Raw genomic sequence first — 56,616 nt, 5'->3', positions numbered from 1 at the left:
CGGTGCGCGAGGAACTCGTCGCCTTCCCCCCGGAGGAGCTGCTGCTGCACGGCAACTTCCGGCAGGGCAAGGTCCTGGCGGGCGACCGGGCGCCGTGGCTGACGGTGGGTCCCGAGCCGCTGGTCGGTGAGCGGGCGTACGACCTGGCGCGGCTGGCCCGGGACCGGCTGGAGGACCAGGTCGCCTCCTCCACGGGTGCGGCGGGAGCCCGCCGGCGGGTGCAGCGGCTGGCGGACGCCCTGGAGGTGGACCGGGACCGGCTGCGGGGCTGGACGCTGTTCCGGGCGGTGGAGTCGGGCAACCGCGCGCTGGCCGCCGGGCGGCACCGGGACGCGGAGCAGCTGTTGGAGTTCGCGGCCTGGTTGTAGGGCATACCGTGGATAGGTAGGCATGTCCGGTATGCGGCATGCCGCAGGTCCAGCAGGGGGCCGTCATGGTCGAACAGCTGCTGACGGCGGCGATCGCCGCCGGTGTGGGCATCGTGGTCTACATGGGCGCGGCGGCCCGGGTGGTGAAGCAGTACGAGCGGGGCGTGGTCTTCCGCTTCGGCCGGCTGCGCGATGAGATACGGCCGCCCGGTTTCGCGGCGATCGTTCCCGGGATCGACCGCATGCGGAAGGTGAACATGCAGATCGTGACCCTCCCCGTGCCGGCGCAGGAGGGCATCACCCGGGACAACGTGACGGTCCGGGTGGACGCGGTCGTGTACTTCAAGGTCGTCGACCCGGCCAACGCGATCGTGGCCGTGGAGGACTACCGCTTCGCCGTCTCGCAGATGGCGCAGACCTCGCTGAGGTCGATCATCGGCAAGTCCGACCTGGACGACCTGCTCTCCAACCGGGAGATGCTCAACCAGGGCCTGGAGCTGATGATCGACAGTCCGGCGGTGGGCTGGGGCGTGCAGATCGACCGGGTCGAGATCAAGGACGTGTCCCTGCCGGAGACGATGAAGCGGTCGATGGCCCGGCAGGCGGAGGCGGACCGGGAGCGGCGGGCGCGCGTGATCAACGCGGACGCGGAGCTCCAGGCCTCGCACAAGCTCGCCGAGGCGGCGGGGGTGATGTCGGACCAGCCGGCGGCGCTGCAGTTGCGGCTGCTGCAGACGGTGGTGGCGGTGGCGGCGGAGAAGAACTCCACCCTGGTCCTCCCCTTCCCGGTGGAACTCCTCCGCTTCCTCGAACGCGCGGCCCCGCCTGCGGCGACGCCGTCGGAGACCACGGATTCACCGCCCTCCCTGGCCGCCGGGCCACCGGCCGCCGGCCCGGAGGACGTGGCATCCGTTGCGGGCGCGGAGAACGCGGCACCCGCCCCCAGGACGGACGTTGCGACCCCGCCCGGGGTCGTGAACGGGTCTGCGCCGCCGGCACCGAATGCCGGAGGGCCGGTCCGGCCGCGGTCGGTGGCGGACGGAGCGCCGGAGTAGCCGCTGCGCGGGGCCTGTCCCCCACCCGCCCTTCCGCCCCGGCTACCGCTGGGAGGTGCCCCCTGTTCCCCGGGGCTCCGCCCCGGACCCCGCGCCTCGAACGCCGGCGAGGCTGGATCTTGCAGCCGTCCAGGGGCACCTCCCAGCGGTAGCCGGGGGAGTTCGAGGACCAGGGGTCCGGGGGCGAAGCCCCCGGTTTCGGGAAGGGGCGGGGTCGGGAAGGGCCCCGCGCAGCGGCACCCGGCACCCGGCACCCGGCACCCGGCACCCGCCGCACGGCACCCGCCGCACGGCAGCGGCGCCGCGTCCGGCCCCGACCGCCGCCCCGGGGTCACGTCAGGCGGGACAGGGCCTCCTCCAGGGGGAGTTCCTCGCGGGTGCCCGTGCGGCGGTTCTGGAGTTCGACCACCGACTCCGCGGCCCGGCGGCCCGCCACCAGGATCCACGGGACCCCGATCAGCTCCGCGTCGGTGAGCTTCACCCCCGGGGACAGGCCCGCGCGGTCGTCCAGGAGGACGCGCAGCCCGGCTTCCGCCAGGGCGTCCGCGGCCGAGGCGGCCAGTTCCTGCTGGGCCGACTTGCCCGCGGCCACCACGTGGACGTCCGCCGGGGCCACCTCCGCCGGCCAGCACAGTCCGCGCTCGTCCGCCGACTGCTCGGCCAGCGCCGCCACCGCCCGCGAGACGCCGATGCCGTACGAGCCCATGGTGACCCGCACCGGCTTGCCCTCCCGTCCCAGGACGTCGAGCCCGAACGCGTCCGCGTACTTGCGGCCGAGCTGGAAGATGTGGCCGATCTCGATGGCCCGGTCGAGCCGCAGCCCGGCGCCGCAGTTCGGGCAGGGGTCGCCGGGTTCGACGACGACCACGTCGAGGTACTGGTCGACCTCGAAGTCGCGGCCGCAGACCACGTTCCGGGTGTGGGTGTCGACCCGGTTGGCGCCGGTGATCCACGAGGTGCCCGGCGCCACCCGCGGGTCGGCCAGGTAGCGGACCTTGTCCAGGCCCTGCGGGCCCACGTAGCCGCGTACGAGGTCGGGACGGTCGGCGAAGTCCTCCGCCGTCACGAGCTCGACGACGGCCGGGGCCAGGTGTTCGCCCAGCTTTCCGAGGTCGACCTCGCGGTCCCCCGGCACGCCCACGGCCACGATCTCGCCGTCGACCTTCACCAGGAGGTTCTTCAGCGTCGCCGAGGCGGGCACGCCCAGCTGCGCCGCCAGTGTCTCGATCGTCGGGGTGTCGGGGGTGTCCACGTCCTGCGGCGCGGGGTGCTCCCCGGCGACCGGCGTCAGGGCGAAGGTGACCGCCTCCGTGTTCGCCGCGTAGTCGCAGGACGGGCAGTCCACGAAGGTGTCCTCGCCCGCCGCCGCGGGGGCGAGGAACTCCTCGGACGCCGAGCCTCCCATCGCCCCGGACACGGCCGACACGATCCGGTGGTCCAGGCCGAGGCGGGTGAAGATGCGGACGTACGCATCGCGGTGCAGCCGGTAGGACTCCGCCAGGCCCTCGTCGGAAACGTCGAAGGAGTACGAGTCCTTCATCTGGAACTCGCGCCCGCGCAGCACCCCGGAGCGGGGCCGCGCCTCGTCCCGGTACTTGGTCTGGATCTGGTAGAGCATGACCGGCAGGTCCTTGTACGAGGTGCACTGGTCCTTCACGACCAGGGTGAAGATCTCCTCGTGGGTGGGGCCGAGCAGGTAGTCGGCGCCCTTGCGGTCCCGGAGGCGGAACAGCAGGTCCCCGTACTCGGACCAGCGGCCGCTGACCTCGTACGGCTCCTTGGGCAGCAGCGCGGGGAGCAGCACCTCCTGGGCGCCGATCGCGTCCATCTCCTCGCGGACGACGCGCGAGACGTTGTCCAGCACCCGCTTGCCGAGCGGCAGCCAGGTCCACACGCCGGCCGAGCTGCGCCGGACGTAACCGGCGCGGACCAGCAGCCGGTGGCTGAGGGTCTCGGCGTCGGCCGGGTCCTCGCGGAGGGTCTTGGCCATGAGGCTGGACATGCGCTGCACGGGAGGCGTGCGGTGGTGTGTGGACATGTCCGGAGGCTACCGGGGCGCGCGCGGGCCCCGGAAACCGGTTTCGCCCGTTCGTCAGTGCCTGCGGAGCGGTAGTTCGGCGCCCATCACGGCGTACGGGAGGCTCGCGCTCGGGAAGAGGACCTGGCGGGCGAGGTCCTGGTAGCCGAGGGCGCGGTAGAGGCCCCGGGCGGGGCTCTCGGTGTCGATGGCGGAGAGGATCGAGCGCGGCTCGGCGGCGCTGTCGGTGATGCGGGTGATCAGCTCGCGGCCTACGCCGTGGCCCTGGAAGCCGGGGTGGACGTGCAGTTCGGTGATGACGAAGGAGCCGTCGAGCCAGGCCTCGTGGCCGCCGACCCTCAGGTAGGGCTCGACGATGCCGGACCACCAGTGACGGCGGTCGTTCGGCATCCCGTAGACGAAGCCGGTGAGCGCGCCGTCCTCGGTGAACGCGCCGAGCGCGCGGGCTCCGGGGCAGGTCATGTGGCGCTGGACGATGTAGCGCCGGATGCCGACCTCCTCCTCGCTGAGGCCGAAGGCGACGGCCTGCACGCGCAGGGCCTCGTCCACGCGGGCGGCGAGGTCGAGGGGGCCGATGCGGAGTCCGGAAGGCAGCATGCGGCTGACCTTACTGCGCGGTACCGGCGTGCCGGTATGCCAGCCCCCGTTCGGGGCCGGGGCGTTCAGAAGAGCACGCTCATGAACGCGCCGACCTCTCGGAAGCCGACGCGCCGGTACGCGGCCCGCGCCGCGGTGTTGAAGTCGTTGACGTACAGGCTGACCACGGGTGCGACGTCGCGCAGGGCGTAGTCGACGACGGCGGCCATGCCGGCCTCGGAGTGGCCGCGGCCGCGGAATTCGGGGGCCACCCACACGCCCTGGATCTGGCAGGCCTTGGCGGTGGCGGCGCCGATCTCCGCCTTGAAGACGACCTTGCCGTCCTCGACGCGGGCGAAGGAGCGGCCGGTGCCGACGAGCTCGGCGACCCGGGCCTGGTAGAGGAGTCCGCCGTCGCCGGCCATCGGGGAGATGCCGACCTCCTCGGTGAACATGGCCACGCAGGCGGGCATGATCAGGTCCATCTCGTCCTTGCGGATCCGGCGGACCAGGGGGTCGGGGGCGACGGTCGTGGACGAGTGCTCGATGACCATGAGCGGCTGGTGGGAGCGGATCTCGCGGGCCGGTCCCCAGCCTGGCTCCAGGAGCCGCCACAGCAGCCTGGTGGGTTCGGCGGGGCCCACGATGGAGGAGCAGCGGCGGCCGGTGCGGCGGGCCCGGTCGGCGAAGGCGCGTACGGCGTCGGGTCCGGCGCACACGGGGACCAGGTTGGCGCCCGCGTAGCAGAGGGAGCGGAGCTCTCCGTCGGCGTACCAGCCCCACATCTCGCCGCCCAGGCGCCAGGGGTCGAGTCCGGCGACCTGGACCCGGGAGGTGACGAAGGCGTTCTCGACCGGCTCGCGTCCGAGGACTTCGAGCGCGGCGTCGAGATCACTGGGTTCAAGGACCCTTGTGGTGGTCTGCGTCAACACGGGGGCCTCACGGTACAAGTCTGCTGATCTCCGCACTGTACCCGCCGGGGCCGGAGGATGCCCGGTCCAGCGGGTCACGAAAAGGCCCCGGCCCCGCCCGCGAGCTGCGGTAACGGGGCCGGGGCCGGTGCCTTCGAAGGCCGGGTGCCGGGTCCGGATCAGACGCCGATGGCGACGGTGGGCTCGCCGCTCATCACGCCGTCCTTCTCCATCTGCTCGGCGATCTTCAGCGCCTCTTCGATGAGGGTCTCCACGATCTTCGACTCGGGGACGGTCTTGATGACCTCGCCCTTCACGAAGATCTGGCCCTTGCCGTTGCCGGAGGCGACGCCGAGGTCGGCCTCGCGGGCCTCGCCGGGGCCGTTGACGACGCAGCCCATGACGGCGACGCGCAGCGGGACCTCCATGCCCTCCAGGCCCGCCGTGACCTCCTCGGCCAGCTTGTAGACGTCGACCTGGGCGCGGCCGCAGGAGGGGCAGGAGACGATCTCCAGGCGGCGCGGCTTGAGGTTCAGCGACTCCAGGATCTGGATGCCGACCTTGATCTCCTCCACCGGCGGGGCCGACAGCGAGACGCGGATCGTGTCGCCGATGCCCTCGGAGAGCAGGGCTCCGAAGGCGACGGCGGACTTGATGGTGCCCTGGAAGGCGGGGCCGGCCTCGGTGACGCCGAGGTGCAGCGGGTACGTGCACTGGGCGGCCAGCTGGCGGTAGGCGTTGACCATGACGACCGGGTCGTTGTGCTTGACCGAGATCTTGATGTCGCTGAAGCCGTGCTCCTCGAAGAGGGAGGCCTCCCACAGCGCGGACTCGACCAGCGCCTCGGGGGTGGCCTTGCCGTACTTCTTCAGCAGCCGGGCGTCGAGGGAGCCCGCGTTGACGCCGATCCGGATCGGCGTACCCGCGTCGTTCGCGGCCTTCGCGATCTCCTTGACCTTGTCGTCGAACTGCTTGATGTTGCCGGGGTTCACGCGGACCGCGGCGCAGCCGGCGTCGATCGCGGCGAACACGTACTTCGGCTGGAAGTGGATGTCGGCGATGACCGGGATGTTCGACTTCTTCGCGATCACGGCGAGCGCGTCGGCGTCGTCCTGCGTCGGGCAGGCGACGCGCACGATGTCGCAGCCGGAGGCGGTGAGCTCGGCGATCTGCTGGAGGGTCGCGCCGATGTCGGAGGTACGGGTCGTGGTCATCGACTGCACCGAGATGGGTGCGTCGCCGCCGACGGCCACGGAACCGACCTGGATCTTGCGGCTGACCCTGCGGTCGGCAAGCTTCGTCGGCACGGCCGGCATTCCGAGAGAGATGGCAGTCATCTGCTGTGCAACCCCAAGGTGTGGATCAAGGTCCCGAATTCGGCGGGCTCCAGCCTCCGAGATTACGGCAATCCCCGCGCGCCCCTTGCATCCGAGGGGGGTGCGCCACCCGAACGTAGGGAGCCGGGCACGATCCGTGCCCGGCTCTCCGGTGGGTGGGGTAACGAACCCGGCCGCTAGGTGATCTTGATCGGGTTCACCACGTCCGCGATCATCACCAGCACCGTGAAGCAGATGAACACCCCGGCCACCACGTACGCGACGGGCATCAGCTTCGCCACGTCGAACGGGCCCGGGTCGGGGCGCCGGAAGACCCGCGCCAGGTTGCGCCGGACCGACTCCCACAGGGCGCCCGCGATGTGCCCGCCGTCCAGCGGGAGCAGCGGGAGCATGTTGAACAGGAACAGCGAGAGGTTGAAGCCGGCCAGCAGGTTGAGGAAGAAGACGAGCTGGTGCTGGGCGGGGATGTCGAGGGTGAAGATCTCCCCGCTGACCCGGGCCGCGCCGACGACGCCCATCGGGCTGTCCTGCTTGCGCTCGGCGCCGTTGAAGGCCGCGTTCCACAGGTCCGGGACCTTGGACGGCAGCTGGACCAGCGACTGCACGCCGGCCTGCATCATCTCGCCCATGCGGTCGACGGACTGGCCGAAGGACTGCGGGACGTAGCCGGGGGCGGGGGTGAAGCCGAGGAAGCCCGCGGTGACGTACTGGTCCTTGACGTACTTGCCGTTGCCGTCCGTCTTGGCGACCTTGTTCTCGATCAGGGTGGCCTTGAGGTCCACGCGCTGACCGGCCCGCTCCACGGTGATGCTCGCGGGGCCGACGGTGGCCCGGATGTCCTTCTGCAGGGCGGACCAGTCGTCGACCCGGCGGCCGTTGAAGGCGACGATCTTGTCGCCCGCCTTCAGGCCCGCGGCCTTGGCCGGGGCTGCCGGGTCGCCGGGGGCGCACTTGTCGCGCTTCTCGCTCTGCTGGATGACGCAGTCCGAGACGGTCTCGACCGAGGTGGTCTGGGTGTTCAGCCCGAAGGTCATCAGGGTGGTGACGAAGATCGCCACGGCCAGGACCAGGTTCATGAACGGCCCGGCGAACATCACGATCACGCGCTTCCACGGCTTGCGCGTGTAGAAGAGCCTGCTCTCGTCGCCGGGCTGGAGCTCCTCGTACGCCGCCGAGCGGGCGTCCTCGATCATCGACCGGAACGGCGAGGTGGACCGGGCGGTCACCTTGCCGTCCTCGCCGGGCGGGAACATCCCGATCATGCGGATGTAGCCGCCCATCGGGATGGCCTTGATCCCGTACTCGGTCTCGCCCTTCTTCCGCGACCAGATGGTCGGGCCGAAGCCGACCATGTACTGCGGCACGCGGATGCCGAAGAGCTTGGCCGTGGAGAGGTGCCCCAGCTCGTGCCATGCGATGGACACCAGCAGGCCGAAAGCGAAGATCACGACCCCGAGCACCGTCATCAGAACTGTCATGCGCGCGCCTCCGCGGCGGCCCGAGCCGCCATCTCCCGCGCCCGGGCCCTGGCCCAGGCCTCTGCTTCAAGGACGTCTTCGACGGTCAGGGAAGTTCCCGACGCCGGCGTCCCGTGCTCACCGACCACGGCAGAGACCGTATCCATGATTGCCGTGAACGGCAGCCGGCCGGCCAGGAAAGCCTCGACGCACTCCTCGTTGGCGGCGTTGAACACGGCCGGGGCGGTGCCGCCGAGGGTCCCGACGTGCCGGGCCAGGCCCACCGACGGGAAGGCCTCGGTGTCCAGCGGGAAGAACTCCCAGGTGGACGCCTTGGTCCAGTCGAAGGCGGGGGCCGCGTCCGGGATCCTCTGGGGCCAGCCGAGGCCGATCGCGATGGGACCGCGCATGTCCGGCGGGGTGGCCTGGGCGAGGGTGGAGCCGTCCGTGAACTCCACCATCGAGTGGACGTAGGACTGCGGGTGGACGACGACCTCGATGCGGTCGAAGGGGATGTCGTAGAGCAGGTGCGCCTCGATGACCTCCAGCCCCTTGTTGACCAGCGTCGCCGAGTTGACGGTGATGACCGGGCCCATCGCCCACGTGGGGTGGGCCAGGGCGTCCTCCACGGTGACGGCGGCCAGTTCGGCGCGGGTGCGGCCGCGGAAGGGGCCGCCGGAGGCGGTGACGACGAGCTTGCGGACGTCGGCCCGGGTGCCGGCGGCGAGGGCCTGGAAGAGGGCCGCGTGCTCGGAGTCCACCGGGATGATCTGGCCGGGCTTCGCGAGGGCCTTGACCAGCGGGCCGCCGACGATCAGCGACTCCTTGTTGGCGAGGGCCAGCGTACGGCCCGCGCGCAGTGCGGCGAGGGTGGGCGCGAGGCCGATGGAACCGGTGATGCCGTTGAGGACGGTGTGGCATTCGGAGGCGGCGAGCTCGGTCGCGGCGTCGGGCCCGGCCAGGATCTCCGGCAGCGGCTCGCCGGCCCCGTACTGGGCGTTCAGCGCCTCCTTGAGGGCCGGCACGACGTCCTCGCGGGCGACGGCGACCTTCTCGACCCGCAGCCGCCGGGCCTGCTCGGCCAGCAGTCCGACGCGCCCGCCGGCGGCGGACAGCGCGGTCACGCGGAACCGGTCGGGGTTGCGCAGGGCCAGGTCGATGGCCTGGGTGCCGATGGAGCCGGTGGACCCGAGGATGACGATGTCCCGGCGGCCGGCCGCGGGGTCGAAGAGGAGGTGCGGGTCGGCGAGGGGGGCTGGGCTGTCGCTCATGCCCCCATTGTTGCCGCAACTCACGACGGCTTGGACACGGAGTCCCCCTGGACGACGGCGGCGAGGAGCTCGGGCAGGGTTCCGGCGAACTCGGGGAGCGAGCGGGCCGCGCGCCACCAGGCACCGGTGTCCCTGCGCAGGGCGGCTTCGAAGAGCCGGTCCGCCTCGGCCCGGGCGTCCAGCACGGCCTGCGGGCGGTCGTGCCGGTCGGGGTGGTCCACGTCCCCGAGCCAGTGGTCCTCGTCCAGTGCCCAGGCCGCGGGGGCCTTGTGCCGGATGACATCGGTGCCGGTGAGCACCCCGCCGTCCAGACAGGCGCGGACCCAGCGGATGTCCTCGCCGAGGTCGCCCATGGCGTTGGGCACCGCGAGGCTGGCCAGGGCCAGTTCGCGCTGCGGATCGTCGCCGGGCGCCACGGAGAGGGGGGCCAGGGCGTCGATGGCCCGGGTGAGACCGGGCACGACGGGCGCGGGCGGGTCCGCGGGCACCGGCACGGTCCCGGCCGCCACCGCGGCGGCCAGTTCCGGGAGGGTGCCCGGGAAGGCGTGGGCGTGCCGGTGCAGTTCCGCCCACAGGCGCGGGTCGTCGCCCAGCGCGGGGCGCAGCACCCGACGCAGCGCCGCGCGGATGCCCGCCCACTCGTCGAGGTTCCAGGCGAAGCGGCCGATGGCGTGCGCCTGGCCGAGCAGCAGGGCGCGGTGGGCCGGGGCCACGGAGTGCGCGAGCTCGTCGAAGGTGAGGGTGCCGGTGCGCACGGCGCGGACGGCGGGCCGGTGCCAGTGGGGCCCGTACGAGCTCTGCGCGCGCGTGTCGAGCAGTGCGAGGCACTCCCTCCGGCCGAGCCCGCCCACCAGCAGCAGCGCCTCGGCCGAGCCGGGCGGCAGCGGGGCGCGGGCGTGCTCGCGCAGCAGTGCCTCCGGGTCGAGGGCGTGGGGCAGGGCCAGCACTCCGAGGGGGATGCGCGGCCGGTGGGTGCCGTGGCGGCGCAGCAGCGCGAGGACCTCCTCGCCCGTCAGGGGCGGGGCGTCGGGGCCGAGCTCGCGGCCCAGCTCGGCGCCGAGGGTGGCGAGCAGTTCCGGGGAGGGCCCGGGGCGGCGCGCGTACCGTGCGGGGCCGGGCAGGCCGGGCAGTGGGCGGCCCCGCACGTGCGGGTTGCGGGCGATGGTGCGGCGGTCCTCGTCGGTGCCGTCGCGCAGCAGGAGCGTGACGACGGGGGCCGGGAGGTGTTCGTCGCGGCTCAGGTAACGGCGGGTGGACGCGTCGAGGCGGCCGAGCAGGTTCGCCGCGACGGTGTCCGGTGCGTGGCGCAGGAGTAGTGCCACGCACCAGGCCAACCGCCTGCTCTGTCTGTCGACGTCCACATGCATCCGATTCCCCGTCGCCGCTCCGGTACGCCTTTCCGCGTGCGGAGATGATCTCAGTCGACGGGCCCGGAGTCAGCGGATGGGGCGGTGAACGTTCGGGTGGGTGGAGGGGCCGGGGGCGGCGTCCGCGATCCAGGGGCCGTCGCCGGAGGGGTCGATGATCCCTTCTTCGAGCCAGGCGTAGGTGCCGGTGAGGACGCCCGCGACGACCTTGCGGTCGAGGTCGTCGGTGTTGGACCACAGGCGCCCGAAGAGTTCCTCGACGCGGAGCCGGGACTGCTCGCAGAAGGCGTCGGCGAGCTGGTAGGCCTCGCGGCCGTGGTCGCCGGAGGCGCGCAGGTGCTCGGCGCGGACGCAGGCCGCGCTCATCGCGAAGAGTTCGGCGCCGATGTCGACGATCCGCCCGAGGAAGCCCTGCTTGGTCTCCATCCGGCCCTGCCAGCGGGACATCGCGTAGAAGGTGGACCGGGCGAGTTTGCGGGCACTGCGCTCGACGTAGCGCAGGTGGCCGGAGAGGTCGGGGTGACCACCCGGGTGGAAGGCGCGGTAGGTGCCGGGGACCTGGCCGGCGCCGGTGGCGAGCTTGGGCAGCCAGCGGGCGTAGAACCCGGCGGCGCGGGCGCCCGCCTTCGCCTTGTCGCCGAGCGCCTTCTCCGGGTCGATGAGGTCGCCCGCCACCGACAGGTGGGCGTCGACGGCCTCCCGGGCGATCAGCAGGTGCATGATCTCCGTGGAGCCCTCGAAGATCCGGTTGATGCGCAGGTCGCGGAGCATCTGTTCGGCCGGGACGGCCCGCTCTCCGCGCGCGGCCAGGGATTCGGCGGTCTCGAAGCCCCGTCCGCCGCGGATCTGGACGAGTTCGTCGGCCATCAGGCAGGCCATCTCGGAGCCGTAGAGCTTGGCGAGGGCGGCCTCGATGCGGATGTCGTTGCGGTCCTCGTCGGCCATCTGGGAGGCGAGGTCGACGACCGCTTCCAGGGCGAAGGTGGTGGCGGCGATGAAGGAGATCTTGGCGCCGACGGCCTCGTGCTTCGCGACCGGGCGGCCCCACTGCTCGCGTACGCCGGCCCACTCGCGGGCGATCTTCAGGCACCACTTGCCGGCGCCGACGCACATGGCGGGCAGCGAGAGCCGGCCGGTGTTCAGGGTGGTCAGGGCGATCTTGAGGCCGGCGCCCTCGGCTCCGATGCGCTGGTCGGCGGGGACCCGTACCCGGTGGAAGCGGGTGACGCCGTTCTCCAGGCCGCGCAGGCCCATGAAGGCGTTGCGGTGTTCGACGGTGATGCCGGGCGAGTCGGCCTCGACGACGAAGGCGGTGATCCCGCCGCGGTGGCCCTCGCTCTTCGGTACCCGGGCCATCACGACGAGCAGGTCCGCGACGACCCCGTTGGTGGTCCACAGCTTCACGCCGTCCAGGACGTAGTCGTCGCCGTCCGGAACCGCTGTGGTGGCCAGCCGTGCCGGGTCGGAGCCGACGTCGGGTTCGGTGAGCAGGAAGGCGCTGATGGCGGTCGTGGCGCAGCGCGGCAGGTAGGCGTCCTTCTGGGCCTGGGTGCCGAACATCTTCAGCGGCTGTGGCACGCCGATCGACTGGTGCGCGGAGAGGAGGGCGCCGATGGCGGGGCTGACGGAGCCGACGAGGGCGAGGGCCTTGTTGTAGTAGACCTGGGTCAGGCCGAGGCCGCCGTACTTGGGGTCGATCTTCATGCCGAGCGCGCCGAGCTCTTTGAGCCCGCGCACGGTCTCGTCGGGGATCTTCGCCTCGCGCTCGATGCGCGCCCCGTCGATGGAGGTCTCGCAGAATTCCCTCAGCCGGGCGAGGAAGGCCTCGCCGCGCCGGACGTCCTCGTCGTCGGGGAGCGGGTGGGGATGGATCAGGTCGAGGCGGAACCGCCCCAGGAAGAGCTCCTTGGCGAAGCTCGGCTTGCGCCAGTCCTGTTCCCGGGCCGCTTCCGCGACCTGCCGTGCCTCGCGCTCGGTCACCTTGGGCGTTACGGGACGTGCGGGCTGTGTTGCGGACATGAGCGGGCTCACCTCGCCGCGGGAGTCGGTGGAACCGGCCTACCGGCCGGTACTACCTGTGAGACGTACCCGTTTCGTCGGCGCGGGAAAATCCGGGCTGGGCCGGATGGGCGAAAACCGGGCTGGGCACGGTGGGAGAAAAGGAGACGGCCGGAGCCCCCGCACAGTAGGCTCCGGCCGTCGGCTCAATGGCCGTACGAGATCAGATGTCGAGGCCGGTCAGGACCAGGACTCGCTCGTACGTGTAGTCGTCCATCGCGTAGCGGACGCCCTCGCGGCCCACGCCGGACTGCTTGACGCCGCCGTACGGCATCTGGTCGGCGCGGTAGGACGGCGCGTCGCCGATGATCACACCGCCGACCTCGAGCTCGCGGTGCGCGCGGAACGCGGTCTGGACGTTGCGGGTGAAGACGCCCGTCTGCAGGCCGAACTTCGAGTCGTTGACGGCGGCGAAGGCCTCGTCGGTGTTCTCGACCTTCAGCAGCGTCAGGACCGGTCCGAAGACCTCCTCGGTGGCGAGCTTGACGCCGTCCGGGACGTGCGCGAGGACGGTGGGCTCGTACGAGGCACCCTCGCGCTTGCCACCGGTCAGGAGCTTGGCGCCCGCGGACACGGCCTCCTCGACCCAGGACTCGACACGCTTGGCTGCGTCCTCGGAGACGAGGGGGCCGACGTCGGTGGCGTCGTCGTTCGGGTCGCCGGTGACCTGTGCCTGGACCTTCGCGACGACCTTCTCCACGAGGCGGTCGTAGACGGAGGCGTCGGCGATCACGCGCTGCACGGAGATGCAGGACTGGCCGGCCTGGTAGTTCGAGAAGGTCGCGATACGGGTCGCGGCCCAGTCGAGGTCGGCCTCGGAGGTCCAGTCGTCCAGGACGACGGCCGCGGCGTTGCCGCCGAGCTCCAGGGTGCAGTGCTTGTGGGGCACCGACTGCTGGATGGCGTAACCGACGGTGTCGGAACCGGTGAAGGAGATGACGGGCAGGCGCTCGTCCTTCACCAGGGCCGGCATCTTGTCGTTCGCGACCGGCAGGACCGACCAGGAACCGGCCGGGAGGTCGGTCTCGGCGAGCAGCTCACCCAGGATCAGGCCGGACAGCGGCGTGGCCGGGGCCGGCTTGAGGATGATCGGCGCGCCGACGGCGATGGCGGGGGCCACCTTGTGGGCGCACAGGTTCAGCGGGAAGTTGAACGGCGCGATGCCGAGGACCGGACCCTTGACGAAGCGGCGGGTCAGGGCCAGACGGCCGACGCCACCGGCGTCGGTGTCGAGGCGCTGGGCCTCTCCGCCGTTGAAGCGGCGGGCCTCTTCGGCGGCGAAACGGAACACCGACACCGCACGGCCGACCTCACCGCGGGCCCACTTGATGGGCTTGCCGTTCTCGGCGGAGATCAGCTGGGCGATCTCCTCGGTGCGCTCGACGAGCCGCTTGGACACGTGGTCCAGGGCGGCGGCCCGAACGTGGGCGGGGGTCGCGGAGAACTCAGCCGTCACGGCGTACGCCGCGGCCACGGCCTCTTCGACCTGCGCGTCGGTGGGCACGCTGACGGTGCCGACGAGGCGTCCGTCCCACGGGGAGTGGACGTCGAAGCTGTCCTCGCCGGTGGCCTGGCGGCCGGCGAGCCAGAAGGCGTGGGTGGAAGTCATGCGAATCCCGGCCCTTCGGAGTGTGCGGTGGGTCCTTGTCCCCTCCACCGTAGGACTCCGTCGGGGATTCGGCGTTTATCCGGGGTGTAGTACCTGGTGTCGGGGGCGCGCCGGTTTGTCACTGTCCCGGGCGGCCCGGCCTGTGCGGGCCCCTGCCGGGCTGCGCGGTGCGGGTGCTGCACCATTGCCGCGATCGCCCCGGGTCCACGCGCGGCGATCACGGGGCCCCTGGTGCGGAGCCCCCGCCTCCGGCGCCTACGACGGGGTCGAGCTGGCCTTGAGGGCGAGCCACAGTTCCATGCGTACGTCCGGGTCCTCCAGGGAGCGTCCGAGGATCTCCTCGACGCGCTTCATCCGGTAGCGCAGGGTGTGCCGGTGGACGCCGAGGTCGGCGGCGGCCGCGTCCCACTGGCCGTGCCGGGAGAGCCAGGCCTGGAGGGAGGCCACCAGGTCGCCCCGGCCCGTCGCGTCGTGCTCGCGCAGGGCCCGCAGCGTGCCTTCGGCGAAGGCCCGTACGGCGTCGTCCGCGAGCAGCGGCAGGACCGAGCCCGCCGCCATGTCCTCGTGCTCCACCATCGGCCGGCCGCGCCTGCGGGCCACCGCGAGGGCCTGGTCGGCCTGTTTCAGGGCGGCCGCGACGGTGCCCGGTCCGGCCGGCGCGGACAGGCCGACCACCAGTTCGTCGGGTTCCGCCCCGGTCGCGTCCCGGCCGCGCCTGGCCTCCAGGGCTTCCGCGTGGTCCACGCACGCCTGTACGGCCGAACCCGCGTCGGCGGCCAGCACCACGAGCCGGCCGGGCTCGGGCACCACCAGCAGCGCCTCGCCGGTACGGGCGGCCGCCGACTCCACCGCGTCCGTCAGCAGGGCCAGGCCCTCCGGCTGGGCCGTGCCGGGGAGCGCCGGTTCGGCCACGATCAGCCGGAAGGGGGCCTCCAGGAGCGCCCCGTACAGGTCCCCGGCCACGGAACGGGCGTGCTCCGCCTCCCCCGCGAGCAGCATCCGCAGCACCGCAGCGCCCAGCCGGGACTCGGCGTCGTGCAGGGAGCGGGAGCGCTCGGTGGTGAGGGTGAGCAGGGCGACCGCGGAGTGCACGGCGTACCGCTCGGCCGTGCCCAGCGGGGCGGCGGTGCCGACGGCCAGCGCGCCGCGCGGCCGCCGCCCGGTGCCGAGCGACTGGAGTTCGACCCGGTCCTCCGCGCCGCCGACCACCGCGCTGGCGGGCGCGGGCCGGTCCCGCAGCCGCTCCACGTCGGGGGTGAGCCGGGCGGCCCGGCGGGCGGCCCAGTCGGGGGCCGCGGCGACGACGGCGCCCGAGGTGTCGTAGAGCGCGGCCCAGCCCTGCACGTGCGCCGCCAGCTTGCCGAGCAGCTCGGCGGGGCCTTCCGCGGACAGCGCGGCCCGCGTCAGCTCCCGCTGCGCCTCGAAGCCGGCGGTCACGGCCCGGTACTGGTCCGCCGCGAGGGCCGCGGAGACGGCCTTGCTGATCGCGAGGAAGGGGGTCTTGCGGGGTACCTCCAGCAGCGGCATCTCCTCGGCCCGCGCGGCCTCGACCAGGGCTTCGGGGATCGCCTCGTAGTTGACCCCGATGGCGAAGCCGATGCCGACGACGCCGGCCGCGGCGAGGCGGCGTACGTAGCGGAGCATCTCCTCGGGATCCTCCGCGTCCAGCTTCATCGCGGTGATCAGCAGCAGCTCCCCGCCCTCCATGTAGGGCACGGGGTCGGCGAGCTCGCTGACGTGGGCCCAGCGCACGGGGGTGTCGAGGCGGCCCTCCCCCGCCCGGACGCCGAGCTTGAGCGCCGAGTGCTGGACGAGTGAGGCGAGGGTGAGCGGCATCGGTTACCAGGGGCCTTAGCGGGAGAGGGCGGCGGAGGGGGCGGCGGAGGGGCGGACCGGCGCAGGGCGGTCGGAGGCGTACAGCGCACCAGAACGACCGCGGGAGCTTTTCGCCGTGCCGTATGAACGGCTCCCCTCGATTCTGCCACCTCGTACGGGTCCGGGTGTGGTTCAGGCCGATCCGGCCAGCCGTACCAGCAGCGGCGCCGCCCGCTCCCCGCGCACCGAGGTCAGCGACAGCACGGCGCACCCCGGGGGCACGGCGTGCGCGAGGTCGGAAGCGGACCAGCGTTCACGCTCGACCTGGCGCACGGTCACCGCGTCCGTGGTGACGGCCTTGCCGGTGACGAGCTTGCGGAAGGCGTGGATGGCCCGGGTCAGCGGCTGGTCGGCGAAGACGGTGCGGTGGGTCACGTCGCGGGTCTCGACCCACTCGGTGCCCCAGGCCTCGGCGAAGCGCTGCCCGTCCCAGGTGGTGACCCCGGAGAAGGCCATCCGGCAGCCGACCGCCCCGAGCAGCGGAGTGCGCAGGGCCTCCGGTACGTCGTCCAGCGAGCGCAGCGTCAGCAGCACCCCGGCGTTGGCGGAGCGCAGCCGCTGCAGGCCGCGCACGGTCTCCGCGGTCAGGGTGTGGGAGGCGTCGTCGAGCGCGAGGAGGGCGAAGAGGGAGCGGTCGGCGCGGGCCGCCGCGGCCGCGTTGAACTGGGCGAACAGCAGCCGGGCCAGCAGCCGGGAGGCGTCGGCGTGCCCGCGCTCCGGAAGGTCCACCCGGACCCGGATCGGGTGCTCCAGGGAGCGCAGCGAGAAGGGCCGTCCTTGCCCGGTCGTGTCGAAGAAGCCGGCGAAGGCGGGCCGGTCCAGCAGCGCCACCCGGTCGGCGAGGGCCGGCCCGGGGTCGCCGTGGGACCCGTACTGCCGCTCGCGGGCGTCGAGTTCGCGCAGCATCGCCTGCTGCCCGGCGTCGGTCAGGTCCCGGCGCAGCGCGCCGAGGGCCTGCGGTACCTGGTCGAGTAGCTCGCGCAGCTCGGGCACGGTGGGGAAGCGGCCGTACGCCGTGCGGAAGGGCCCGAGGAGCTGGGCGAGGGCGGTCGCGGCGCGGCGCACGTCGATGCCGGGGACGTCTCCGACGAAGCCCTCGGCGAGCAGGGTGGCGGCCTCGTCGGGGTCGGTGGTGCCGCCGTAGAGGTCGAGGTCGTAGACGGACGTCGGGTCGCCGACGCGGACCACGACGTCGTAGACCCCGTCGGGCCCGAGCTGCGCGCCGGCCGCCCCGACGGCGACGACGGCCGCCTGCCCGGCGAGCGCTTGCAGGGCGAGCGACTCGACGACGGGCCGCACGAGCCGCCCCGTCTTCCCGGCCCCGGAGGGCCCGACGGCGAGGAGGGAGGTGCCGAGCACCGCGGGATCGAGGGCGAGGCCGGTGCCGCGGCGGGCGTAGGGGTTGCGCGGCTCGTCCTCGACGGTGCCGAGGCGCACCTGGCGGACCAGCAGATCGTGCCGCGCCGCCCTGACGGGCAGGTCCCGCGCCCCGGAGGGATGCCCGCAGGCGGCGGCCCCCTTGTCCCGCACGGCGTCGGCGAAGGCCGTCAGCCGACTGGGGTCGACGCGCACGGACTCCCATGCCCGCCGGATCCGGGCGTAGTCGACGTCGTTCATCCGCCCGCCCTTGATCTCGGCCTCCAGCCGGTCGGCCGACTCGGCCAGCCCCGCGGCGCGCAGTTCCGCCCAGGTGGCGAGGTCGACACCTCGCGCCGACTGGGCTGCGGCCCGCACGGCCGCAGCTTCCGCCCGCTTGGCCCGGCCCCGTCCGGACCAGTCGGCAAGCCTGGCGAAGAAAACGATGACCGGCAGGTAAATGACGGCATAGAGGATCCACTGGACGACCGCCGACATGACGGGGCCCATCTCCGAGTACGGCAGGTGCCCGAAAGCGAGGTCCTCGGGCCTGACGACGCGGGTTTTGAAGAGCACCACCACGAACAGAGCGCCGAATGCGGCACCGAGCGCCGCGGCCCGCCGCCCGCGGTCTGCCACCACGCGCTCGAAGGCAGTCCGCCAGTTGCCCAGCCGGGCGAACCCGAAGACCAGCCCGCCCGTGAGGAGCAGCTCATAGACCTCCATCGCGATGAGGCCCCGGTCGTCGACCGGCAGGTGGGTGAAGGGGTGCCACCAGTCGCCGGGTGTGAAGATCAGCAGCAGGTAGGTGGACCACGGCACGTCTCCGTACATCGTGATCCGCCACACGAGGACGCAACCGAGGAACGACAGGATCGCGCGGTTGCGGAGCTGGCGGACGTTCACCGCGTCACGCACGGCGTCGCCTGTCGGACCGGCCCGCCACATACCCGTGCCCGTCGCCTTCCGCGGAGCGGACAACCACTGCTCCAACGTCGGTCCTTGAGCCGGGACGTGCGCGGGGGGCGGCGGTACGAGCGGCTTCGGCGGAGCCCCCACGGGAGCCGGCGGGGCCGCCGGACCGGGGACGTGACCCTGGCGGGTCGACCGTCCGTCGTGCGTGCCCTCGGTGTCCATGAACCCCTGCCCCCTGCCAGTTCCGGTGCTGCGCCGCTCAATCTAGTGCCCGGCCCGCGCCTTCGGCCCGTACCCGGTCATGATCCACAAGACACGCCGCACATCCCTCCTATGGCCGTCACGGACAAGGACACGCGGGCACCACTCCCGAACGGAGCATGCAGGACCCCCTCCCCCGGGCCTAGCCTGCGGACAAAGACACAAGTGCGTCCGAAATCACCCCCAGGGAGCTCCCTATGACCGCTGTCCCGCAGGAGCGCAAGCTCGTCACCGCGATCCCCGGCCCCAAGTCGCAGGAGCTGCAGGCCCGCCGCCTGGAGACCGTGGCCGGCGGCGTTGGCTCCGTGCTCCCCGTCTTCACGGCCCGCGCGGGCGGCGGCATCATCGAGGACGTCGACGGCAACCGCCTGATCGACTTCGGCTCCGGCATCGCCGTGACCTCCGTCGGCGCCTCCGCCGAGGCCGTCGTGCGCCGCGCTTCCGCGCAGCTCGCCGACTTCACCCACACCTGTTTCATGGTCACCCCGTACGAGGGCTACGTCGAGGTCTGCGAGGCGCTGGCCGAGCTGACCCCGGGCACCCACGCCAAGAAGTCGGCGCTGTTCAACTCCGGCGCCGAGGCCGTCGAGAACGCCGTCAAGATCGCCCGTGCGTACACCAAGCGCCAGGCCGTCGTCGTCTTCGACCACGGCTACCACGGCCGTACGAACCTCACGATGGCGCTGACCTCGAAGAACATGCCGTACAAGCAGGGCTTCGGTCCGTTCGCCCCCGAGGTCTACCGCGTCCCGGTCGCCTACGGCTACCGCTGGCCCACCGGTGCCGAGAACTGCGGCCCCGAGGCCGCCGCCATCGCGATCGACAACATCACCAAGCAGATCGGCGCCGAGAACGTCGCCGCGATCATCATCGAGCCGGTCCTCGGCGAGGGCGGCTTCATCGAGCCGGCCAAGGGCTTCCTCCCGGCGATCGTGAAGTTCGCCAACGAGAACGGCATCGTCTTCGTCGCCGACGAGATCCAGTCCGGCTTCTGCCGCACCGGCCAGTGGTTCGCGTGCGAGGACGAGGGCATCGTCCCCGACCTGATCACCACCGCCAAGGGCATCGCGGGCGGTCTGCCGCTCGCCGCGGTCACCGGTCGCGCCGAGATCATGGACTCCGCCCACGCGGGTGGCCTGGGCGGCACCTACGGCGGCAACCCGGTGGCGTGCGCCGGTGCGCTCGGCTCCATCGAGACCATGAAGGAGCTCGACCTCAACGCCGCGGCGAAGAAGATCGAGTCCATCATGAAGACGCGCCTGACCGCCATGCAGGAGAAGTACGACATCATCGGCGACATCCGCGGCCGCGGCGCCATGATCGCGATCGAGCTCGTGAAGGACCCGGTCTCCAAGACCCCGTTCCCGGAGGCGGCCGGCGCGCTCGCCAAGGCCTGCCACGCCGAGGGCCTGCTCGTCCTCACCTGCGGCACGTACGGCAACGTGCTCCGCTTCCTGCCGCCGATCGTGATCGGCGAGGACCTGCTGAACGAGGGCCTGGACCTCATCGAGGCCGCGTTCGCCGGCATCGGCACGGAGATCTGATCGAACGTCTAGAACGTCCGATCGCAGCGCCCGTCCGGTACCCGCGGTAACGGTCGGGCGCTGTGAAGAAGGTGTGGGGGGCCGATGGCAAGAGCGCGTTCGTGCTGTCGGTCCCCTTTCCTCTGCCGTACGGTTTCTGCAGATGAGTGAGACACCCCGTTCCCGGGAAACCGGGGGCGAAACCAGTACCGGGCTTCCCCAGCGCCGCACTGGGCATGCGTTCGCGCACACTCCTCGCCGATCGGACAGCCGTCCGCCCCAAACCCCCCGGGGCGTACGGCAACCCGATCCGGGCGGCCGTCCCGGAACCACCCCCCCTGTTCCGGGACGGCCGGCCATTCTCCCGGCGCTCTGCGCCGGCCTCCTCGGCCTCCTCGGCCTCTTCGCCCTGATCACCTGGCAAGTCCTGGTGTCGGGCCCGCTGCTGACCCCGGACCATGCGCTCAGCCGCACCGTGGTGCGCGCCCTCCCGGACCCGCTCACCGAGCGCCTCGCGGACCTCGGCAACATCCCGGTCGCGGTGCCCGTCCTCGCACTGGCCATGGTCTACGCGGCCCGGCACGGCCGGCACCTCGCCGCGGGCGCCGCGGGCCTCGCGATGGCCCTGGTCCCGGCCCTGGTCATCCCGCTGAAGGAGTGGACCGCCCGGCCGGGTCCCCTGGAACCCTGGGCCGCCGGCTACTACCCCTCCGGCCACACCGCCACCGCCGCCGTCGCCTACCTCGGGGCGGCGGTGCTGCTGCGCCCCCACACCCGCCGGGCATGGCCTACGGCCGTCGCCCTCGTGCTGACGGGGGCGACGGCCGTAGGTCTCGTCGTACGGGGCTGGCACTGGCCGCTGGACGTGGTGGCCAGCCTCCTGATGTGCGCGCCCCTGCTGCTCGGCGTGTGGTGGGTCAGCTCGCGGCGCCCGGGAAGTACGCGTCGAAGTTCCGGCTGAACTCCCCGCCCCCGAAGCGGTCCCAGTTGATCGACCAGGTCATCAGGCCGCGCAGGGCGGGCCAGGTGCCGTGGGTCTGGTAGGCGCCGCAGTTCGTCTTCTTCGTCAGGCAGTCCAGGGCCTTGTTCACCTCGGCGGGCGCGGTGTGGCCGTTGCCCGCGTTGGGTGTGGCCGGCAGGCCGATGGCGATCTGGTCCGGGCGCAGCGGTGGGAACACGCGGGCGGTGTTGCCGGCCACCGGGAAGCCGGTGAGCAGCATGTCGGTCATGGCGATGTGGAAGTCCGCGCCGCCCATGGAGTGGTACTGGTTGTCGAGGCCCATGATCGAGCCCGAGTTGTAGTCCTGGACGTGCAGCAGGGTGAGGTCGTCGCGCAGGGCGTGGATGACCGGCAGGTAGGCACCGGCCCGCGGGTCTTGGCCGCCCCAGGGGCCCGAGCCGTAGTACTGGTAGCCGAGCTGGACGAAGAAGGTCTCGGGGGCCATGGTCAGGACGAAGCCGGGGCCGTATTTGGCCTTCAGGGTCTTCACGGCCGAGATCAGGTTGACGATTCCCGGTGTGGTGGGAGCCCTGAAGTCGGTGTCCCCGGCGGCCAGGGAGAGCGAGTGGCCCTCGAAGTCGACGTCGAGGCCGTCGAGGCCGTACTCGTCGATGATCCGGCCGACGGAGGAGACGAAGGCGTCGCGGGCGGCCGTGGTGCCGAGCTGGACCTGGCCGTTCTGGCCGCCGATCGAGATCAGCACCTTCTTGCCCGCGGCCCGCTTGGCCTTGATGGCCGCCTTGAACTCCGCCTCCGACTCGACGGTCGGGCATTCGGCGACCGGGCAGAGGCGGAAGCGGATGTCGCCGGAGGTCACCGATGTCGGTTCGCCGAAGGCGAGGTCGATGACGTCCCAGGAGTCGGGGACGTCGGCCATCCGGACGTAGCCGGAGCCGTTGGCGAAGCTCGCGTGCAGGTAGCCGACGAGCGCGTGCGCGGGAAGGCCGCCGCCACCGCCACCGCCGCCGCTCGGGGTGGTCGCGGAGGCGGGGGCGCTCTTTTCGGACTCGCCCGCCGCGTTCACCGCGGTGACCTGGAAGGTGTACGTGGTGGAGGCCGCGAGGCCGGTGACCGCCGCCGAGGTGGTGGTGACGGAGAGGGGCGCGGCCCCGTCCCGGTGGACGGTGTACGAGGTGGCCCCGGGCACGGCCGCCCAGGACAGGGAGACCGTGCTCGACGAGCCGGCGGAGGCGGTCAGGCCCGTGGGGGCGGCCGGGGGCCGGGGCTGGCCGGTGCCGCCCGGGTCGGGGCCGACGAGGGTGAGGTCGTCGGTGACATGGGCGGGCTGGCCGTACCAGCCGTGGGTGTAGACGGTCACGGAGGTGGTCGACGGTCCGGTGCGGAAGCCCGTGGTCAGCTGCTTCCAGGCGCCCGGGCTCTGTGTCCAGGTGGAGACGTCGGTGGTGCCGGTGCCGCTCGCGCCGAGGTAGACGTACGCGCCCTGCACCCAGGCGGTCAGCGTGTACGCCGAGTCGGGCTTGACGGTGACGGTCTGGGAGCAGCGGGCGTTGTCCTGGCCGGCCGGGGTGGCCCGGAGGGCCGAACTCCCGCCGTGGACGGGTGTGGTGACGACGGCTCCGCTGCCCGCCGAGCAGCTCCAGCCGTCGAGGCCGGCCTCGAAACCGCCGTTGCGCATCAGGTCGGCGTCGGCCGCCGCCGCGGGCGGGCCCGCGGCGAGGAAGCCGGCCACGGCGAGCGCGGCGGCACCGAGGAAGGACATGGCTCTGCGCACAACTGCCTCCGGAGCGTGGGGGGATGGAGGGGTCGGGGGATGTTCGCGGCGCCCAAGATGGTCCAGACCAATGCCCTTGTCAAGACGTCCGGTCCTCCTTCGCCAGCACGCGTGCGGCCGCCTCGTGCATCGCGAGTTCCAGCACCGCCGGGTCGGTGAGGGTCCCCTCGCCGTCCGGGAGCACCAGCCAGCGCACCCCGCCCGTGGCCCGGCCGGGATACGGGACCACGACCCAGCTCCCGCGCCCCGCTCCCCGTACGCCCGTACCGAGCCAGCGGGAGGCCGTGCCCGGGGGCACGAAGAAGCCCAGCCGCGAGTCGCCGAAGTCGGCGAGCACGGGGCCGGGCCTGTCGAGGAGCAGGTCGAGTACGTCGAGGGTGGCCTGCCCCAGTTCTCCGGGCAGGATCAGCACGTCCCAGCGCCGGCCGGCGGGCAGCAGCGCCACTCCGAGGGGGTTGCGCTCCCACTCGAACCGGCAGGCCTCCGGATCTGGCGCCACCGAGGCCAGCCATTCCACGGCCGTCTTGGTCTCCGGGATCGTCATCGCCCGGCCTCCGTTCCCTGTTGGTGAGGTCCTCACCTGGGGAGAGCGGGGCCGGGCGCGACTATGACGCGGGTTCGGGCACCTCGTGGCGGTGAACCGGGTCACACGGTGACGGCGCCGTACGCCGGGGTCGTACGCCGGGGTGGTGCGCCCCGGCGTACGCGAGGTCTCAGCTGTCGAAGCCGAGCCCGAAGCGGTCCAGCGTCCTCAGCCAGAGGTTGCGCCGCCCGCCCCGCGCGTCCGCGCGGGCCAGCGACCACTTGGTGAGGGTGATCCCGGTCCACGCGAAGGGCTCGGGCGGGAACGGCATCGGCTTGGAGCGGACCATCTCCAGCCGGGTGCGCTCGGTGGGGACTCCGTCCAGCAGGTCCAGCATCACGTCCGCGCCGAAGCGGGTGGCGCCCACGCCGAGCCCGGTGTAGCCGGCGGCGTAGGCGACCTTCCCGGAGTGCGCGGTGCCGAAGAAGGCGGAGAAACGCGAGCAGGTGTCGATCGCGCCGCCCCAGGCGTGGCTGAACTTCACCCCCTCCAGCTGCGGGAAGGCCGTGAAGAAGTGCTCCGCGAGCTTGAGGTAGGTCTCGGGGCGGTGGTCGTACTCGGAGTCGAGCTTCCCCCGGTAGGGGTAGATCGCGTCGTAGCCGCCCCACAGGATCCGGTTGTCCCGGGTGATCCGGAAGTAGTGGAACTGGTTGGCGCTGTCGCCGAGCCCCTGCCGGTTCTTCCAGCCGATGGAGGCCAGCTGCTCGTCGGTCAGCGGCTCGGTCATCAGCGCGTAGTCGTAGACCGGGACGGTGAACGGGCGGATCCGCTTGACCAGCGACGGGAAGATGTTGGTGCCCAGGGCGACCCTGCGCGCGAGGATCGTGCCGTACGGGGTCTGGACGGTCATGCCCTTGCCGGCCGAGGCCATCTTCAGGCCGCGGGTGTTCTCGTAGATCCGTACGCCGAGGTCCAGGCAGGCCTGCTTGAGGCCCCAGGCGAGCTTCGCCGGGTTGAGCATCGCGACGCCGTCGCGGTCCCAGACGCCCGCGAGGAACGTCGGGGAGTTCACCTGCTCGCGCACGGCGTCCTGGTCGAGGAACTCCGAGCCGCCGCCGAGACCGGCCGCTTCGGCCTCGCGGTGGAGCTCCTTGAGCTCCTCGACCTGGTGCGGTTCGGTGGCCACGTCGATCTCGCCGGTGCGCTCGAAGTCGCAGTCGATGCCGTAGCGGGCGACCGCCTCCTCGATGGCGTCGAGGTTGCGGGCGCCCAGCTCCTCCAGCTTGGCGAGCTCGCCGGGCCAGCGGGCCAGGCCGTTGGCGAGGCCGTGGGTGAGGGAGGCCGCGCAGAAACCGCCGTTGCGGCCGGAGGCGGCCCAGCCCGCCTCCTTGCCCTCGATCAGGACGACGTCCCGTTCGGGGTCCCGCTCCTTGGCGAGGAGCGCGGTCCACAGGCCGCTGTAGCCGCCGCCGATGACGAGCAGGTCGCACCGCTCGTCGGAGGTCAGCGCCGGCTGGGGGGCGGGCCTGCCGGGGTCGTCCAGCCAGTACGAGACCGGCTTCGCTTCGGAAAGGGATTTCGCAACACTGCGCATGGCGACTGGGGCCATGTCTTCCAACTCCCTACAGGGTGTTACTTGGGCTGTGCCTTCTTGCGGCGGTTGCCGACCATCTGGCCGGCGAGGACCACCAGCACCGCGATGACGAACATCGCCGTGCCGATGACGTTGATCTGTACAGGCGTACCGCGCTGGGCCGATCCCCACACGAACATGGGGAAGGTGACGGTGTTGCCCGAGTTGAAATTGGTGATGATGAAGTCGTCGAACGAGAGCGCGAAGGAGAGCAGCGCGCCCGCCGCGATACCGGGTGCGGCGATCGGCAGGGTGACCCGTACGAAGGTCTGCACCGGGCCCGCGTAGAGGTCGCGGGCGGCTTCCTCCAGGCGCGGGTCCATGGACAGCACGCGCGCCTTGACGGCGGCGACGACGAAGCTGAGGCAGAACATGATGTGGGCGATCAGGATCGTCCAGAAGCCCAGCTCGATGCCCATGTTCAGGAAGAGCGCGAGCAGCGAGGCCGCCATCACGATCTCCGGCATGGCCATGGGCAGGAAGATCAGTGAATTGACCGCGCCACGCGCCTTGAAGCGGTAGCGCACCATCGCGAAGGCGATCGCGGTGCCCAGCGCGGTCGCCACGATGGTGGACCACAGGGCGATCTGGAGCGACAGCGAGAGCGAGCCGCACATGTCGGCGACCCCGCACGGGTCCTTCCAGGCGTCGAGCGAGAACTCCTGCCAGGAGTAGTTGAACCGCCCGGTGGGGTTGTTGAAGGAGAAGACGGTGACGACGACGTTCGGCAGGATCATGTAGGCGAGCGTGCCGAGACCGGCGATGACCACCAGGTTGCGCCGCAGCCAGGCGAGTGGATTGCGCATCAGACCAGGTCCTCCGTCCCCGCCCGGCGGATGTAGATGGTGACCATGATCAGCACGATGGCCATGAGGATGAAGGACAGCGCGGCCGCTGTCGGGTAGTCGAGGATCCGCAGGTACTGCGACTGGATGACGTTGCCGATCATGCGGGTGTCCGTGGAACCGAGCAGCTCGGCGTTCACGTAGTCGCCGCTCGCCGGGATGAAGGTGAGCAGGGTCCCGGAGACCACGCCCGGCATGGAGAGCGGGAAGGTCACCTTGCGGAAGACCGTGGCGGGCTTGGCGTACAGGTCCCCGGCCGCCTCGTGGAGGCGGGTGTCGATGCGCTCCAGCGAGGAGTACAGCGGCAGGATCATGAAGGGGAGGAAGTTGTACGTCAGACCGCAGACGACCGCGAGCGGAGTGGCCAGGACCCGGTCGCCCTCGGTCATGCCGAGCCAGCTGGTGACGTCGAGGAAGCCGATCTTGTTGAGGGCTCCGACCACCGGGCCGCCGTCGGCCAGGATCGTCTTCCAGGCCAGCGTGCGGATCAGGAAGCTGGTGAAGAACGGGGCGATGACCAGCACCAGCAGAAGGTTCCGCCAACGTCCCGCCTTGAAGGCGATCAGGTAGGCCAGCGGGTACCCGAGCAGCAGGCACAGCACGGTCGCCGAGGCGGCGTAGAGCAGGGAGCGCAGGAACTGAGGGTAGTACTCGGTGAAGGCGTCCCAGTAGGTCTGGAAGTGCCAGGTGACCTGGAAGCCCTCTTCGAGGGAGCCCGTCTGGACCGAGGTCGAGGCCTGGTAGACCATCGGCAGTACGAAGAAGACCAGCAGCCACAGGATGCCGGGGAGCAGCAGCCAGTACGGGACCAGTCGCTTGCGCACCGACGGCTTGTGCACCGGGGGTTCGGCCGGGGCGGTCGCCCGGGGCGGCGCCGTCGTCACGGCGGGGCCGGTCACGCGATCTCCTCGACGGTCTCGATGCCCGCGTCGATGTCCTGGGCGGCGTCCAGGCCGAAGGTGTGCTCGGGGTTCCAGTGCAGGACGACCTCGGCGCCGGGCACCAGGCGGGCGTCCCGCTCGATGTTCTGGACGTAGACCTCCAGCTCGGGGCAGACCTGGCTGTCGATCACGTACTGGGTGGAGACGCCGATGAAGGAGGTGGCCGCGATCCGGCCGGTGATCTTGTTGCGGCCGGCGCCTATGGTGTGCTCCTCGTCGGCGTGGACCAGGGAGATCTTCTCCGGGCGCACTCCGACCAGCAGCTGTCCACCGGCGCGCGGGGTGGTCGCGCAGCGGGCCGCGGGCAGGCGCAGCTTCGTACCGGAGGCGGAGACGGCTATGTCGGTTCCGGCGGACTCCACGGAGGCCTCGATGAGGTTGGAGGTGCCGAGGAAGTTCGCGACGAAGGTGGTGCCGGGGTTCTCGTAGAGCTCGGCGGGGGCGCCCAGCTGCTCGACGCGGCCGCCGTTCATCACCGCGACCGTGTCGGCCATGGTCATGGCCTCCTCCTGGTCGTGCGTGACGTGCACGAAGGTGATGCCGACCTCGGTCTGGATCCGCTTGAGCTCCAGCTGCATCTGGCGGCGCAGCTTGAGGTCGAGGGCTCCGAGCGGCTCGTCGAGGAGGAGCACCTGAGGGTGGTTGATCAGGGCGCGGGCCACGGCGACGCGCTGCTGCTGGCCGCCGGAGAGCTGGTGCGGCTTCTTGCGGGAGTGCTCGCCGAGCTGGACCAGGTCGATCATCTCGTCGACCTGCTTCTTGACGGACTTGATGCCGCGGCGGCGCAGGCCGAACGCGATGTTCTCGAAGATGTCCATGTGCGGGAAGAGCGCGTAGCTCTGGAAGACCGTGTTCACCGGGCGCTTGTACGGCGGCAGGTCCGTGACCTCGCGGTCGCCGAGGTGGACGGTGCCGGTGGAGGGGTCCTCCAGGCCGGCGATCATGCGCAGGGTGGTCGTCTTGCCGCAGCCCGAGGCGCCGAGCAGCGCGAAGAAGGAGCCCTGGGGGATGGTGAGGTCCAGCGGCTGCACGGCGGTGAAGGCGCCGTAGTGCTTGCTGATCTCGGAGAGGCGGACGTCGCCGCCCTCGGTCTTGTCAGTCATGGATGGGTCCCGGGGGTGGTGTGGTCGAGGGGTCGGAGGTCGGCCGGGCCGTCGAAGGGGCTCGGGTGCCGGGCACCTAGGCGCCGATGAGCTTGGCGAACTTCTCTTCGTACGCGGTCTCTTCCTCACTGGTGAGGGAGCGGAAGGCGTGCGCCTTGGCGGCCATCGCCTTGTCCGGGACGATCAGGGGGTTGTCCGCGAGCGCGGGATCGATCTTGGCGAGCTCGTCCTTGACGCCCTCGACCGGGCAGACGTAGCTGATGAAGGCGGCCAGCTGGGCCGCGACCTCGGGCTCGTAGTAGTAGTCGATGAGCTTCTCCGCGTTGCCCTTGTGCCTGGCCTTCGCCGGGACCAGGAGGTTGTCGCTGGAGGTGATGTATCCGGGGGCCGGGATCGCGTACTGGATGTCCGGGTTGCCGGCCTGGAGCTGGATGACGTCGCCCGCCCAGGCGAGGCAGGCCGCGAGGTCGCCCTTGTCGAGGTCCGCGGTGTAGTCGTTGCCCGTGAAGCGGCGTATCTGCTTGGTGTCCACGCCCTTCTGGAGGCGTCCGACGGCGGCGTCGAAGTCCGCGTCGGTGAAGTTCGCCGGGTCCTTGCCCTGGTCGAGCAGGGTCATGCCGACGGAGTCGCGCATCTCCGTGAGGAAGCCGACCCGGCCCTTGAGCGTGGGGTCGTCGAGCAGCTGGGTGACGGAGTCGACCTTCTTCCCGTCGGTGGCCTTCGTGTTGTAGGCGATGACGGTGTCGATGCCGGTCCACGGATAGCTGTGCGCGCGGCCCGGGTCCCAGTCGGGATTGCGGAACTGGGGGATCAGGTTGGAGTAGGCGTGGGGCAGGTTGGAGGGGTCGAGCTTCTGGGCCCAGCCCAGGCGGATGATGCGCGCGGCGAGCCAGTCGGTGACGACGATCAGGTCACGGCCGGTGTCCTGGCCGGCGGCGAGCTGCGGCTTGATCTTGCCGAAGAACTCGACGTTGTCGTTGATGTCCTCGGTGTACTTGACCTTGATCCCGGTCCGCTTGGTGAACTCTTCGAGGGTGGGACGCGACTTCTCGTCCTCACTGGTGTCCATGTACTCGGTCCAGTTGGAGAAGTTGATCTCCTTCTCCTTGTCCGAGTGGTCGTCGGAGGCCGCTGCCGAGTCGCCCGCGCGTTTGGCGGGCGGGATACCGCAGCCGGCGAGGCCGGCCAGACCGCCGAGGGTGAGCGCGCCGACGCCGGAGGCGCGCAGCAGCGAGCGGCGGGTGAGGGCGCCGCGCCCGCTGGTGAGGCTGCGCCGCATCGCGGCGAGTTGCGCCTGCGAGAGGCGGTCGGGCTCGAACTGCTCCATGCTCTGTGCCCTTTCGGAAGGTGTACCGCTGGTCAGGCGGTGGGCCCACGCGGCGGTAGCCGCGAATGGTTACGGTCGGTCCCCGAAGATCGTGCGGTGCCAGTCCTTCGCGGCAACCGCCGTGTTGTCGAACATCACGTGCTTGACCTGCGTGTACTCCTCGAAGGAGTAGACGGACATGTCCTTTCCGAACCCACTGGCCTTGTAGCCGCCGTGGGGCATCTCGCTGATGATCGGAATGTGGTCGTTGACCCAGACGCAGCCGGCCTGGATCTCCCGGGTGGCCCGGTTCGCCCGGTAGAGGTCACGGCTCCAGGCGGAGGCGGCGAGCCCGTACGGGGTGTCGTTGGCCAGCGCGATGCCCTCGTCGTCGGTGTCGAAGGGCAGGACGACGAGGACCGGACCGAAGATCTCGGACTGGACCACCTCGCTGTCCTGCGCGGCCCCCGTGATCAGGGTGGGCCGGTAGTACGCGCCCTCGGCCAGGTCCCCTCCGGGGATCTCGCCGCCGGTGACGACGGTGGCGTAGCCGCGGGCACGCTCGACGAAGTCGGCGACGCGGTCGCGCTGGGCGTGCGAGACGAGCGGGCCGAGGTCGGTGGTGGCGGCGAAGGGGTCGCCGAGCCGGACGGTCTCCATCAGCTCGGCGACGCGGGCGACGAAGGCGTCGTGCAGCGGCCGCTGGACGTAGGCGCGGGTGGCGGCCGTGCAGTCCTGGCCGGTGTTGATCAGGGAGGCGGCGACGGCCCCGTTCGCGGCGGCCTCGACGTCGGCGTCGTCGAAGACCACGAAGGGCGCCTTGCCGCCGAGCTCCAGGTGGAGCCGCTTGACGGTGGCGGTGGCGACCTCGGCGACCCGCTTGCCGACCGCCGTGGAGCCGGTGAAGGAGGTCATGACGACGTCCGGGTGGCCGACCAGGTGCTCCCCGGCCGTGCGGCCCGCGCCCGTGACGATGTTGATCACGCCGTCGGGCAGACCCGCCTCCTTGGCGGCCTGCGCGAACATCAGGGAGGTCAGCGGGGTGAGCTCGGCCGGCTTGAGGACGATGGTGTTGCCCGCGGCGATCGCCGGGAGGATCTTCCAGGCGGCCATCTGGAGCGGGTAGTTCCAGGGCGCGATGGAGCCGACGACCCCGATGGCCTCGCGGCGTACGTAGGAGGTGTGGTCGCCCGAGTACTCGCCCGCCGCCTGCCCCTGGAGGTGGCGGGCGGCGCCCGCGAAGAAGGCGGTGTTGTCGATGGTCCCCGGCACGTCGAACTCCGTGGACAGCCTGATCGGCTTGCCGCACTGGAGGGACTCGGCGTACGCGAAGTCCTCGGCCTGCTCGGTCAGTACGGCGGCCAGCCGGTGCAGCGCGTCCGAGCGCTCGCCGGGGGTGGCGCCGGCCCAGGCCGGGAAGGCCCGCTTGGCGGCGGCGACGGCCTCGTCGACGTCCGCGGTGCTCGCAAGCTCGTAGGTGAGGACCTCGTTGCCGGTGGCGGGATCGACCACGGTGTGTGACCGGCCGGAGGTCCCGGCCCTCAGCTGTCCGTCGATGTACTGCGCGCCGTCTGCGAAGCGGTCTTTGACCTGGAAGCGGTTGCCCATCACGCTCTCACGCTCTCCGTAGCTACAGTTCGGGCTACAGCCCGAATTGAGTGCCGATCCTGACAGAGGAGAACCACCCGGCCAAGTGATTCCGTTGTTGCCTTTTGATTACGCGACGGAATCGGTCGACCATGTGTCGAGGCGCGCCCGAAATCCCGTACGAAGTGTCCGTGGCGACTGTCAGACTCGCGTGCATGGAGATGATCGAGAAGCTGACGGAGCAGGTCAGCCGTGGTGAGCGCGTCAAGTTCCTGCCGTTCTGGGGACACCGCCCGAGGCCCGACGGAAGCCTCGGTCCGAGCTGCCTGAGCCAGTGGTGGCCGTCCGAGTTCACCGTGGGTGACGTCCGCTATGACACGGCGGAGCACTGGATGATGGCCGGGAAGGCCCGGCTGTTCGGGGACGCGGAAGCGGAGCGGGCGGCCCTGGAAGCCCGGACCCCGGCCGAGGCGAAGAAGGCCGGGCGGCTCGTGCGCGGCTTCGACGACGCCCTGTGGGAGCGCGAGCGGTACGGGATCGTGGTCGAGGGCAGCGTGCACAAGTTCTCCTCGACGCCGGAGCTGACCGCCTACCTGCTGGGCACGGGTAACCGGGTGCTGGTCGAGGCCAGCCCGATGGACCGGATCTGGGGCATCGGGCTCGCGGCCGACGACGAGCGCGCCCTGGACCCGGCCCGCTGGCGAGGGCTGAACCTGCTGGGATTCGCCCTGATGGAGGCCCGCGAGCGGATCCGGAACGGCGAGGCGTCGCGCCAGGTGTGAGGCGGGGTCCGGGGCGGGGTGTGACGGCTCGGCGCCGGGTCGCTTCCGTGATCATCCGGGGCGGCCGCGTACTGATGGTGCGCGAGCGCGGCGTGGGCCGGGCGGGGCAGTCCCGTGCTCGGGGTCGACGCGGACCGGGAGTGCGACTGCCCGCGGATGGTGGGGCCGATCCGGGTCCCGGTGTCGCGCGGGCGGACGGGGAGTCGGTCATGGTGCCGACGCTGCTGAGTAATTGCGTGGTGGATCCCGGCCCCGGCGCCTAACGTGGATCTCGTCCAGGTGCGAAGGCGAGACCTACTTCCACTGTTAATGGGGCGGCCGCGGGTTCGAGTCCCGTCATCGGCTTCGGGCCGGTGTAGCTCAGTTGGTAGAGCACCACGTGGTTTCGCCGGCTTCGATCTCTGGACACCTACGCACCTCCCGGTGCGCGGGCTGCGGCTCCTTCTTTCACCAAGAATCCCAAGCCGCCGCCACCTTGATCTCGGGAGGCACGCGTGGGGGATGCCCGGTGCGCAGGCGACGGTTACTTCTGGCAACCCGGAGGTCGTGGGTTCGAATCCCACCCGGACTCGTCACCCGCAAGGGAACGGGCCGGTGGAGCAGCTTGGTGGCTCGCCGGGGTATAAGTCCGCCGCCGACCCCGATCTCGGGCATCCCCCACGTCACGCCTCCCCCGCTTTCCTTGCTTCCATCGAATTCGGGGGGATTCACCATGGCTCGATTCAACCTGCGCGCGTTCAAAACGGCGCCCGCCGCGCCCACTTCGCCCGTACGCTCGACCCGCCGCGCCCGCACCCGCGAGAACGGCCCCGGGTACGAACGCGATCCGCGCTCCGAGCTGTTCCTGCTCGCCGTCGCCAACTTCGTGACGCAGCAGACCTTCTACGAGAGCGGCGAGAACCGCGACGACCGCTTCGCCACGCTCGTGCGCCGGCTCGCCGTCGAGGACCCCGCGTGGACCGCCGGCCTGCTGCGCTGGCTCCGCGGGGACGCGAACATGCGGACGGCCTCGCTCGTCGGCGCCGCCGAGTACGTCAAGGCGCGCCTCGACGCGGGTGCCACCGACGGGCCTTCCAACCGCCAGGTCGTGGACTGCGTACTGCAGCGCCCCGACGAGCCCGGTGAGCTGCTCGCGTACTGGACGGCCACGCACGGGCGCAACGTGCCCAAGCCCGTCAAGCGCGGCATCGCCGACGCCGTGCGCCGGCTCTACTCCGCCGGCTCCCTGCTGAAGTACGACACTCCCTCCAAGGCCTATCGCTTCGGCGACGTACTCAACCTGGTGCACGCCTCCCCCGACCCGGCCAAGCCCTGGCAGGGAGAGCTGTTCCGGCACGCCCTCGACCGCCGGCACAACCCCGAGGGCGCGCGGATCCCGGACGGCAACCGCACCCTGGCCGCCCACCGGGCCCTGATGGAGCTGCCCGTCGCGGAGCGGCGTGGTGTGGTGCTCGCCCCGGACGGCGCGGAGCGCCTCGCGGAAGCGGGCATGACCTGGGAGGCGCTCGCCGGATGGCTGCAGGGGCCGATGGACGCGGCCGCCTGGGAGGCGGTCATCCCGTCCATGGGTGCGATGGCTCTGCTGCGCAACCTGCGCAACTTCGACCAGGCCGGGGTCTCGGACGAGGCGGCCGCACGGGTCGCGGCGAAGATCTCCGACCCGGAGGTCGTCGCCCGGTCCCGGCAGTTCCCCTTCCGCTACCTGGCGGCCTACCAGCACGCGCCCTCGCTGCGCTGGGCGCACCCGCTGGAGCGGGCACTCGGGCACTCGCTCGCCAACGTACCGGCGCTGTCCGGCCGGACGCTGGTGCTCGTCGACCGCTCCGGGTCGATGTGGAGCCCGCTCTCGAACCGCTCCCAGCTCAACCGGGCGGACGCCGCGGCCGTCTTCGGCACGGCGCTGGCGCTGCGGGCCGAGAACGCCGACCTGGTGCAGTTCGGCACGACGAGCGCGGTGGTTCCGTATACCCGGGGCGAGTCCGCGCTGAAGGTGCTGGAGCGGTTCGGGGACCTCGGCGGCACCTACACGGCCCAGGCCGTGAAGGAGCACTACCGGGGCCACGACCGGGTGCTGATCGTCACCGACGAGCAGGCCGCCTCGTACGGATACGGCGGCGATCCGACGCAGGAAGTGCCGGACACCGTGCCGGTGTACACCTGGAACCTGGCCGGGTACCGGGTGGGCCACGCGCCCTCCGGTTCCGCGAACCGGCACGCCTTCGGCGGGCTCACCGACGGGGCGTTCCGCATGGTGACCCTGATCGAGGCGGGCCAGGACGCCGACTGGCCGTGGGCCTAGGCAGGTCGTGACGGGGGTCCGCTCAGACCCGCTCGCGGTTCTGGGAGTCCGAGTACGGGCTGTCGTACCGCGTGTCGGGGAGCGGGCCCAGGTCCCTGAGCGCGGCCAGCCCCAGCACGAGCAGCAGTCCGCCGAGCACGATGCCGACGGCGCCGAGGATGATGCCGGCCAGTGCCATCCCACCGTTGTCGGCCTCGCCGCGGTTGGCCTTGCCCTTGCCCACGGCGCCGAAGACCACGGCCGCGATGCCGACGGCCATGGCTATGAAGCTGGTGACGCAGCCCACCACGGAGAGGATTCCGAGGACGAGGGCGGTAATGCCGAAGCCGTTGCTCTTCGGCGTCCCGTACGGCTGGTAGGCGGCGTAGCCCGAATATCCGGGCTGTCCCGAATATCCGGGCTGTCCCGGGTATCCGGGCTGGCCGGGGTACCCGTACGTCGGCTGGGCCGGGCCCGCACCGGGGTGGGCGTAACCGTAGGCGTTCGGGTCGGGCTGCGCCGGATAGCCGTACACGGCGGTCGTGGCGGTCGCGACGGTCGCGGGCCCGGTCCCGGGATACGCCGCGGGGGCCTCGGCGCCCGGCATCCCGATGACCGTGGGCTGGTCGTGCACGGACGGCGGGCCCGACACGCCGGACGCGCCCGGCATCCCGTGCGTGGGGTGCGTGCCCCGCGGCTTGCCCGGATCCACCGCCGGCCGCTCCGGCGGAGCCCACGGGTCTCACAGCTCGGGACTGTTCTCTGTCATGCGGAGCCCCCCTCTCGTACAGCCATGCTAAGTGCTGCCGCTGACGGTCCCCGGTCTGCCTACGATGAATGCCGACCTGCCCGCACCAGCGTCTTTTCCGGAGGCATCCCCATGACCGACCTGCACCCCTTCATCGCGGGGCTGCCCAAGGCGGAACTCCACGTCCACCACGTCGGCTCCGCGTCCCCGCGCATCGTCGCCGAGCTGGCCTCCCGGCACCCCGACTCGAAGGTCCCCACCGACCCCGAGGCGCTCGCCGACTACTTCGACTTCACCGACTTCGCGCACTTCATCGACGTCTACCTGTCGGTCGTCGACCTGATCCGCACGCCCGAGGACGTCCGGCTGCTGACCTTCGAGGTCGCCCGCGACATGGCGCGGCAGAACATCCGCTACGCGGAGCTGACCATCACCCCGTACTCCTCCACCAGCCGGGGCATCGACGCGAAGGCCTTCATGGAGGCCATCGAGGACGCCCGCAAGGCCGCCGAGGCCGAACTCGGCGTCGTCCTGCGCTGGTGCTTCGACATCCCCGGCGAGGCGGGCCTGGAGGCCGCCGCCGAAACCGCCCGCCTCGCCCTCGACTTCCGCCCCGAGGGGCTGGTCTCCTTCGGCCTCGGCGGTCCCGAGATCGGTGTCCCGCGCCCGCAGTTCAAGCCGTACTTCGACGCCGCCCGCGCCGCCGGCCTGCGCAGCGTGCCGCACGCCGGCGAGACGACCGGCCCCGAGACCATCTGGGACTCCATCCGCGAGCTGGGCGCCGAGCGCATCGGCCACGGCACCAGCGCCACCCAGGACCCGGAGCTCCTCGCCTACCTCGCCGAGCACCGCATCGCGCTGGAGGTCTGCCCGACCTCCAACATCGCCACGCGCGCGGTCGCGGACCTCGACCGGCACCCGGTCAAGGAGATGGTCGCGGCGGGCGTGCTCGTCACCATCAACAGCGACGACCCGCCGATGTTCGGCACCGACCTCAACAACGAGTACGCGGTGGCGGCCCGGCTCCTCGACCTGGACGAGCGCGGGCTCGCGCAGCTCGCCAAGAACGCCGTCGAGGCCTCCTTCCTGGACGAAGCCGGAAAGGCGGAGCTGAGCGCCGAGATCGACACGTACACCACCGCCTGGCTGGCTCGCTGACGTCCCGTCGACAATGGGCGCATGCGCACCCTTGCTGCCGTCGGTCACCGCGGCGATCCCTATCGTGTCCGTGAGAACACCCTGGCCTCGATCCGCTCCGCGTTCGCGCGCGGAGCGGACGCGGTCGAGATCGACGTCCGGCTGACCCGCGACGGGGTGCCGGTCCTGCTCCATGACGAAACGCTCCAGCGGCTGTGGGGCCACGACGTGCGGCTGGACGCCGTCACGGCCCCGCAGTTGCGGGAGCTCACGGGGGGCGGTATCCCCACCCTCCGCGAGGCGCTGATGGAGGCCGGGGCGGGCCGGCTGATGATCGACCTGCCGGGTGCCACGGCGGAGTCGGTGCGCACCGTCGTGGGCCAGGTCCACGAGTGCGGGGCGCGCGAGCGGACGTACTACTGCGCGGGCCCGAACACGATGCTGGCCGTCCGCTCCGCCGATCCGGCCGCGGAGATCGCGCTGACCTGGACCACGCTGTCGCCGCCGCGCCGGGTGCTGATCGACGCCGTCGCGCCGCGCTGGCTCAACTACCGCTTCGGACTGGTGAGCCGGGAGCTCAGCGACGCCCTGCACCGGGACGGGCTGCTGGTGTCGGCGTGGACGGCGGACACCAAGCGGTCGATGCGCGCCCTGATCCGCGCCGGGGTGGACTCCGTCACCACGAACCGCCTGGACGCGCTGGCCGCCGTACGCGCAGGCCTCGGCCGGTGATACGCGCCTGGGCCGAGCGCGTGCGACGGGCCGATCCGCGCTGGCAGGACCTCGGCCTCACCGTGCTCGTACAACTGGCGTGCACGATGCCCTTCGTCGTACCGACACAGCCCGGAGCCTCGCCGAAGAGCTGGCCGGCCTACCTGGTGACGGTGCTGGGGCTCGTGCCGCTGGTCTGGCGGCGGCGCGCCCCGGTCACCGTGCTGGTGGCGATCGTCGCCGTCGGGTTCTACTACAACTTCGCGATGGACGGGCCGGGCCAGCCCCTGCCCTACGGCCCCCTCATCGCCTTCTACACGGTTGCCGTGCTCAGCCCGCCGCGGACCCGGTTCGCGGTGACCTCGGCCGTGCTGGTCTCCGCGGGCTTCGCGGTGTACGGGAACACGGGGACGGCGAGGGAGCTGATCTTCACGCTGTTCGTCATCGCGGCGGCGTACGCCCTGGGGCGTTCCCAGTACACCCGGCAGGCGTACACGGCTGCGGTCGAGGACCGGGCGGAGCAGTTGGAGCGGGCGAACCGGATCGAGGCGGAGCAGGCGGCGGCGCGTGAACGGGCCCGGATAGCGAGGGAGATGCACGACATCCTCTCGCACGCCGTCAGCATCATGATCGTTCAGGCCGAGGCGGGGCCCGTTGCGGTCCGCAAGGCTCCGGCCCGGGCCGAGGCGGCCTTCGAGGCCATCGCCGAAACGGGGCGGGACGCGATGGCGCAGCTGCGCACGATGCTGGGTGTGCTGCGGACCGAGGAGGCCGCTCCGCGTGCGCCGCAGCCCGGGATCGGGGCGCTGCCGACGCTCCTGGACCGGGTGCGGGCCGGTGGGCCGCGCGTGTCCTACGAGCGGACGGGCGCGGTGCGCGAGCTTCCGGCGGCCTTGGAGGCGACCGTGCACCGGGTGGTGCAGGAAGCGCTGACGAACGTCGTGAAGCACGCCGGGGCCTCGGCGGTGGACGTCCGGTTGGAGTACGGGGCGCAGACGCTGACGGTGACGGTGACGGACGACGGCCGGGGGCCGGGCGGGGCCTCCTCGGGCGGGACCTCCTCGGGCGGGCACGGTCTGATCGGGATCCGCGAGCGGGCGGCGGCCCACGGCGGTACGGCGTGGACGGGTCCGGGGCCGGACGGGGTCGGCTATGCGGTGCGGGTGGTCCTTGTAACCTCGCAGCAGGAGGTGGGGACTTGACGATCCGTGTGGTGGTCGCCGACGACCAGGAACTGGTGCGCAGCGGGTTCGCGATGATCCTGGACGTCCAGGACGACATCGAGGTCGTGGCAGAGGTGGGGGACGGCGCGGCGGCGGTGGAGGCGGTGCGCCGCCTCTCGCCCGACGTGGCGCTGCTGGACATCCGGATGCCGGTCCTCGACGGTATCGAGGCGTGCCGGACGATCTCCGCCGAGAGTGCGTGCCGCACGGTGATGCTGACGACCTTCGACTCGGACGAGTACGTGTACGAGGCACTGCACGCGGGGGCGAGCGGGTTCCTGTTGAAGGACGTGCGCCGGGACGATCTGGTGCACGCCGTACGGGTGGTGGCGGCGGGCGAGTCGCTGCTGGCACCTTCGGTGGCGCGGCGGCTGATCGAGGAGTACACGGCGGTGACCGGGGCGGCGGCGCGGCCCGCACTCCCGGCGGACCGGCTGGAGGTTCTGACGACGCGGGAGCGGGAGACGCTGTTGCACCTGGGGCGGGGGCTGTCGAACGCGGAGATCGCGGCGGCGCTGGTGGTGAGCGAGCACACGGTGAAGTCGCACGTGGGGAACGTGCTGGCGAAGCTGGGGCTGCGCGACCGGATCCAGGCGGTGATCTGCGCGTACGAAACGGGCCTGATCGCGGCGGGTACTCCCTCTGGCGGGTGAGGGGACGGCGTGTCGCCTCCCTCTGGCCGGTGAGTTGTCGTACCGGTGAAGACCCCTCTCAGTGGTGATCCGCAACTACCCCTCTGACCAGCAACATTGAGGTCATCGGGGCAACGGGCCCCACGGTCACGCAGGGGGAAGTCATCATGAAGGCAACGACGCGCACGCTGATCGCCGCCGCTCTGGTCCTGGGCATCGCGTCCGGACCGGCGGTCGCACACGCCGCTCCGGCTCCCGTCCCGGTGGGGGCCTCCGCGCCGCTCGTGGCGACCCCGCCGAACGCGGCGGCGCTGGAGCAGGCGATCGCGGGCCTCGGCCCGGAACACAAGTCCGCCACGGCGGCCCTCGTCCGCGTGGGCGGTACGAGCGGTAGCTGGAGGGGGAGTTCCGGTGTCGCCGATGTCCGTACGGGGCGCGAGGCGATCGAAGGGGGACGCTTCCGGGCCGGGTCGGTGACGAAGACCTTCACATCGGCGGTGGTTCTCCAGCTGGCCTCGGAGGGCAAGGTCGATCTGGACCGGCCGATCCAGGAGTACCTGCCGGGTCTGCTGCCGGAGTCCTTCAAGCCCGTCAGTGTCCGCCAGTTGCTGAACTACACGAGCGGTATCCGTCCGGCGGACGGCCCCGGCGACGCGTTCTCGGATGCCTATGCGCACCGGTTCGACGTGGACGACCCGCACGCCCTGATCGCCAACGCGGTCGCCAAGGGGCCCGAGTTCGACCCGGGAACCAAGCAGCACTACCTCAACATCGATTACACGATCCTGGGCGTGCTGATCGAGAAGGTGACGGGCACGTCGTACGAGCAGGCCCTGACCACGCGGATATTCAAGCCGCTCGGCCTGCACCACACGTCCCTGCCGACTCGTACGCAGACCCGGATACCCGGCCCGCACAACCACGGCTACCAGGCCGTGCCCCAGGCCGACGGCACGCGGAAGCTGGTCGACGTGACCGAGTGGGGCTCCTCGCGCGAGTGGGCCGCCGGGGACCTCATATCGACCACCGCGGACCTGGAACGCTTCACCCAGGCCCTGTTCTCCGGCCGGCTCGTTCCGAAGGCCCAACTGGAGGAGATGTTCACGGTGCCGGCCGTGGCGGACTTCGTCACCGGGGCCCCCGCCGACCTCACGGCCGGAATGAAGAGGTTCGCCCTGCCCGACGGCACGGTGGCCTGGGGGAAGACGGGTGGCCGGTACGGCTACAACACCGCGATCGGCGGAACCCGCGACCTGTCCCGAACGCTCGTGTACTCCGTGAACTCCACCGACGCCAAGGGCCAGGACATGAACAAGGTGGCCCTCGGGATCGTCATGGCCGCCTTCGCCAAGTAGGACCTCGATCAGGCGGGCATCGCCTCAAGGCGCTTGATCATGCGGCGCAGGATCAGCAGGGGGATGACCCCGAAGACGCCGAAGGACATGTCGATGACGCTCCACCAGAACGGTATCCCGCGGATCGGCCCGCAGATCAGGGCCAGGGGGATGATGCCGGCGCAGGCGATCATGCCGGCCTCGACGATCCAGATGTTGCGGACCGGGTCGCGGTGGACGCCGTAGAAGAACACCGCGATCACCAGGTGGGCGAAGGCGAGCCAGTCGGTGCCGTAGAGGAGGAAGGGGTACTCGGCGTCGGCCCGTTCCAGCCCGTCACCCACCCGCCGGAGCCATTCGTTGTCCACCAGGGCATTGGACCAGCGGAGTTCGCTCACCAAGGGGAAGGCGGTGAGTCCGCTCAGCACCAGGCAGACGAGGAACAGGACCAACCAGGCGCGTATGCGCCGCTCAAGGGCGCTTCTCTCGCTCATGGAAGGAAGCGTACACCTGGAATTGAACGCGTTCAGCCAAATCTCTGAACGCGTTCAATCGAGTGATGGGTCGTGCTCAGAGTCCGACGATCGCGTTCCAACGCTTGGCGAAGGTGCGGCGCTCGGCGGTGGAGATGTCACGGGCGACGGCCAGCCGCTTGCGCATCTCCTCGTCGGGGAAGATCAGCGGGTTCTCGGCCAGTTCGGCGGTCTCCTTGTCCTCGGAGCCGGCCAGGACCTCGCGGGCCGCCGGGACGGGGCAGACGTAGTTGACGGAGGCGGCGAGCGCCGCGGCGGTCTCCGGGTCGTAGTAGTGGTCGATCAGGGCCTCGGCATTGGCCTTGTGCCGGGCCTGGTTGGGGATGAGCAGGCTCTCCGCCCAGAGTTCGGCGCCCTCCTCGGGAACCACGAACTCGATGTCGGGGTTGTCGGCCCGGAGCTGGATGACGTCGCCGGAGTAGGCCTGACAGGCCAGCACATCACCCTTGCTCAGATCGGAGGTGTAGTCGTTGCCGGTGAAGCGGCGGATGTGCTTCCTGCGCACCAGCTCCTCGACCTGGTCGCACACCCGGTGGTAGTCGGACTCGGTCCAGCGGGTGACGTCCACCCCGTTGCCCTGCATCAGCAGCGAAAAGGATTCGTCGAGGCCGGAGAAGAGGGTGACCTTGCCCGCGAGGTCCGGCCGCCACAGGTCCTTGACCGATTTGATCTCGCGGCCGAGGGCCTTGCGGTTGTAGGCGATACCGGTGATCCCCGACTGCCAGGGGACGGTGTGCAGCCGGCCCTCGTCGAAGGCGGGGGAACGCAGCTGCGGATCCAGGTTGCGGGAGACGTTGGCCTGCGCCGAACGGTCCATCTTCTGGGCCCAGCCCAGGTGGACGAAGCGGGCGGCCATCCAGTCGCTGACCACGACCAGGTCGTGTCCGGTCTCCTGGTGGTTCATCAGGGCCGGGCTGATCTTGCCGAAGAACTCGTCGTTGTCGTTGATCTCCTCGGAGTACCGGACGTCGATCCCGGTCCGCTCCGAGAAGGCGTCCAGCGTCGGCCGGCTCTCCTCGTCCTCCTCATCGGTGTCGATGTAGAGCGGCCAGTTGGAGAAGACCACGCTCTGCTCCCGCTCGGACCGGTCCGTGCTCGCGCGCCGCCCCTCCGGGACGTAGGCGGCGGGGACGCCGCAGCCGGTGAGGGCGGCGAGCAGGCCCGCGCCACCGAGGCCGCGCAGCGCGTCGCGGCGGGAGAAGTCGAGTCGAGGCATGGCCAAAGCCTCGACCAACGCCAAAGGGCGGGCAATAGACAAGTTGTCTACCGCCCGCCCCTTCAGCGCTGTGCTGTGATCAGTGCGGCGAAGGCCGCCGATCAGCCGTCGAGCGAGGTCATGACGTGCTTGATGCGCGTGTAGTCCTCGAAGCCGTAGGCGGAGAGGTCCTTGCCGTAGCCGGACTTCTTGAAGCCGCCGTGCGGCATCTCGGCGACGAGCGGGATGTGGGTGTTGATCCACACGCAGCCGAAGTCGAGGTTCTTGGACATCCGCATCGCGCGGCCGTGGTCCTTGGTCCAGACGGAGGAGGCGAGGGCGAACTCGACGCCGTTCGCGTACTCCACGGCCTGGGACTCGTCCGTGAAGGACTGGACGGTGATGACGGGGCCGAAGACCTCGTTCTGGATGATCTCGTCGTCCTGCTTGAGGCCGGAGACCACGGTCGGGGCGTAGAAGTAGCCCTTGTCGCCGACCTGGTGGCCGCCCGCCTCGACCTTGGCGTGCGCGGGGAGGCGCTCGATGAAGCCCGCGACCTGCTTGAGCTGGTTCGGGTTGTTCAGCGGGCCGTAGAGCACGTCCTCGTCGTCCGGCTGGCCGGTCTTCGTGTCCGCGGCGGCCTTGGCGAGCGCGGTCACGAACTCGTCGTGGATCGACTCGTGCACGAGCACGCGGGTGGCCGCGGTGCAGTCCTGGCCGGCGTTGAAGTAGCCGGCGACCGCGATGTCCTCGACGGCCTTGGCGATGTCGGCGTCCTCGAAGACGACGACGGGGGCCTTGCCGCCGAGCTCCAGGTGGACGCGCTTGACGTCCTTCGAGGCGCTCTCGGCGACCTGCATGCCGGCGCGCACGGAGCCGGTGATGGAGGCCATCGCCGGGGTGTTGTGCTCGACCATGGCCTTGCCGGTCTCGCGGTCACCGCAGATGACGTTGAAGACGCCCTTGGGCAGGATCGAGTCGATGATCTCCGCCATCAGGACGGTGGAGGCCGGGGTGGTGTCCGAGGGCTTGAGCACCACGGTGTTGCCCGCGGCGATCGCCGGGGCGAACTTCCACACGGCCATCATCATCGGGTAGTTCCACGGCGCGACCTGGGCACAGACACCGACGGGCTCACGGCGGATGATCGAGGTCATCCCCTCCATGTACTCGCCGGCCGAGCGGCCCTCCAGCAGTCGGGCGGCACCGGCGAAGAAGCGGATCTGGTCCACCATCGGCGGCAGCTCCTCGCTGGCCGTGAGGCCCAGCGGCTTGCCGGTGTTCTCCGACTCGGCGGCGACGAGCTCGTCCGCGCGCGCCTCGAAGGCGTCCGCGATCTTCAGCAGCGCCTTCTGGCGCTCCGACGGCGTGGTGTCGCGCCAGCCCGGGAAGGCGGCCGCGGCGGCGGCCATGGCCGCGTCGACGTCGGCCTGGCCCGAGAGCGGGGCCGTCGCGAAGGCCTCGCCGGTGGACGGGTTGACCACCTCGGTGGTCCGCCCGTCGGCGGCGTCCTTGAACTCCCCGCCGATGTAGTTGCGCAGACGACGCAGTTCGGTGGTCACTACAGCCACTCTCCTGATCACATGTCCAACGATTGAGACGAATCCCAAGCCTAGCCCCTCGGGCGACGCTTTCGACAGACCCAGACGCCACCAACTACGAAATCAGTGAGATCCGCGTCGACAAACAACGGATTTCATCGAATCCGTCTTGCGGAACAGACGACCCTCGTGCACAGTGAGGTCGTGGTCAGTCGAAGCGCAGATTCCAGGAACAGACAACCGTCCCCTTCGGTCGATGCTGTGTCCCTGGCGATCATCGAGCAACTGCAGGAGGACGGTCGCCGTCCCTATGCATCGATCGGCAAGGCCGTAGGCCTCTCCGAAGCCGCCGTACGCCAGCGCGTACAGAAGCTGCTCGACCAGGGCGTCATGCAGATCGTCGCCGTCACCGACCCGCTCACCGTGGGTCTGCGGCGCCAGGCAATGGTCGGCATCAACGTCGAGGGAGACCTCGACCCGGTGGCCGACGCACTGACCGCCATGGCCGAGTGCGAATACGTGGTGATGACCGCGGGGTCGTTCGACCTGATGGTGGAGATCGTCTGCGAGGACGACGACCACCTGCTCGAAACGATCAACAAGAAGATCCGCACGCTCCCCGGCGTGCGATCAACCGAAAGCTTCGTTTATCTGAAGCTCAAGAAGCAGACCTACATGTGGGGAACTCGATAGCCCGTGAGCCAGGACCTCTCCAAGACCGCGTACGACCACCTGTGGATGCACTTCACCCGCATGTCGTCGTACGAGAACGCACCCGTCCCCACCATCGTGCGCGGTGAGGGCACCTACATCTTCGACGACAAGGGCAAGCGCTACCTCGACGGCCTGGCCGGCCTGTTCGTGGTCAACGCCGGCCACGGCCGCAAGGAGCTGGCCGAGGTCGCCTACAACCAGGCGCAGCAGCTCGCCTTCTTCCCCGTGTGGTCGTACGCCCACCCGAAGGCCGTCGAGCTCGCCGAGCGCCTCGCGGACTACGCTCCGGGCGACCTGAACAAGGTCTTCTTCACCACCGGTGGCGGCGAGGCCGTCGAGACCGCCTGGAAGCTCGCCAAGCAGTACTACAAGCTGCAGGGCAAGCACACCAAGTACAAGGTCATCTCGCGTGCGGTCGCCTACCACGGCACCCCGCAGGGCGCCCTGTCCATCACCGGCCTGCCGGCCCTGAAGGCCCCCTTCGAGCCGCTGGTCCCCGGTGCGCACAAGGTGCCGAACACCAACATCTACCGCGCCCCGATCTACGGCGACGACCCCGAGGCCTTCGGCCGCTGGTGCGCCGACCAGATCGAGCAGGAGATCCTGTTCGAGGGTGCCGACACCGTCGCCGCCGTCTTCCTGGAGCCGGTGCAGAACGCCGGTGGCTGCTTCCCGCCGCCGCCCGGGTACTTCCAGCGCGTCCGCGAGATCTGCGACGAGTACGACGTGCTGCTCGTCTCCGACGAGACGATCTGCGCCTTCGGCCGCCTCGGCACGATGTTCGCCTGTGACAAGTTCGGCTACGTGCCGGACATGATCACCTGCGCCAAGGGCATGACCTCGGGTTACTCCCCGATCGGTGCCTGCATCGTCTCGGACCGCATCGCCGAGCCGTTCTACAAGGGTGACAACACCTTCCTGCACGGCTACACCTTCGGCGGACACCCGGTGTCCTCGGCGGTGGCGATCGCCAACCTCGACATCTTCGACAAGGAAGGCCTCAACCAGCACGTGCTGGACAACGAGGACGCCTTCCGCTCGACGCTGGAGAAGCTGCTCGACCTGCCGATCGTCGGCGACGTCCGCGGCAACGGCTACTTCTACGGCATCGAGCTCGTCAAGGACAAGGTCACCAAGGAGTCCTTCACGGACGAGGAGACGGAGCGCGTGCTCTACGGCTTCCTCTCCAAGGCCCTGTTCGACGCCGGCCTGTACTGCCGCGCCGACGACCGTGGCGACCCGGTCATCCAGCTGGCCCCGCCGCTGATCGCCGACCAGGGCACCTTCGACGAGATCGAAGGCATCCTGCGCGCGGTGCTCACCGAGGCGTGGACCAAGCTGTAACCCGAGCTGCACCCGGACTGTAAATAGTCCGAACCACACGGCCCGGATCCCCCTTTCGAGTGAGAGGCGGGGGTCCGGGCCGCGTGCTGTCACCATCCAAGACGTTCATCTCTTTACATCTCCATGCGGCGCCAGTGACCGAAAGGGCTCCGCTTCGTTCCCCCGGACGGAGGTGTACGCCATGGTGGCTCCACCGGACAATGCCCCACCTGACAATGACGTCCTGTGGGCACGGTCCCTTCAGTACTCCCACAGGGGTTCCCCCGGCCTCGCCGGGATCTCCCTGGGAGTGCGCCAGGGCGAGATCCTGGCCCTGACCGGCCCCCGCGGCAGCGGCAAGACGACCCTGCTGCGCTGCCTCTCCGGGCAGTTGCGGGCGCAGGAGGGCGAGGTCTGGTTCAACAGCCTCCCCGTGCACACCATGGGCGCGCCGGCCCGGGAGCGCCTGCGCCGCGACCGGTTCGGCTGGATCGGCCCCGAACCGCAGCTGCTGCCCGAGCTGAAGGTCTGGGAGAACGCGGCCCTGCCCCTGCTGCTCTCCGGCGCCTCCCACCGCACCGCCAAGCACGCCGCCTGCGAATGGCTGGACCGCCTCGACATCGGCGGCTTCGCCCGCAAGCGGCCCGCAGCCCTCGGGCGGGCCGAGTCCCAGCGGGTCGCCCTGGCCCGCGCACTCGTCAACCAGCCCTCGGTGGTCTTCGCCGACGAGCCCACGGCCCCGCTGCACCAGGCCGACCGCTCCCTGCTGCTCCGTACGCTGACCACGGCGGCCCGCTCGCACGAGATCACCGTGCTGCTGGCCACGCACGACGAGGAGAGCGCCGCCGTCGCCGACCGCTGCCTGGCCCTGCTCGACGGCCGCTGGGCCGGAGCCACGGCGGCCGCCTCCTCGCCGGGTCCCGAAACGTCGGAGGGGCAGGCCGCGTGCTCGCTTTCCGCCTAGCCCGAGGCTCCCGGCCCCTGGTCCAGCTGCGCCGGCTCCTCGTCGCGGCCGCCTCGGCCGGCAGCGGGTTCCTGCTGCTGTACGTCCTCCAGGACGCCGTGGTCCGGCCCGCCGGATCGTTCCCTCGCCTGCTGTGGGCGCTCGTCCCGCTCGCCGCCACCGTCCACTTCGCCGTCGCCGTGGCCCGTACCGACCCCGCGACCCGCCCCCGCGAGGGGCTGGACGCCGCGGGTCTGGGACCCGTACGGCTGGTCCTGGTCGCCGCGATCTCCACCGCCGTCGCCTGCACCCTCGGCGGCACGCTCGCCCTGGCGGCCTTCCTCCACCTGCGCGGCGACCTGTCCGGGCTGCCGTTCGACGGGGCCGGGGCCCGGCTCCTGCACGCCGAGCAGCCGCTGCCCGTGGCCGCCGCCCTCACCCTGCTCGCCGTGATCCCCCTCACCGCTTCGGCCGCGACCGCCCTCGCCCTGCGCCCCCGGCCGTCCCTGGCCCCGCAGACCGGGCTGCCCTGGGGCATCGCCCTGACGGCGTGCGGGCTCGCGGTCCAGGCGTACGCGGGCCGCAGCGGCGAGGGGACGCTGACCGGCTGGTCGCTGACCGCGGTCGGCCTCGCGCTCGCCGGGCCCGGCCTCGCCTACGCCTGCGGCGCCCTCGTCCAGGCGGTGCGCCCGGGTGCGCTCCGGCTGCTGGCCGGACGCGCCCTCCAGGAGGAAGCGCCCCGGCTCGGGCCTCCGCTCGGGGTGCTGTGCGCGGTCGGCGCGGGCGCCCTCACCGCGCCGGCCCTGCCCGACGGGGGCGGGATGCTCGTGCCGCTCGGCCCGCTGACGGGGCCGGCCGCCGCCCTGGTGGCCGCCTGCGCGGCCGCGACCCTTCTCACATCCGCGGTGGAGGCCCGACAGACCAGGGCCGCGGCCCGCGAGACGCTGACCGGCATGGGCGCTCCGGCCAAGGTCCTGCGTACGGCGGCGAGTTTGCGGGCCACCGCGCTCGTGGCCGTGTGCCTGCCGCTCAGCTGGGGTGTGGCGCAGCTGACGTCGCTGGCTCTGACCCGCTGACCCGGGCAGCCCTTAGGGTGAGCCGGATGGTCAACGGAAACATCGACACCGAGATCGAGACGCTCGCCGAATTCGACCGGGTCGTGGCCCGCGGCTCGCTCAGCGGCTACCGGATCCAGTCGGTCAACCTGCTGGAGCGGACCTTCGCGCTGCTGTCCGCCGACACCGGGGCGGCCGTGTTCCTGGGCTGCCCGATGGAGCCCGACGCGGCCGCGAAGGTCCGCGCCGACGGCGCGCTGGTCTTTCCTCCCGTCCCCGACCTGCCCTTCAACCCGTACCGGGGGCTCCTCTACAGCCCCGAGGAGCTCTTCGCCGGGCTGTCCGACGGGTATGGGGCGACCCCGGACTGCCAGGCCTACGCCTGGTTCCAGGAGACCAAGGCCGACGGGGACGTCTTCTCCTCGATGCTGCGCTCCCTCCACGACGACGCCGTCTCGGACGCCCTCGACGAGCACCTCGCCGGCGCCCGGGTCGTGGGCGTGATGGGCGGGCACGCCATGGCCCGCGGCGGTCAGGCCTATCGGGGCGCCGCCGAGCTGGGCCGGACGCTGACCCGGTCCGGGCTGACCGTGGCCACCGGCGGCGGGCCGGGCGCGATGGAGGCCGCCAACCTCGGCGCCTATCTGGCACCGGCGGCCGACGAGGCCCTCGCGGAGGCCCTTGAGCTGCTGGCCAAGGCCCCGTCCTTCGAGCCGTCGGTGGCCGACTGGGCGCGCGCGGCGTTCGCCGTACGGGACCGCTGGCCCGGCGGCGGCGACTCGGTGGGCATCCCCACCTGGTTCTACGGGCACGAGCCGCCGAACGCGTTCGCCTCGCACATCGGCAAGTACTTCGCGAACGCCACCCGGGAGGACGGGCTGCTGGCCCGGTCCACCGGGGGCGTGGTCTTCCTGCCGGGCGCGGCGGGCACCGTACAAGAGGTCTTCGACAGCGCCACTCCGAACTACTACGAGTCGCGGGGCGAGCCGGCGCCGATGGTCCTGGTCGACCGGGCCCACTGGACCGAGCACCTTCCGGTGTGGCCGCTGCTGCACGCGCTGGCGCGCGGCCGGGCCATGGAGTCGAAGATCGCGCTCGTGGACTCGGTGGACGAGGTCGCGGACGTGCTCGCCTCGATGAGCTGAGCTCGCAAGGCAACTTCGAGGCCCGTTCACACGTCTGGCAGAGGTACCGCAAAACCTGCCAGACGTGAACGGAGCCCTCGGTGCTCATAGGCCTGCTGACCGCTGTCGCGGCGTCCATCTGCTACGGCACGGGATCCGTGCTGCAAGCCGTCGGATCGCGCCGCGCCGCCCGGATGTCCCCGGCCACCGCCGGGGTGACCGCCCATGGCGGACCCAATCTGTCGTCCACCGCGAAAGCGGCGATGACCTGGGAGTTCATCGTCGGCACGATCCTGGACTTCGTGGGCTTCGGGCTGGGCGCCCTGGCCGCCCGGCTCCTGCCGCTCTTCCTCTCCCAGACGGTGATCAGCGCCAATCTGGTGATCACGGCCGTGCTAAGCGTGAAGATGCTGGGCATCCGGCTCAGCCGCAAGGAGTGGACCTCGATCGGGGTCGTCTGCACGGCACTGGTCCTGCTGGCGACGGCGGCGGGCCACGAGGGCGGCCACCACGCTCCGATGTCCACCCACTGGTGGCTGCTGGGGATCACCGTGCTGCTGATGGTGGGCGGCACCGTCGCCGTGCGCCTCCTGGGCGGCGGGGCAGCGATCCTGGCGGGTCTGCTGTCGGGCCTGGGCTTCGGCGCGCTGGGTGTCGGCGTCCGGATCCTCGACGGGGTCGACCCGTTCGACCTCGGCACCTTCCTGTCCGACCCGGCGCTCTACGCCATCGTGCTGGCGGGTGTCGGTGGCATGTACCTGCACACGGTCGCCCTCCAGATCGGCTCGGTCAACGGCGCCACGGCCGCGCTGGTCGTCGGCGAGACGGTCCTCCCGGGCGCGATCGGCGTCCTGTGGCTCGGCGACGCGTCCCGGCCGGGCCTGGCGTGGCTGGCGGTGCTCGGGTTCGTCCTCGCGGTCGCCGGTGCGGTGGCCGTCGCCTGGTACGGCAAGCACGAGGGCTCCGATCCCCAGGTGGAGGTCCCGGTCCCGGCGGCGGTCGGGTAGGCCGGGGGCGGGCGGGGCCCGGCAGCGGGCGGGTCCCCGGGCCCGGGGCCGCCCCTTCACCCGCTCGCTCTCTCCCGGTGGCGGTGGCCCGGCGGCTGCCGCTTGCTGGACGGGGGAGAAAGCGAGGAGCCCATGGCCCCCACGGACACCGCCACCGCCCGCCTGTCCACGCCCCGGGCCGCCGGGGCGGCCGGCGTCGCGTTCGCCGTGCTGCTCGCGGCGGCGATGGTCCTGATGCGTCTCGCCGTCCCCTCGGGGGACGGCGCCGCCGAGCCGGTCCCCGCCGGGAACCGCTGGGCCGTGCGGCTGGCCCTGGAGATCGTGCCGTTCGCCGGAATCGCCTTCCTCTGGTTCATGGGCGCGCTGCGCTCGCACGTCGGGCAGGCCGAGGACAAGTTCTTCTCCACCGTCTTCCTCGGCAGCGGGTTCATCTGTGCCGCCACCCTGTTCGTCGCTGCCGCGGCGGCGGGAACCGTGCTGGCGGAGGACAATCCCTCCGACTTCGGCCGCCACTACGCGTACACGATCCTCGCGACGTACTCCATGCGGATGGCGGCCGTCTTCGTCCTCTCGACCGCGATGATCGGGCGCCGGCTCGGGGTCTTCCCCCGGCCCCTGATCGCGGTGAGCACCCTCGCGGGCCTGGTCCTGCTCGTGATCGGCTCCAGCGTGCCCTGGTCCGAGCTGGTGTTTCCGGCCTGGGCCCTCGTCTTCAGCGTCCACATCCTGCGGATCAGGGCCCGACTGCGGTAGGCAGTCGACTCCGCAGAGCCCCGTCACCTCCCCTGACCTGCGGGTTCGTTCCCCGGCAGGACGCACCCGGCTGCCGCATGCATGCTGGATGAGGTAAGGGAACGGGGGTCGGGGAACTCGGGGACGACGGGGAAGATCCAGCCACCGAAAGGCGGATGCCTCATGAGGCTTGTCGTGGACCTCAACCGCTGTCAGGGCTACGCCCAGTGCGCGTTCCTCGCCCCGGACGTCTTCGCCATGCACGGCGACGAGTCGCTGCTATACAACCCGCAGCCCGACGAGGAGCACCGCGAGAACGTCGTCCGCGCCGTCCACGCCTGTCCGGTCAGGGCCATCCTGCTGGACGCGATGAACGGCTCCCTGTCGACCACGGAGGCGCGTGGTGAGCGGTGACTCAGCCCTTGAACGGCTCAAGCGCGAAGGCCGCATCGTGGTCGTGGGCGCTTCCCTCGCCGGCCTGCGCGCCGCCGAGACGATGCGCGAGAAGGGGTTCGCCGGATCGCTCACGATGATCGGCGACGAGCCCTACGAGCCGTACGACCGCCCCCCGCTGTCCAAGCAGGTCCTGCTGGGCAAGGCGACCGCGGACCGTACGCTCCTCCCCCGCCGCCGCGACATCGACGCCAAGTGGCGGCTCGGCGTACCCGCCACCGGTCTGGACATGGCGGCCCGCCGGGTCAAGCTCGCCGACGGCGACGAGGTGGAGTACGACCGGCTCCTGATCGCCACCGGGGTGCGCGCCCGCCCCTGGCCCAACGAGGAGGAAGCGGCCCTCGAGGGGGTCTTCACCCTGCGCACCCGCGACGACGGGGCCGCCCTGGAGCGGCGGCTCGCGGCCGGACCGCGCCGGGTTCTGGTCATCGGCGCCGGATTCACCGGCTCCGAGATCGCCTCCGCCTGCCGGGAGCGGGACCTCGCGGTCACGGTCGCCGAGCGGGGCGACGCACCGCTGGTCGGAGCCCTGGGTGGGGTGATCGGCGAGGTCGCGGCCGGGATGCACCGCGAGAACGGGGTGGACCTGCGGACCGGGATCATGGTCACCCGGCTGGAGGGCGACTCCTCCGGCCAGGTCCGCGCCGCCCACCTGTCGGACGGCAGCGTCGTGGAGGCCGACGTCGTGGTCGTGTCGCTCGGCGCGCAGCGCAACACCGACTGGCTGACCGGTTCCGGACTGGGTGCGGGTCCGCGGGGCATCGCCTGCGACGCGGGCTGCCGGGCCTTCAACATCTGGGGCATCGTCACCGACGACATCTATGTGGCGGGTGACGTGGCACGCTCCCCGCACGCGCTCTTCGGGTACCAGTTCCTGTCCCTGGAGCACTGGGGCAATGCCGTCGCCCAGGCCGAGACGGCGGCGCACAACATGCTCAGCGAGGGCGTGGACCGCCGGCCCCACGTGTGGGTCCCCGCCTTCTGGTCCTCGCAGTTCGGGGTGAACATCAAGTCGGTCGGGGTGCCCTCGATGGGCACGGAGATCCTCATCACGCAGGGTTCGCGCGCGGAGCGCCGCTTCGTGGGCGTCTACGGCTACCAGGGGCGCGTCATCGGCGCCGTCACCTTCGACCAGTGCCGCTGGCTGGACTTCTACGAGCAGCAGATCGAACAGACCGCGGCGTTCCCTCCGCCCTTCGCGACGGTGGACCGCAGGAGCGAGGGGAACAACCCGCTGGACGCGGACTTCCCCGACCCGTCGGTGCCCACGCACGGACCGACCATCACCCTGAGCGGCTACTCACCGGCCGACCGGCGGATGACGTTCACGCCGGCCCACAACTGAGCACGAGGACCTCTCATGACTGAAGGCATCCTGCGGCAGATCCTCGACTACTCCAGCCGGTCCAACCCCTATCCGCTGTACGAGGAGCTCCGCAAGACCCCGGTGTTCCACGACGGGGACGGACCGTACGTCATCAGCACGTACCACGAGATCAAGAGCCTGTTGCACGATCCGCGGATCAGCTCCGACTCGCGCAACCTGGCGTCGACGGCCGGCGACCCCCTCGGCGAGGAGGACGGCGAGGGCGACGGGACGGCGGCCCTGCCCCCGTCCTTCCTGAAGCTGGACCCGCCCGACCACGACCGGCTGCGCCGGATGACGAACCGCCCCTTCGGGCCTCCGCATTCGCCGCACCGGGTCCACGACATGCGCGGCGAGCTGGGCACCATCGTCACCGGTCTGATCGACTCGATCGCGGAGAACGGCAACGCGGAACGGATCGACCTGGTGGAGGAGTTCTCGTACCCCTTCCCGGTCACCGTGATCTGCCGGCTGCTGGGCGTGCCGAGCGAGGACGAGGCACGTTTCCACGTCTGGGCCGACACGCTCGCCGCGAGTCTGGACCCCGATCCGGACGCCGATCCCAACGAACGCGCCAAGAAGACGCAGGACTCCCGCATGGAGCTCGGCATGTACCTGGCCGGGCTGATCGAGGAGCGGAAGAAGAACCCGGGTGACGACATGCTGTCCCAGCTGGCCACCGCGGACGGGCCGGACGGCGCGATGAGCACGATGGAAGAGCTCAGCACTGCGGCGCTGCTGCTGATCGCCGGGCACGAGACCACCGTCAACCTGATCACGAACGGCATGCTCACCCTGCTGCGCCATCCGGAGGTCCTGGACCGGCTGCGCGCCGAGCCGAAGCTGTCCGTCCCGATCGTGGAGGAGCTGCTGCGCTACGAGCCCCCGGTGCAGCTGCTGCCGCAGCGCACCCCGCTGGCCGACATCGAGATGCAGGGGGTGACCATCCCCAAGGGCTCCTCGCTCTGGCTGATCCTGGCCTCCGGGAACCGAGACCCCCGGCGGTTCAAGGACCCGGACCGCTTCGACCCGGACCGCCCCGACGTCCAGCACCTGGGCCTGGGCAGCGGCATCCACAGCTGCTTCGGGGCGCCGCTGGCCCGGCTGGAGGGCGCGCTGGCACTCAGCGAACTGGCCCGCAGGCTGGAGAACCCGAGGTTGCTGGAGGACCCGCCCCCATACCGTCAGAACGCGGTCCTGCGCGGCCCGCGCCACCTGCCGATCGCGGTGGACGGCATCCGGGCGGCCTGAGGCAGACCCCGGCGGGCCCTACTCCGCGGGCCCGCCCCCGACCGAGGTGGCCGGCAGGACGACCACCTCGGTCGGCGTGAACGTCACCGCCACCCGGTCGCCCACCGCGGGCGCCGCCGCCGGCCCGCACTCGGCCTCCAGCACCGGTCCCGCCTCGGGCCTCAGCCGCAGTGCGACGTGGGTGCCCCGGAAGGTGCGGGACACCACCTCGCAGCCCAGCCCGGCCGCGCACAGCACGACCCCGGCCGGGCGGATCAGCAGCCTGTGCTCCCCGTCCGGGGTGCCCGCCGGAACGGGGACCTTGCCCCACGGGGTGACGGCCGCGCCGCCCGAGACCGCGGCCGGAACCACGTTCTCGAAGCCGAGGAACCGTGCCACGAACTCCGAGGCCGGCTGCTGCCAGACCTCCAGTGGAGTCCCGACCTGTGCGATCCGCCCGTCCCGCATCACCACCACCCGGTCGGCCAGCGCGAACGCCTCGCCCTGGTCGTGCGTGACGGCCAGCACGGTAGTCCCCAGCCGGGAGAACAGCCCCCGCAGCTCCACCACGAGCCGCTCCCGCAGCCCCCGGTCGAGCTGCCCCAGCGGCTCGTCCAGCATGAGCAGCCGCGGCGAGGGCGCCAGCGCCCGGGCCAGCGCGACGCGCTGCTGTTCGCCGCCCGACAGCGAGGCCACCGCCCGGCCCTGGGCTCCGGGGAGCCCGACCAGCTCCAGCAGCTCGGTGACCCGGGATGCGTACGAACCGCGGCCGCCCGAGGAGCCCCGCATGCGCAGACCGAACGCGACGTTCCCGCCGACGTCCCGGTGCGGGAAGAGCTGGTGGTCCTGGAACATCAGGCCCACGCCCCGGCGGTGCACCGGCACCCCGGCCTGGTCCGCGCCGCCGAGCAGCACCCGGCCCGCGGACACCGGCTGGAGCCCTGCGACGACCCGCAGCAGGGTGGACTTCCCGCTTCCGCTCGGCCCCAGCACGCACACCGTCTCGTGCTCGGCGACCTTCAGGTCCACGGAGTCCACGACCGCGCGCTCACCGAAGCGGACCGACACCCCTTCCAGCTGAAGCAGTGTCATCAGAACTCTCCGGAGGTCTTGTCGGGGCGCAGCCGCTCCAGCACCAGCAGGGACACCGCGCACACCAGCATCAGAATCGTGCTCAGGGCCATCGCCTGCCCGTAGTTCAGCTCACCGGCCCGCCCCAGCAGCCGTGCCACGGCAACCGGCAGCGTCGGATGGTCCGGCCGCGCGATGAACACGGTCGCCCCGAACTCCCCCAGCGAGACCGCGAAGGCGAACCCGGCCGCGATCAGCAGAGCCCTGCGCACCAGCGGCAGGTCCACCTCCCGCCACGCCCGCAGGGGCGACGCGCCGAGCACCGCGGCCGCCTCCCGGAGCCGCCCGTCGACGGCGCGCAGCACGGGCAGCATCGTCCGTACGACGAACGGCACGCCGACGAGGGCCTGCGCGAGCGGTACCAGGATCCACGAGGTCCGCAGGTCCAGCGGCGGCTCGTCCAGGGTGATGAGGAAACCGAAGCCCACCGTCACGGCGGACACCCCGAGCGGGACCATCAGCAGCGCGTCGAAGCCGCGTACGAAGCGACCTCCGCGCCGGGTCAGCGCCGCGGCCGCGAGCCCCCCGATGGCCAGGGCGATCGCGGTGGCGGCGAGGGCGTACTGGAGGGAGTTCCAGATCGCCTCCAGCGGCGCCACCAGGAACGTCCCGCCACCGGCGCCCACGTCCTGGAGTGCCCGGTAGAAGCCGAACCCGTATCCGCCGGGCGCGTCGAAGGAGCGTTCCACCAGCACCGCGAGCGGCGCCACGATCAGCAGCGCCACCGTCAGCAGCACCCCGCCGAGCAGGGACCGCTGCGCCCAGCCGCGCGGCCGGTGCGCGGTCCGGGCCGGATCGACCAGCCGCAGCGCGGTCTCCCGCTTGCGCACGGTCCAGGCATGGATGCCGAGGATCGCGGCGAGCGCGGCGAACTGCACCATGGTCAGCACGGCGGCCGTGGACAGGTCCAGGAGCTGCGCCGTCTGCCGGTAGACCTCCACCTCCAGCGTGGAGTACGAGGGCCCGCCGAGGATCAGCACGACGCCGAAGGAGCTGAAGGTGAACAGGAACACCATCAGCGCGGCGGCGGCCACCGCGGGGGCCAGCGCCGGCAGCGTCACCCGCCGCCAAGCGGCGAACCGCCCGGCACCGAGCACCCTGGCGGCCTCCTCCTGGCGCGGGTCCAGCTGGGCCCAGAGCCCGCCGACGGTGCGTACGACGACCGCGTAGTTGAAGAAGACGTGCGCGAGGAGGATCGCCCAGACCGTGGTGTCGAGGCGGACCCCCACCAGCTCGTCCAGCAGCCCGCCCCGGCCGACCAGCGCGAGGAAGGCGGTGCCGACGACCACGGTGGGCAGCACGAACGGAATGGTCACCAGGGCCCGCAGCAGCTGCTTGCCGGGGAACTCGAAGCGCGCGAAGACGTAGGCCGCCGGGAGTGCGATCACCAGGGTGAGCGCGGTGGAGGCGAGGGCCTGCCACGTGGTGAACCAGAGCACGCCGGCGATGTCGGGCCGGGTGATCACCTCGGCGATCCGGCCGAACTGCCAGCCGGTGTCGGTCTTGAGGCCGCGCCCGAGGATCGCGGCGACGGGGTAGGCGAAGAACAGCCCGAAGAAGGCCAGGGGTACGACCATCAGCGCGAGCCGCACCGCCGTGGCCCGGCCGGACTCGCGGACGGGCCGCCTCACGGACCCGGCCGGGACCGGCGCGGCGCCTTCCGGCGCCGCGACCGCTCCCTCGGTACCGCTTACTTCACGACGAGCGCGGTCCATGCCGAGACCCACTGCTCACGGTTCTTGGCGATGGTCTCCGGGGCCACGTTCTCGGGCTTCTCGACCACCACGCCGTGCTTGGTGAACAGCTCCGGCAGGGAGGCGTCCTTCGTCACGGGGTTCACGAACATCTGGAGCGGCATGTCCTCCTGGAACTTCTTGCTGATCAGGAAGTCCACGAGCGCCTTGCCGCCCTCGGTGTTCTTCGCGCCCTTCAGCAGGCCCGCGAACTCGACCTGGCGGAAGCAGGTGCCGGTGGCGACGCCCGTCGGGGCCTCGGCCGGCTGCGGCTCGCCGTACAGCACCTCGACCGGCGGGCTCGTGGCGTAGGAGACGACCAGCGGGCGGTCGCCCTTGGCCTTCTTGCCGCCCGCGGAGCCGGAGAAGCGCTCGTTGTAGGCCTGCTCCCAGCCGTCGACGACCTCGACGCCGTTGGCCTTCAGCTTGCTCCAGTAGTCCTTCCAACCGTCCTCGCCGTACTTGCCGACGGAGGCGAGCAGGAAGCCGAGGCCGGGCGACGAGGTCGCGGCGTTCTCGGTGACCAGCAGGTTCTTGTACTCCGGCTTGACCAGGTCGTCCAGGGTCTGCGGCGGGGCGATCTTCTTGTCGGCGAAGTAGGCCTTGTCGTAGTTGACGCAGATGTCGCCGGAGTCGATCGGGGTGACCCGGTGCTGCTTGTCGAGCACGTACTCGGGCTTCACGTCGGCCAGGCCCTTGGCCTCGTACGGGGTGAAGATGCCGTTGTCGAGGGCGCGCGAGAGCAGGGTGTTGTCCACACCGAAGAAGACGTCGCCGCGCGGGGAGCCCTTGGTGAGGATCTCCTGGTTCAGCGCCGCGCCCGCGTCCCCGGACTTCAGCACCTTGACCGTGTAGCCGCTCTGCTGCTCGAACTCCTTGAGGACCGCCTCGGTCACGTTGAAGGAGTCGTGGGTGACGAGCGTGACGGTCTTGGACTTCGGGCTCTCGGTGCCGCCCGCGCTCTTGTCCTTGGCGTCGCCGCCGCCGCAGGCACTGAGCGTGGTGACGCCCAGCGCGGCCGCGAGCGCGGCGCCCGCGATCTTC

General features: G+C 71.5%; 47 protein-coding genes (2 of these 47 cut by a window edge). 21 read left to right on the top strand and 26 right to left on the bottom strand.

Annotation, left to right across the window (positions count from 1 at the left end):
* Positions 1-368 carry the end of an aminoglycoside phosphotransferase family protein gene (locus tag ACIQ5Y_RS20050; RefSeq protein ID WP_403881767.1) on the top strand. The gene continues 535 nt to the left of window position 1, outside the view, so only the last 368 of its 903 coding nucleotides appear in the window; its start codon lies off the left edge, out of view; it ends in the stop codon at positions 366-368.
* A gap of 65 nt (positions 369-433) precedes the next feature.
* Entirely contained in the window at positions 434-1,423 is a 990-nt protein-coding gene (locus ACIQ5Y_RS20045) for an SPFH domain-containing protein (protein ID WP_403881853.1), read from the top strand.
* A 331-nt stretch (positions 1,424-1,754) separates the two neighbouring features.
* Here the strand turns inward: ACIQ5Y_RS20045 and ACIQ5Y_RS20040 are convergent, their stop codons facing one another.
* From ACIQ5Y_RS20040 to ACIQ5Y_RS19990, 11 genes are all read right to left on the bottom strand, one after another.
* Positions 1,755-3,461, bottom strand: coding sequence for a proline--tRNA ligase (locus ACIQ5Y_RS20040; RefSeq protein WP_403881764.1), 1,707 nt, complete (start codon positions 3,459-3,461; stop codon positions 1,755-1,757).
* Between the two features lie 54 nt (positions 3,462-3,515).
* Entirely contained in the window at positions 3,516-4,058 is a 543-nt protein-coding gene (locus tag ACIQ5Y_RS20035; RefSeq protein WP_403881762.1) for a GNAT family N-acetyltransferase, read from the bottom strand.
* 65 nt (positions 4,059-4,123) lie between these two features.
* Positions 4,124-4,966 carry a GNAT family N-acetyltransferase gene (locus tag ACIQ5Y_RS20030; RefSeq protein ID WP_403881851.1) on the bottom strand — a complete coding sequence of 281 codons (843 nt, stop codon included), beginning with the start codon at positions 4,964-4,966 and terminating at the stop codon, positions 4,124-4,126.
* Between the two features lie 161 nt (positions 4,967-5,127).
* Positions 5,128-6,285, bottom strand: a complete 1,158-nt coding sequence (gene ispG / locus ACIQ5Y_RS20025) for a flavodoxin-dependent (E)-4-hydroxy-3-methylbut-2-enyl-diphosphate synthase (protein WP_403881759.1) — start codon at positions 6,283-6,285, stop codon at positions 5,128-5,130.
* 176 nt (positions 6,286-6,461) lie between these two features.
* Complete coding sequence (locus ACIQ5Y_RS20020) at positions 6,462-7,763, bottom strand: M50 family metallopeptidase (RefSeq protein ID WP_403881756.1); 1,302 nt, start codon at positions 7,761-7,763, stop codon at positions 6,462-6,464.
* A complete protein-coding gene (dxr, locus tag ACIQ5Y_RS20015) occupies positions 7,760-9,013 on the bottom strand; it encodes a 1-deoxy-D-xylulose-5-phosphate reductoisomerase (protein WP_403881753.1) in 1,254 nt (417 codons plus the stop codon). The genes ACIQ5Y_RS20020 and dxr overlap by 4 nt, the downstream gene beginning before the upstream one ends.
* A gap of 20 nt (positions 9,014-9,033) precedes the next feature.
* Positions 9,034-10,374 carry a hypothetical protein gene (locus ACIQ5Y_RS20010; RefSeq protein ID WP_403881750.1) on the bottom strand — a complete coding sequence of 447 codons (1,341 nt, stop codon included), beginning with the start codon at positions 10,372-10,374 and terminating at the stop codon, positions 9,034-9,036.
* A gap of 75 nt (positions 10,375-10,449) precedes the next feature.
* Complete coding sequence (locus ACIQ5Y_RS20005) at positions 10,450-12,399, bottom strand: acyl-CoA dehydrogenase family protein (protein ID WP_403881747.1); 1,950 nt, start codon at positions 12,397-12,399, stop codon at positions 10,450-10,452.
* 202 nt (positions 12,400-12,601) lie between these two features.
* Positions 12,602-14,047, bottom strand: coding sequence for an aldehyde dehydrogenase family protein (locus ACIQ5Y_RS20000; protein WP_403881744.1), 1,446 nt, complete (start codon positions 14,045-14,047; stop codon positions 12,602-12,604).
* 255 nt (positions 14,048-14,302) lie between these two features.
* Positions 14,303-15,883: a PucR family transcriptional regulator gene (locus tag ACIQ5Y_RS19995; protein ID WP_403881742.1), complete on the bottom strand. Its 1,581-nt coding sequence runs from the start codon at positions 15,881-15,883 to the stop codon at positions 14,303-14,305.
* 171 nt (positions 15,884-16,054) lie between these two features.
* Positions 16,055-18,415, bottom strand: a complete 2,361-nt coding sequence (locus ACIQ5Y_RS19990) for an ATP/GTP-binding protein (protein WP_403881739.1) — start codon at positions 18,413-18,415, stop codon at positions 16,055-16,057.
* A 236-nt stretch (positions 18,416-18,651) separates the two neighbouring features.
* Here ACIQ5Y_RS19990 and gabT point away from each other — a divergent pair, with 236 nt between their 5' ends.
* Both gabT and ACIQ5Y_RS19980 read left to right on the top strand, forming a co-directional pair.
* Positions 18,652-19,998: a 4-aminobutyrate--2-oxoglutarate transaminase gene (gene gabT / locus ACIQ5Y_RS19985; protein ID WP_403881736.1), complete on the top strand. Its 1,347-nt coding sequence runs from the start codon at positions 18,652-18,654 to the stop codon at positions 19,996-19,998.
* Positions 19,999-20,407: 409 nt separating this feature from the next.
* On the top strand, positions 20,408-20,938 hold the full coding sequence (locus ACIQ5Y_RS19980; RefSeq protein WP_403881734.1) for a phosphatase PAP2 family protein: 531 nt from the start codon (positions 20,408-20,410) through the stop codon (positions 20,936-20,938).
* Here ACIQ5Y_RS19980 and ACIQ5Y_RS19975 read toward each other — a convergent pair.
* The 8 genes from ACIQ5Y_RS19975 to ACIQ5Y_RS19940 form a co-directional block, all read right to left on the bottom strand.
* Positions 20,895-22,697, bottom strand: coding sequence for a chitinase (locus tag ACIQ5Y_RS19975; protein ID WP_403881848.1), 1,803 nt, complete (start codon positions 22,695-22,697; stop codon positions 20,895-20,897). The two genes, ACIQ5Y_RS19980 and ACIQ5Y_RS19975, sit on opposite strands and share 44 nt — an antisense overlap.
* 91 nt (positions 22,698-22,788) lie before the next feature.
* On the bottom strand, positions 22,789-23,253 hold the full coding sequence (locus ACIQ5Y_RS19970) for a hypothetical protein (protein ID WP_403881731.1): 465 nt from the start codon (positions 23,251-23,253) through the stop codon (positions 22,789-22,791).
* 169 nt (positions 23,254-23,422) lie between these two features.
* A complete protein-coding gene (locus ACIQ5Y_RS19965; protein WP_403881728.1) occupies positions 23,423-24,841 on the bottom strand; it encodes an NAD(P)/FAD-dependent oxidoreductase in 1,419 nt (472 codons plus the stop codon).
* Between the two features lie 23 nt (positions 24,842-24,864).
* A complete protein-coding gene (locus ACIQ5Y_RS19960) occupies positions 24,865-25,671 on the bottom strand; it encodes an ABC transporter permease (RefSeq protein WP_403881725.1) in 807 nt (268 codons plus the stop codon).
* Entirely contained in the window at positions 25,671-26,609 is a 939-nt protein-coding gene (locus tag ACIQ5Y_RS19955; protein WP_403881722.1) for an ABC transporter permease, read from the bottom strand. Before ACIQ5Y_RS19955 ends, ACIQ5Y_RS19960 begins: the two co-directional genes overlap by 1 nt.
* Entirely contained in the window at positions 26,606-27,754 is a 1,149-nt protein-coding gene (locus ACIQ5Y_RS19950) for an ABC transporter ATP-binding protein (protein ID WP_403881719.1), read from the bottom strand. The genes ACIQ5Y_RS19955 and ACIQ5Y_RS19950 overlap by 4 nt, the downstream gene beginning before the upstream one ends.
* Positions 27,755-27,830: 76 nt before the next feature.
* Positions 27,831-29,081 carry a spermidine/putrescine ABC transporter substrate-binding protein gene (locus ACIQ5Y_RS19945; RefSeq protein WP_403881716.1) on the bottom strand — a complete coding sequence of 417 codons (1,251 nt, stop codon included), beginning with the start codon at positions 29,079-29,081 and terminating at the stop codon, positions 27,831-27,833.
* 69 nt (positions 29,082-29,150) lie between these two features.
* The gene (locus tag ACIQ5Y_RS19940) at positions 29,151-30,668 is read right to left on the bottom strand and encodes a gamma-aminobutyraldehyde dehydrogenase (protein WP_403881846.1); all 1,518 of its coding nucleotides are present in this window, start codon (positions 30,666-30,668) and stop codon (positions 29,151-29,153) included.
* Between the two features lie 194 nt (positions 30,669-30,862).
* Here ACIQ5Y_RS19940 and ACIQ5Y_RS19935 point away from each other — a divergent pair, with 194 nt between their 5' ends.
* Together ACIQ5Y_RS19935 and ACIQ5Y_RS19930 are read left to right on the top strand one after the other, a co-directional pair.
* Entirely contained in the window at positions 30,863-31,429 is a 567-nt protein-coding gene (locus ACIQ5Y_RS19935; RefSeq protein ID WP_403881843.1) for an NADAR family protein, read from the top strand.
* Between the two features lie 712 nt (positions 31,430-32,141).
* Complete coding sequence (locus ACIQ5Y_RS19930; protein WP_403881713.1) at positions 32,142-33,728, top strand: TROVE domain-containing protein; 1,587 nt, start codon at positions 32,142-32,144, stop codon at positions 33,726-33,728.
* 22 nt (positions 33,729-33,750) lie between these two features.
* Here ACIQ5Y_RS19930 and ACIQ5Y_RS19925 read toward each other — a convergent pair whose 3' ends face one another.
* The gene (locus ACIQ5Y_RS19925; protein ID WP_403881710.1) at positions 33,751-34,419 is read right to left on the bottom strand and encodes a DUF4190 domain-containing protein; all 669 of its coding nucleotides are present in this window, start codon (positions 34,417-34,419) and stop codon (positions 33,751-33,753) included.
* Between the two features lie 168 nt (positions 34,420-34,587).
* On the opposite strand from ACIQ5Y_RS19925, the gene ACIQ5Y_RS19920 reads away from it, so the two are divergent.
* The 5 genes from ACIQ5Y_RS19920 to ACIQ5Y_RS19900 all read left to right on the top strand — a co-directional run bounded on the left by ACIQ5Y_RS19920 (position 34,588) and on the right by ACIQ5Y_RS19900 (position 39,513).
* Positions 34,588-35,613: an adenosine deaminase gene (locus ACIQ5Y_RS19920; protein WP_403881707.1), complete on the top strand. Its 1,026-nt coding sequence runs from the start codon at positions 34,588-34,590 to the stop codon at positions 35,611-35,613.
* A gap of 21 nt (positions 35,614-35,634) precedes the next feature.
* Positions 35,635-36,324 carry a glycerophosphodiester phosphodiesterase gene (locus ACIQ5Y_RS19915; protein WP_403881705.1) on the top strand — a complete coding sequence of 230 codons (690 nt, stop codon included), beginning with the start codon at positions 35,635-35,637 and terminating at the stop codon, positions 36,322-36,324.
* Positions 36,321-37,505 carry a sensor histidine kinase gene (locus tag ACIQ5Y_RS19910; RefSeq protein WP_403881702.1) on the top strand — a complete coding sequence of 395 codons (1,185 nt, stop codon included), beginning with the start codon at positions 36,321-36,323 and terminating at the stop codon, positions 37,503-37,505. Before ACIQ5Y_RS19915 ends, ACIQ5Y_RS19910 begins: the two co-directional genes overlap by 4 nt.
* Positions 37,502-38,179, top strand: coding sequence for a response regulator (locus ACIQ5Y_RS19905; protein WP_403881699.1), 678 nt, complete (start codon positions 37,502-37,504; stop codon positions 38,177-38,179). Before ACIQ5Y_RS19910 ends, ACIQ5Y_RS19905 begins: the two co-directional genes overlap by 4 nt.
* A gap of 146 nt (positions 38,180-38,325) precedes the next feature.
* Entirely contained in the window at positions 38,326-39,513 is a 1,188-nt protein-coding gene (locus tag ACIQ5Y_RS19900) for a serine hydrolase domain-containing protein (RefSeq protein ID WP_403881696.1), read from the top strand.
* Positions 39,514-39,521: 8 nt separating this feature from the next.
* Here ACIQ5Y_RS19900 and ACIQ5Y_RS19895 read toward each other — a convergent pair whose 3' ends face one another.
* From ACIQ5Y_RS19895 to ACIQ5Y_RS19885, 3 genes are all read right to left on the bottom strand, one after another.
* Complete coding sequence (locus ACIQ5Y_RS19895) at positions 39,522-39,986, bottom strand: hypothetical protein (RefSeq protein ID WP_403881694.1); 465 nt, start codon at positions 39,984-39,986, stop codon at positions 39,522-39,524.
* A 76-nt stretch (positions 39,987-40,062) separates the two neighbouring features.
* On the bottom strand, positions 40,063-41,241 hold the full coding sequence (locus ACIQ5Y_RS19890) for a spermidine/putrescine ABC transporter substrate-binding protein (RefSeq protein ID WP_403881691.1): 1,179 nt from the start codon (positions 41,239-41,241) through the stop codon (positions 40,063-40,065).
* A 101-nt stretch (positions 41,242-41,342) separates the two neighbouring features.
* Positions 41,343-42,782, bottom strand: a complete 1,440-nt coding sequence (locus ACIQ5Y_RS19885; protein WP_403881689.1) for a gamma-aminobutyraldehyde dehydrogenase — start codon at positions 42,780-42,782, stop codon at positions 41,343-41,345.
* Positions 42,783-42,950: 168 nt separating this feature from the next.
* Between ACIQ5Y_RS19885 and ACIQ5Y_RS19880 the strand changes: the two genes are divergently transcribed.
* From ACIQ5Y_RS19880 to ACIQ5Y_RS19835, 10 genes are all read left to right on the top strand, one after another.
* Positions 42,951-43,454, top strand: coding sequence for an Lrp/AsnC family transcriptional regulator (locus tag ACIQ5Y_RS19880; RefSeq protein WP_007266859.1), 504 nt, complete (start codon positions 42,951-42,953; stop codon positions 43,452-43,454).
* A 3-nt stretch (positions 43,455-43,457) separates the two neighbouring features.
* On the top strand, positions 43,458-44,819 hold the full coding sequence (locus ACIQ5Y_RS19875; protein ID WP_403881686.1) for an aspartate aminotransferase family protein: 1,362 nt from the start codon (positions 43,458-43,460) through the stop codon (positions 44,817-44,819).
* A 181-nt stretch (positions 44,820-45,000) separates the two neighbouring features.
* Positions 45,001-45,762 carry an ABC transporter ATP-binding protein gene (locus tag ACIQ5Y_RS19870; protein WP_403881683.1) on the top strand — a complete coding sequence of 254 codons (762 nt, stop codon included), beginning with the start codon at positions 45,001-45,003 and terminating at the stop codon, positions 45,760-45,762.
* A complete protein-coding gene (locus ACIQ5Y_RS19865; protein ID WP_403881680.1) occupies positions 45,744-46,817 on the top strand; it encodes a hypothetical protein in 1,074 nt (357 codons plus the stop codon). The genes ACIQ5Y_RS19870 and ACIQ5Y_RS19865 overlap by 19 nt, the downstream gene beginning before the upstream one ends.
* Positions 46,818-46,843: 26 nt before the next feature.
* On the top strand, positions 46,844-47,941 hold the full coding sequence (locus tag ACIQ5Y_RS19860; RefSeq protein WP_403881677.1) for an LOG family protein: 1,098 nt from the start codon (positions 46,844-46,846) through the stop codon (positions 47,939-47,941).
* An 80-nt stretch (positions 47,942-48,021) separates the two neighbouring features.
* Positions 48,022-48,927, top strand: a complete 906-nt coding sequence (locus tag ACIQ5Y_RS19855; RefSeq protein ID WP_403881674.1) for a hypothetical protein — start codon at positions 48,022-48,024, stop codon at positions 48,925-48,927.
* A gap of 132 nt (positions 48,928-49,059) precedes the next feature.
* The gene (locus ACIQ5Y_RS19850; RefSeq protein ID WP_403881671.1) at positions 49,060-49,680 is read left to right on the top strand and encodes a hypothetical protein; all 621 of its coding nucleotides are present in this window, start codon (positions 49,060-49,062) and stop codon (positions 49,678-49,680) included.
* A 162-nt stretch (positions 49,681-49,842) separates the two neighbouring features.
* Positions 49,843-50,073 (top strand): ferredoxin, encoded by a 231-nt coding sequence (locus ACIQ5Y_RS19845; RefSeq protein ID WP_403881668.1) that lies wholly within the window; start codon positions 49,843-49,845, stop codon positions 50,071-50,073.
* Entirely contained in the window at positions 50,063-51,457 is a 1,395-nt protein-coding gene (locus ACIQ5Y_RS19840) for an NAD(P)/FAD-dependent oxidoreductase (RefSeq protein WP_403881665.1), read from the top strand. The genes ACIQ5Y_RS19845 and ACIQ5Y_RS19840 overlap by 11 nt, the downstream gene beginning before the upstream one ends.
* A gap of 15 nt (positions 51,458-51,472) precedes the next feature.
* A complete protein-coding gene (locus tag ACIQ5Y_RS19835; protein WP_403881662.1) occupies positions 51,473-52,729 on the top strand; it encodes a cytochrome P450 in 1,257 nt (418 codons plus the stop codon).
* A gap of 18 nt (positions 52,730-52,747) precedes the next feature.
* Here ACIQ5Y_RS19835 and ACIQ5Y_RS19830 read toward each other — a convergent pair whose 3' ends face one another.
* The 3 genes from ACIQ5Y_RS19830 to ACIQ5Y_RS19820 form a co-directional block, all read right to left on the bottom strand.
* The gene (locus ACIQ5Y_RS19830) at positions 52,748-53,800 is read right to left on the bottom strand and encodes an ABC transporter ATP-binding protein (RefSeq protein ID WP_403881659.1); all 1,053 of its coding nucleotides are present in this window, start codon (positions 53,798-53,800) and stop codon (positions 52,748-52,750) included.
* Positions 53,800-55,416 carry an ABC transporter permease gene (locus ACIQ5Y_RS19825; protein WP_403881840.1) on the bottom strand — a complete coding sequence of 539 codons (1,617 nt, stop codon included), beginning with the start codon at positions 55,414-55,416 and terminating at the stop codon, positions 53,800-53,802. Before ACIQ5Y_RS19825 ends, ACIQ5Y_RS19830 begins: the two co-directional genes overlap by 1 nt.
* 113 nt (positions 55,417-55,529) lie before the next feature.
* A protein-coding gene (locus ACIQ5Y_RS19820) for a thiamine ABC transporter substrate binding subunit (RefSeq protein WP_403881656.1) crosses the window boundary here: on the bottom strand, positions 55,530-56,616 show its 3' portion. It continues 14 nt past the right edge of the window; only the last 1,087 of its 1,101 coding nucleotides appear in the window; its start codon lies off the right edge, out of view; its stop codon occupies positions 55,530-55,532.

The sequence above is a fragment of the Streptomyces sp. NPDC096339 genome, assembly GCF_044762985.1.
Classification (GTDB): domain Bacteria; phylum Actinomycetota; class Actinomycetes; order Streptomycetales; family Streptomycetaceae; genus Streptomyces.
The sequence above is the reverse complement of the archived record's forward strand: the minus strand, read 5'-3'. Positions and strand labels throughout refer to the sequence as shown.

What these genes read in the sequence shown, in the direction of transcription:
- ACIQ5Y_RS20045 (WP_403881853.1), top strand. Translation starts at nt 434, where the DNA reads ATGGTCGAACAGCTGCTGACGGCGGCGATCGCCGCCGGTGTGGGCATC.
- ACIQ5Y_RS20040 (WP_403881764.1), bottom strand. Translation starts at nt 3,461, where the DNA reads ATGTCCACACACCACCGCACGCCTCCCGTGCAGCGCATGTCCAGCCTC.
- ACIQ5Y_RS20035 (WP_403881762.1), bottom strand. Translation starts at nt 4,058, where the DNA reads ATGCTGCCTTCCGGACTCCGCATCGGCCCCCTCGACCTCGCCGCCCGC.
- ispG (WP_403881759.1), bottom strand. Translation starts at nt 6,285, where the DNA reads ATGACTGCCATCTCTCTCGGAATGCCGGCCGTGCCGACGAAGCTTGCC.
- ACIQ5Y_RS20020 (WP_403881756.1), bottom strand. Translation starts at nt 7,763, where the DNA reads ATGACAGTTCTGATGACGGTGCTCGGGGTCGTGATCTTCGCTTTCGGC.
- dxr (WP_403881753.1), bottom strand. Translation starts at nt 9,013, where the DNA reads ATGAGCGACAGCCCAGCCCCCCTCGCCGACCCGCACCTCCTCTTCGAC.
- ACIQ5Y_RS20005 (WP_403881747.1), bottom strand. Translation starts at nt 12,399, where the DNA reads ATGTCCGCAACACAGCCCGCACGTCCCGTAACGCCCAAGGTGACCGAG.
- ACIQ5Y_RS20000 (WP_403881744.1), bottom strand. Translation starts at nt 14,047, where the DNA reads ATGACTTCCACCCACGCCTTCTGGCTCGCCGGCCGCCAGGCCACCGGC.
- ACIQ5Y_RS19995 (WP_403881742.1), bottom strand. Translation starts at nt 15,883, where the DNA reads ATGCCGCTCACCCTCGCCTCACTCGTCCAGCACTCGGCGCTCAAGCTC.
- ACIQ5Y_RS19990 (WP_403881739.1), bottom strand. Translation starts at nt 18,415, where the DNA reads ATGGACACCGAGGGCACGCACGACGGACGGTCGACCCGCCAGGGTCAC.
- gabT (WP_403881736.1), top strand. Translation starts at nt 18,652, where the DNA reads ATGACCGCTGTCCCGCAGGAGCGCAAGCTCGTCACCGCGATCCCCGGC.
- ACIQ5Y_RS19975 (WP_403881848.1), bottom strand. Translation starts at nt 22,697, where the DNA reads ATGTCCTTCCTCGGTGCCGCCGCGCTCGCCGTGGCCGGCTTCCTCGCC.
- ACIQ5Y_RS19970 (WP_403881731.1), bottom strand. Translation starts at nt 23,253, where the DNA reads ATGACGATCCCGGAGACCAAGACGGCCGTGGAATGGCTGGCCTCGGTG.
- ACIQ5Y_RS19965 (WP_403881728.1), bottom strand. Translation starts at nt 24,841, where the DNA reads ATGGCCCCAGTCGCCATGCGCAGTGTTGCGAAATCCCTTTCCGAAGCG.
- ACIQ5Y_RS19960 (WP_403881725.1), bottom strand. Translation starts at nt 25,671, where the DNA reads ATGCGCAATCCACTCGCCTGGCTGCGGCGCAACCTGGTGGTCATCGCC.
- ACIQ5Y_RS19950 (WP_403881719.1), bottom strand. Translation starts at nt 27,754, where the DNA reads ATGACTGACAAGACCGAGGGCGGCGACGTCCGCCTCTCCGAGATCAGC.
- ACIQ5Y_RS19945 (WP_403881716.1), bottom strand. Translation starts at nt 29,081, where the DNA reads ATGGAGCAGTTCGAGCCCGACCGCCTCTCGCAGGCGCAACTCGCCGCG.
- ACIQ5Y_RS19940 (WP_403881846.1), bottom strand. Translation starts at nt 30,668, where the DNA reads ATGGGCAACCGCTTCCAGGTCAAAGACCGCTTCGCAGACGGCGCGCAG.
- ACIQ5Y_RS19935 (WP_403881843.1), top strand. Translation starts at nt 30,863, where the DNA reads ATGGAGATGATCGAGAAGCTGACGGAGCAGGTCAGCCGTGGTGAGCGC.
- ACIQ5Y_RS19930 (WP_403881713.1), top strand. Translation starts at nt 32,142, where the DNA reads ATGGCTCGATTCAACCTGCGCGCGTTCAAAACGGCGCCCGCCGCGCCC.
- ACIQ5Y_RS19920 (WP_403881707.1), top strand. Translation starts at nt 34,588, where the DNA reads ATGACCGACCTGCACCCCTTCATCGCGGGGCTGCCCAAGGCGGAACTC.
- ACIQ5Y_RS19915 (WP_403881705.1), top strand. Translation starts at nt 35,635, where the DNA reads ATGCGCACCCTTGCTGCCGTCGGTCACCGCGGCGATCCCTATCGTGTC.
- ACIQ5Y_RS19900 (WP_403881696.1), top strand. Translation starts at nt 38,326, where the DNA reads ATGAAGGCAACGACGCGCACGCTGATCGCCGCCGCTCTGGTCCTGGGC.
- ACIQ5Y_RS19895 (WP_403881694.1), bottom strand. Translation starts at nt 39,986, where the DNA reads ATGAGCGAGAGAAGCGCCCTTGAGCGGCGCATACGCGCCTGGTTGGTC.
- ACIQ5Y_RS19890 (WP_403881691.1), bottom strand. Translation starts at nt 41,241, where the DNA reads ATGCCTCGACTCGACTTCTCCCGCCGCGACGCGCTGCGCGGCCTCGGT.
- ACIQ5Y_RS19870 (WP_403881683.1), top strand. Translation starts at nt 45,001, where the DNA reads ATGGTGGCTCCACCGGACAATGCCCCACCTGACAATGACGTCCTGTGG.
- ACIQ5Y_RS19860 (WP_403881677.1), top strand. Translation starts at nt 46,844, where the DNA reads ATGGTCAACGGAAACATCGACACCGAGATCGAGACGCTCGCCGAATTC.
- ACIQ5Y_RS19850 (WP_403881671.1), top strand. Translation starts at nt 49,060, where the DNA reads ATGGCCCCCACGGACACCGCCACCGCCCGCCTGTCCACGCCCCGGGCC.
- ACIQ5Y_RS19845 (WP_403881668.1), top strand. Translation starts at nt 49,843, where the DNA reads ATGAGGCTTGTCGTGGACCTCAACCGCTGTCAGGGCTACGCCCAGTGC.
- ACIQ5Y_RS19835 (WP_403881662.1), top strand. Translation starts at nt 51,473, where the DNA reads ATGACTGAAGGCATCCTGCGGCAGATCCTCGACTACTCCAGCCGGTCC.
- ACIQ5Y_RS19830 (WP_403881659.1), bottom strand. Translation starts at nt 53,800, where the DNA reads ATGACACTGCTTCAGCTGGAAGGGGTGTCGGTCCGCTTCGGTGAGCGC.
- ACIQ5Y_RS19825 (WP_403881840.1), bottom strand. Translation starts at nt 55,416, where the DNA reads ATGGTCGTACCCCTGGCCTTCTTCGGGCTGTTCTTCGCCTACCCCGTC.